The sequence below is a fragment of the Streptomyces cavernicola genome (assembly GCF_029968035.1).
Lineage (GTDB): Bacteria > Actinomycetota > Actinomycetes > Streptomycetales > Streptomycetaceae > Streptomyces > Streptomyces cavernicola.
In genome coordinates this window covers 173,014-230,684 of the sequence record NZ_JASCIQ010000008.1, presented here as the reverse complement: position 1 = coordinate 230,684, position 57,671 = coordinate 173,014, and the positions used below count along the sequence as shown (strand labels likewise).

Below are 57,671 nucleotides of genomic sequence, written 5' to 3'. Positions count from 1 at the left end.
GCCCGAACCGTCCCCGAAGAGCAGGTCCTCGACGTGCTGCGGCCGATCCTGCGCGAGGCGGAGGACTGGCCCGAGCGGACGGCGCTGCGGGTGGCCGTCGTGGACGCCGAGAGCGGTGGGCTCGCGCGCTTCGACCGGGACTCGGGGGTCCCGCTCGCGCGGGCGGTCGCCGCGAGCTGCGCGGTACCGGTGGTCTGGCCGCCGATCACGGCTCTGGGCCGCCGCTGGATCGACGGCGCGAGCCGGTCGACCACGCCCTTCGCTCTGGCCCGCGGGTGCCGCCGCGTCCTGGCCGTCTCGCCCGTCCCGTCCGCCGTCGGCCCCGCACCCGAGCGCGCGGCGGCAGGCCGGCGAGCTGGCCGCCTCGGGCGCTTCCGTCACACTCGTCGTCCCGGACGCGGCCGCTCGCCGCGCCATGGGCCGGGACATGACCGCCGACCACCGCAGGGCGGACGCGGCTCGCGCGGGCCACCGGCAGGGTGCGGTAGCGGCGGACTCGGTGCGGGAAGTGCTGAGCGGCGGCTGACGGGCGAACAGGCCGGGGGCCTGACTACACGCTGTCCTTCTTCCGGCGGACCATCTCGTCGATCCACACGGGCGCGTACGGCGAGGTGCAGCCGGGGGAGGTCGGGTAGTCCCTGAGGACCTGCAGGCGTTCGCCGACGGCGCGGGCGCGGTGCTCCGGGTGCTCGATGCCGATCGTCGACTCCACCGCCTCAGCGTACGGGGGCCTTGAAGCGGGGCTCCTCGTGATGCTTTGATCGATGATCGATCAAATAGCTGGAGGTCTTGTCGTGCAGCTGCAGCAGCCCATCACCGTCGTCACCGGCGGCAGTCGCGGCATCGGCGCCGCGATCTGCGTGCGCCTGGCCGAGGAGGGGCATGACGTCGTCGTCGGCTACCGCTCCGACGCCGCGGCCGCGCAGCAGGTCGCCGAGGCCGTGACCGCGCACGGCCGCCGCTGTCTGGCCGTGCGCGTCGACACCGCAGACGAGGCCGATGTCGACCAACTCTTCGACATCGCAAGCCAGTTGGGGCCCGTCACCGGCCTGGTCAACAACGCGGGCGTCAGCGGACCCAACGGCCCTCTGGCCGAGGCCGACGCGGAGGGCATGCGCCGTGCTCTCGACGTCAACGTGCTCGGCTACCTCCTCTGCGCGCGCCGCGCCGTACGGGACATGTCGGCGCGGGGGAGCGGCGCGATCGTCAACATCTCCTCGGCCGCCGCGACGCTCGGCGGGCCCGGCCAGTACGTGCACTACGCCGCGGCGAAGGCGGCCGTCGACGCGCTGACCGTGGGCCTCGCCAAGGAGGTCGCACAGGACGGCATCCGCGTCAACTGTGTTGCGCCGGGCACCGTTTGGACCGACTTCCACGAGGATCCGCAGCGCCCCGCCAAGGTCGCCGCGAACATCCCGATGGGCCGCGCCGGCCGGCCCGAGGAGGTGACCGGCGCCGTCGCCTGGCTCCTGTCCGAGGACGCCTCGTACGCGACCGGAGCGGTGGTGCGCGTGGCGGGCGGACTCTGAGCGGGCGGACTCTGAGAGGGCGGGCTCTGAGAGGGACGGATCTGAGCGGGAGGGCCCGCCGGTCAAGCGGGCTTGTCGAGGATCTCCGTCGCCGCGCGGTGGCCCGAGCGGACCGCGCCGTCCATGTAGCCGTTCCAGATCGCGGCGGTCTCGGCGCCCGCCCAGTGGATGCGGCCGACCGGGGCGGAGAGCGCGGCGCCGTACTGCGTCCAGGCCCCGGCGGCGAGCCGGCCGCCGTAGCAGCCGCGGGTGAACTCCTCGGCGGACCAGTCCAGTTCGACGACGTCGAAGGGGTGCGCGGCCTTCGGCCCGAAGTACTTCACGAGCGACGACAGGACGAGCTGGCGCCGCTCCTCGGCGCTCAGCAGTCCGGCTCTGCGCGCGTGCGCGCCCTCGAAGAAGCCGACGAGGACGCCGCACGAGGCGTCCTGCGGGGAGTTGTCGAGCACGACGTCGAACGCGTCGCCCGGGTCGAGGCTGAGGACCAGGCCGTTCAGCCCTTCCTCGCGCCAGAACGGGGTGTCGTAGCCGATCTGGAACTTGATCACCGAACCGGCCGGCATCTGCTGCGTGAGCCCGTCCCGCAGGGCGGGCAGCGGCGGTACGTAGCGGATGCGGCCGGCCAGGGTCTGCGGCACGGCGACCACCGCGTGCCGGGCCGTGACCGCGCGCCGGGCCGTGACGCTGTCGCTCTCGTACTCGACGACGACGCCCGACTCGTCCTGCCGGACGGTGCGGACCACGGCGTTCAGGCGGACCCGGTCGCCGAGTTCCGCGGCCATCCGCTCGGCGATCCGGTGTGTGCCGCCGACCACCCGGGACTCCTGCGCGCCGCCCGTGGTGGTCATCAGGGCGGTGAGGCTCGTGCCGGACTTCACGTAGAACAGGAAGTGCAGGAGGGAGAGTTCGGGGGTCTCGGCGGAGAACAGGGAGGGGACGATGCGGCGGAAGAAGCGGCGCGCGACGTCGTCCTCGGTGTGCTCGACCAGCCAGCTGTCGAGCGTCCCGCGGTCCAGGCCCTCGGCGCCCTCGGTCTCCCAGGGCGCCTCGACGGCGACCGTGGCGGCCCGGGTCTCCAACTCCGTCCAGAGGCGGGCGACTTCGGCCGCCGAGCGGGGCGGAAGGCCGTAGCTCTCGTCGGTGTACGGGATCACCTTCCCGTCGAGGACGGTGAGGTACTGGCCCTCGTCGAAGCTGGGGAAGGTCTCCAGGCCCAGCTCGTCGATGAGCCCGAGCACCGCGTCCTGTGTGGGGCCGACCCACTGGCCGCCCAGCTCGACGGGCGTCCCGTTGCCGAGGAAGCCGCCGTGCGTGCGGCCCGCGACCCGGTCGCGGGCCTCCAGGACGGTCACGGTCCGGCCCGCCGCGACCAGTCGGCGGGCGGCGCTCAGGCCGGCCAGACCCGCGCCCACCACGACGACGTCGACCTCGTGCATCGCTCGCCCCTCCCGAAAAGCCGGTCGGCTGACCGGAACGGCCGAACGTAGCCCCCGGCGTACGGGCGCACAACCCCGCGGGCCCCGCCGACCAGTTCGGTGGAGCGTCCGGGGAGTGTCAGGCCGGTGGGCGCTCGGCCGTCACCGTCACGTGCGCGCCCGGCGCCGCCAACACCCAGGCTCTGTCCCCGCGTTGGACCACTGTGGCCCCGCCGCGGGCCTTGACCCGCCAGTCCTCGGCGGGCAGCGACACCTCGGTGACGCGCGGGCCGGGGCGGGTGGCCGCGTCGTACGCCAACCGGTAGACGCCGCCGGCCGGGTCGTACGCGGAGGACCTGACCGTGCCCGCGACGGCCTCCGCGTACGGCTCGGCGGTGAGCTCCTTGTTCGTACGGAACGCGCCCTTCTCGTCGACCGCGCAGTAGCCGCCGCCGTAGCACCACACGTAGCCCGCGAAGCCGGAGCTGTAGCGGCCGAGGGAGGCCATGGCGTCGCGGTAGAAGCGGTTCATGTTCGGCAGGTTGTTGTTGAGCGGGCCCCACTCGCCCACCAGGACCGGCACTTCGTACCGGCTCGGGTACTGCGTGACGGCCGCCTCGTAGGCCTCGATCCAGCCCGCCGACGGGTCGTAGTCCGCGCCGCTCTCCATCGCGGTGTTGTAGAAGTGCGGGGCGTACACCACCTTCTCGTCGTCGATGCGGCCGAGGCCCGTCGGGACGCCCTCGCCGACGATCGGGGTCGGCTCGACGAAGACCCAGTTGTCGTCGTCGACCGAACGGACCGCGTCGGCAAGGCGGTTGTACATCGGCGTCAGGTGCTCGCGCTCGATGCGGCGGGCCGCGTCCGGCAGCTCCTCCCCCGCGCGGAGCTCGCCCATCGGCTCGTTGATCAGGTCGTAGCCGAACACGGCCGGATGGTCGGCGAAGCGGTCGGCGAGCACGCGCCACATGCGGGCCTGCGCGCGCCGCAGATCCTCGTCCTCGTAGAGGTGCGTGAACGCGCGCTGCACGGCGGGCTGGAAGTACTCGGAGAACCAGTCGTCCGGGTTCGGCTCGAAAGGCAGGCCGTCCGTCCTCGTGGCCCACTCGGGAACGCCGCGGTGGCCGAAGGCCGGCCCGAACACGTCCTGGTGCGCGTCGATGAGCACGCGTACGTCGTACCGCTCGGCCCAGTCGAGGATGCGCTCGATCTTCCGCAGATAGTCCTCGCTGTACTCGCCCTGCCGCGGCTCCAGGTCGTCCCAGAAGACAAGCAGACGGGCGAAGTTGAAGCCCTTGGCCCGCATGTCGCGGAAGTGCTTCTCCTCGATCGCGGAGAGCGCGGCCTCGCCCCGGTTCGCCTTGTCCTCGACGTTCCAGCCGCGCAGCGTCAGCGTACGGCCGCGCTCGTCGGTGAGGGCGGGGATGGCGGAGGCCGAGGCTGTGCCTGTGCCTGTGGTGCTCGTGGAGTCGTCGGCGTGGGCGGCCGAGACCGGCAGGAGCGCGGCGGTCAGCAGGGCGACGAGGGTTCTGCGCAGCAAGTGGGTCTCCAGGTGGTCAACTGGCCCAGAGGGAACGGGTGTTACCCGTGGTTCTACTCGCCGGTACGGCAGATGGGAAGGGGCGTGGGGCAGAAGTAGGCTGAACAAGACAATGTCGCGGCAGCCGAACTCGGACCCCCCATGAGCTGTGAAGAGACCTTCCCCGCGGCTCCGCCGAGCCGCCTGACCGAGCTGGAGCAGCGCATCGGCGCCAAGCTCCCTGATGCTTACCGCGCCTACTTGGGCACTCAGGACGGCGGCGCGCCCGGTGGCTACAACCACGTCGGCATCGAGGTCATCTTCGGAGTCGGCGAGGTCCCCGGCTGGGCCAGCCTCTGGCGCTTTCTGGACTCATCGGGGGATGTGATTCCCGACGGCAGCATTCCCGTGGGCGCAGACGGAGGCGGCGGTCTGTTCCTGCTGGCCGTGACCGGCACGGATCGCGGTTCCGTCTGGTACCAGAGCGGCGAACTGGAAGAGGACGATTCGGGTGCGGTCCTCCCCGTGGTCCGCGAGCGACTCGCCGACACCTGGGGGGAGTTCCTGGCGTCGATCGGGCCGCTTGAGGATCGGCGTCCTTAGGGGACCTCCGCGCTGGAGCAGGCCGGTGGTCCGGTCGTGTCGGTTCAAGCGGTGGCGCGCAGCTGCAACAGGTACGTCGCCGTCAGGGCCACCGCGCGGTCCGCGTCCTGGGACAGCTCCGTGAGGGCGCGCGTCGCCGTGGCGCCCGGGATGTCGGCCAGGGCCTGGGTCAGCCGGCCGCGTGCCGGGGCGGCGGTGGAGGCGTGGGCGAGGCGGTCGACCAGGCCGGTCGCGATCCGCTCCGCCGTTGCCGTGTCGTGTGCGAGCGCGCTCAGCACATCCGCCGCGTCTGTGTCGTTCCGGCCCGCCACGACCATGTCGACGAGCGTCGGGACCACCTCGGCCGCCCCGCGTGCGCCGAGCGCCAGCGCCGCCTGCCCGCGGACCACGTCGTCCGCGTCGCCGAAGGCGTCCCGCAGCCGCGCCGTCGCCTCGTCGCCGGGCAGCTCGGCGAGCGACCGGACGGCACGCTCCCGTACCTCGGGGCGGGGCGAGGCGAGGCCCTCGGCGAGCAGCGCGGCCGCGCTCGCACCGCTGTTGCTGCCGCCGCTCTCACTGCTGCTGTCGCCCGCCCGCGCGAGGGCCCAGCGCAGTGCCCCGGCCACGTTCGGGTCGGCCTCGCCCAGGGCCGCCTCGACCAGGGCCTCCACCGGCGCGGGCACCTCGTCGCCGGAGGAGAGCGCCGCACGCTGCCGGGCCGCGGTGCTCTGCGAGCCGAGCGCCTGAAGGAGCGCCACCACCTGCAGCACGTCGTCCCAGGCGGCGGGCTCCGCGGCGTCGATCCGGCGCAGCCGGGTGAGCAACTCGCGCTCGGCGGCGATGCGTTCGCGCGTCTGCCGGATCAGGTCCTCGACGAGTGCCGAGGGCGCGAAGCCGGGATCGTCGAGGGCCCGCCCGATCTCGCGCAGCGACATCCCGAGCGAGCGCAGGCTCTCCACGTGGAAGATCCGCCGGATGTCGGCGGCCGCGTACTCCCGGTAGCCGGAGCTCGTACGCCCCGTGGGCCGCACCAGGCCGAGCGACTCGTAGTGCCTGAGCATGCGGGCGCTCACCCCGGACCGCCGCGCCACCTCACCGATCAACACGCCCTGCCGCCCTTCCTGCGCCGCCGACCCCGCCTTGAACCTACGGGGTGTCCCCGATCACCGCGGGCCCGCGCCCCAGCCTCCGGCCCGGGGAAGATCCCCTCCCCGCCCCTTCCCGAAAGCTTGCAGCAGCTTCGGGGGCTCCGCCCCCGGACCCCCTCCCCCAAGCTCTCGGCTGCGCTCGAGCAGGGGGGACCCCCATCTCAAACGCCGGAGGGTCTGGATTTTCGCCCGACCCGCCAAGAGCCACGACGCGCTTCGCCTCCTCGATCGCGAACTCGAAGCCCGCTTCCGGGTCGTGCAGGAGCCGCTCCGTGGCGAGTGCGTGCGTGCGCACCCGCGGGTCGGCGGTCGCCGCCGCCGTGCGCAGCGCCGGCACGATCAGCTCGCCGAGCGCGAGCAGCGCCCTGCTGAGGCTCAGCCGCGTCTCCCGGTCGCCGCGCCCGAGCTGCGCCGCGAGCTCCGCCGCGAGGCCGGACTCCGCGCCCTCCGGTACGAGCAGCACCGCGGCCCGCCAGGCGCTCCGCGCCACCTCCTCGTCGGGGTCGGCCAGGAGCGCCGGGGTGATCGCCGGCCACGCCGACCGGTCCCCGACCTTGGACAGGGTGTGCAGCGCCTGGCTCCGGGCCTGCGCACGCTCCGAGCGGACCTCGCGGAGCAGCGCAGGGAGCGTCACGGACACCGGGTGCCGGGTGAGCGCCCAGGTCAGCATGTCGCGTACGAAGAACTCCGGCTCGACCGCGCAGCGTTCGACGAGCGGCTCGACGAACCTCGGGTCGGGCGCCGAGCCGACCTCCATCGCGGCCCGCAGCCGCACCGACGAACGGCCGTCCGCCAGGCTTTCCAGTACAGCCGCCGAATCCTGGCCCAGGGTCTCCATGGTCATCGGGACCACCTCCTGGACCAGGAGTGAAGGGCTTGACACGGTGTCAAGGTCAAGCGGACCCGTCCCCTGCGCCGGGAAGTGACCCCTTGACCGCTGCGAGGTCGGCCGATTAGCTTGCCGTAGCCGTCGATCCAGGACTACGAAGAAGGGGGCGACCAGCGGATGAACACCTGCTCTGATCTCGGTCGCCTCGCCCAGCGCACGGTCTGGGTTCCGGGTCGGATCGCGCACGGCTGCTGACCGCGCCGACCTGATCGGCCCGTCCGCCGCCCGTCCGCGGCGCTTTCCGGGTTTCCTCCCACCCTTTCCTTCCGGTTTCCGTCCGGCACCTTCCGGCGTCCCGCCGACGTGTGCCGTGCTGCGCCCGCTGCCCTCGCGCGCGGTGCGCCGACCACAGAAAGCTGCCCGACCTTGGCGAACATGATGCATCGACCGATCACGCTCCGTGACGAGGCCCTCTCGTGACGGGGGCACGGATCACCGTCAACGGCCAGGAGGCGCCGCTCGCACCGGCCGCGCCCCACACCACCGTCCTGGACTTCCTGCGCGAGCGGGGCCTCACCGGCACCAAGGAAGGGTGCGCCGAGGGGGAGTGCGGGGCCTGTTCGGTCCTCGTCGCCCGGCCCGGCGTCGACAAGCCCACCGACTGGGTCGCGGTCAACGCCTGCCTGGTCCCGGCCGCGTCCCTCGACGGCCAGGAGGTCATCACCTCCGAGGGCCTCGCCACCCCCGGCGAAGCCGGGACGCCGCCCGCGCTGCACCCCGTGCAGGAGGAGATGGCCGTACGCGGCGGCTCCCAATGCGGTTACTGCACACCGGGGTTCGTGTGCAGCATGGCCGCCGAGTACTACCGGCCCGACCGGTGTCCGACGCACGACGGGGCGGAACCGGGCGGGCATGAAGACCCCGAGCACGGCCCGAACGGCACCGACCCGGAGCACGGCCCGAACGGCTTCGACCTGCACGCCCTGAGCGGCAACCTGTGCCGCTGCACCGGCTACCGCCCGATCCGCGACGCCGCGTTCGCCGTCGGCGCGCCCACCGCCGAGGACCCCCTGGCCCAGCGCCGCGAGCAGGCCCCGCCCGCTCCCGTCGCCACCGAGTACGCCCAGGACGACAGCGCGTTCGTACGCAAGGACACCCTCGCCGAGACCCTGCGGCTGCTGCACGAGCGGCCGGACGCGGTGGTGGTCGCCGGGTCCACCGACTGGGGCGTCGAGGTCAACATCCGCTCCCGCAGGGCGAGTTGCGTCGTCGCCGTCGACCGCCTCCCCGAACTCCGGGAGCTGCGCGTCGAGTCGGACCACGTGGAGATCGGGGCCGCCCTCACGCTCACCGAGGTCGAGCGCCGCCTGGACGGGCAGGTGCCGCTGCTGGCCGAGCTGTTCCCGCAGTTCGCGTCCCGGCTGATCCGCAACGGCGCGACCCTGGGCGGCAACCTGGGCACCGGCTCGCCCATCGGGGACAGCCCGCCCGTGCTGCTCGCGCTGGACGCCTCGGTGGTGCTCGCCGGGGTCGACGGGGAGCGGGAGGTGCCGCTCGCCGACTACTTCACCGGGTACCGGCAGAGCGTGCGCCGCGAGGGCGAGTTGATCCGCTCGGTGCGCGTGCCGCTGCCGCTCTCGCCGGTCACGGCCTTCCACAAGATCGCCAAGCGGCTCTTCGACGACATCTCCAGCGTGGCCGTCGCCTTCGCCCTCGACGTCCGGGACGGCGTCGTACGCAAGGCGCGCATCGGCCTCGGCGGCGTGGCCGCGACGCCGATCCGCGCCCGCGCCACGGAGGCGGCCCTGGAGGGCCGGCCGTGGACGAGCGGGACCGTCGAGGCCGCGGCCTGGGTGCTGCGCGGCGAGGGCACGCCGATGGACGACCATCGCGCCAGCTCCCTCTACCGCTCCGCGATGCTCGGCCAGAGCCTGCTGAAGCTGTACGCGGAGACCCCCGAGCCCCACGCGCAAACCACCGAGGCGGTGTCGTCATGAGCCAGTTGTCCGAGCGCCCCGAGAACCCCGTGGTCGGGCTCTCCCTGCCGCACGAGAGCGCCCACCTGCACGTCACCGGGGCCGCGCTCTACACCGACGACCTGGTCCAGCGCACCAAGGACGTGCTGCACGCCCACCCGGTCCAGGTCATGAAGGCGCACGGCCGGATCACCGCCCTGCGCACCGCGCCCGCGCTTCAAGTGCCCGGTGTCGTACGGGTGTTGACCGGTGCGGACGTGCCCGGCGTGAACGACGCCGGGATGAAGCACGACGAGCCGCTCTTCCCCGACGAGGTCATGTTCCACGGCCACGCCGTCGCCTGGGTGCTCGGCGAGACCCTGGAGGCGGCCCGGCTCGGGGCGCAGGCCGTCGAGGTGGAGCTCGACGAACTGCCCTCCGTGATCACGCTGCAGGACGCGATGGCCGCCGACAGCTTCCACGGCGCACGGCCCGTGATGCTGACCGGCGACGTGGACGCCGGGTTCGCCGACTCGGCGCATGTGTTCAGCGGCGAGTTCCACTTCTCCGACCAGGAGCACTTCTACCTGGAGACGCACGCCGCGCTCGCCCAACTCGACGAGTCGGGGCAGGTGTTCGTGCAGAGCAGCACCCAGCACCCGTCCGAGACCCAGGAGATCGTGGCGCACGTCCTCGGCCTGCACAGCCACGAGGTGACCGTGCAGTGCCTGCGGATGGGCGGCGGCTTCGGCGGCAAGGAGATGCAGCCGCACGGCTTCGCCGCCGTCGCCGCGCTCGGCGCGAAGCTCACCGGACGGCCCGTGCGGCTGCGGCTCAACCGCACCCAGGACCTCACGATGTCCGGCAAGCGCCATGGTTTCCACGCCAGTTGGAAGATCGGCTTCGACGCCGAGGGCCGCATCCAGGCCCTCGACGCCACCCTCACCGCCGACGGCGGCTGGAGCCTGGACCTCTCCGAGCCGGTCACGGCCCGCGCCCTCTGCCACATCGACAACACCTACTGGCTGCCCAACGCCCGCATCACCGGCCGCATCGCCAAGACCAACAAGGTCTCCAACACGGCCTTCCGCGGCTTCGGCGGGCCCCAGGGCATGCTCGTGATCGAGGACATCATGGGCCGCTGCGCCCCGCTCCTCGGCCTCGACCCGACGGAGCTGCGGGAGCGCAACTTCTACGGCAAGGACCAGTCGACGCCGTACGGGCAGCTCGTGACGCACCCCGAGCGGATCGCCGCCGTCTGGGAAGAGGTGCAGCGGAACGCGGGCGTCGCCGACCGGCGCAGGGAGATCGCCGCGTTCAACGCCGCGCACCCGCACACCAAGCGGGCCCTCGCCGTCACCGGCCTCAAGTTCGGCATCTCGTTCAACCTCACCGCCTTCAACCAGGGCGGTGCCCTCGTCCTGATCTACAAGGACGGCTCGGTCCTCATCAACCACGGCGGCACCGAGATGGGCCAGGGCCTGCACACCAAGATGCTGCAGGTCGCCGCGACCACCCTCGGCATCCCGCTGCACAAGGTCCGCCTCGCCCCGACCCGTACCGACAAGGTCCCCAACACCTCGGCCACAGCGGCGAGTTCGGGCGCGGACCTGAACGGTGCGGCGGTGAAGAACGCCTGTGAGCAGCTGCGCGAACGGCTCTCGCAGGTGGCCGCCTCGCAGCTGGGGGCCAACGCCTCGGACGTACGGATCGTCGAGGGCGTCGCCCGTGCGCTCGGCAACGACAAGGAGTTGGCCTGGGACGACCTGGTGCGGACGGCGTACTTCCAGCGGGTGCAGCTGTCGGCGGCCGGGTTCTACCGGACCGAGGGGCTGCACTGGGACGCCAACACGTTCACCGGCACCCCGTTCAAGTACTTCGCCCATGGCGCGGCCGTGGCCGAGGTGGAGGTGGACGGCTTCACCGGCGCGTACCGCCTGCGCCGGGTGGACATCGTGCACGACGTCGGCGACAGCCTCTCCCCGATGATCGACATCGGCCAGGTCGAGGGCGGCTTCGTGCAGGGCGCGGGCTGGCTGACCCTGGAGGACATGCGCTGGGACGCGAGCGACGGACCGCAGCGGGGTCGCCTCCTCACGCAGGCGGCCAGCACGTACAAGCTGCCGAGCTTCTCCGAGATGCCCGAGGAGTTCCACGTCACGCTGCTGCAGAACGCGGGCGAGGAGGGCGCGGTCTACGGCTCCAAGGCGGTGGGCGAGCCGCCGCTGATGCTGGCGTTCTCGGTACGGGAGGCGCTGCGTCAGGCCGCCGCCGCGTTCGGGCCGAGCGGGGTGGCCGTCGAGCTGGCCTCGCCCGCGACGCCGGAGGCGGTGTACTGGGCGATCGAGTCCGCCCGCGCGGCCGGTGCGGAGCCAGGGGCAGGCGAACTCCCCACGAGCACGGCAGCGTTGAGCGGTGCCTGACATGAGCTGGGTCGCCGCGGTCGCGCGGCTGCGGGCACGCCGGGAGCCCGGCGTCCTCGTGACCGTCGCGACCGTGCGCGGCCACGCACCGCGCGAGGCCGGCGCGAAGCTCGTCGTGGGCCGGACCGGGACCTGGGGCTCCATCGGCGGCGGCAACGTCGAGGCCGTCGCCATCGACCGGGCCCGCGAGCTGATCGACGCGGGCAAGGCGGAGCCCGAGCTGATCGACTTCGCCCTGAACGACAAGGTGACCAACCAGCACGGCGTCCAGTGCTGCGGCGGCACCGTCCAGGTCCTCCTCGAACCCCTGCACGTCGTACGGGCGGTGGCGGTCTTCGGCGTCGGGCACGTCGGTCTGGAGCTGGCGCGCATCCTCGTACGCCAGGATCTCGACCTGCACCTGATCGACAGCCGTGCCGCGATGCTGGCCGACGAGCGGCTCGGGGTGCTCGCGGACGCGGTGGCGCAGGTGTACGTCCACCACACGCCGCTGCTGCCCGAGGAAGTCCTGGAGCAACTGCCGCACGGCGCCCATGTGTTGATCATGACCCATGACCACGCCGAGGACGCCGCGCTGTGCGACGCGGCGCTGCGTACGGACCACCTCGGTTCGGTCGGCCTGATCGGCTCGGCCGCGAAGTGGGCGCGCTTCCGCAAGCGCCTCTCGACCGAGGGCGGCCACGAGGACGCGGTGATCGACCGCATCAAGACGCCGATCGGCCTGCCCGACATCGCGGGCAAGGACCCCGCGACGATCGCGGTGAGCGTCGCGGCGGACCTGCTGCGCACGTTCGGGGAAGAGGGCTAGGGCCCTTCAGGAATGCGGGGGCGGCCGGGATTCAGTCCCGGTCGTCCCGTTCCTGCTGGTCGAGGATGGTGAGGACGACCGCCGTGGCCGTGGTCGGGTCGCCGTGCCGGACCGCCTCGTAGAGCTCCTCGTGCGAGGTGTCGTTGCGGGCGATGGTGTGCTCCATGCACTGGTCGACCTTGATGCTGTCGCGCAGCGCGTCGCTCATGCCCTGGTAGAGGTCCTGCAGCACGGAGTTGTGGGCGGCCTCCGCGATCCGCAGATGGAAGTCCACGTCGGCGTCGGCGAAGGCCTCCACGTCGGCCTTGCCGCTCGCGGCGGCCCGGCGGTCCAGGGCCTCGCGCAGCCGCTCCAGGTCCTCGTCGGTGCGCCGCGTCGCCGCGAGCCGGGCCGCGACCAGGTCGAGCCCGCGGCGTACGTCCATGACATCCGTGGCCCCGGCCTCGTCGAGGCGGCGGCGGAGCGCGACCTGGGCCTCGTCGGTGGCGGTCACGAACGTGCCGTGGCCCTGGCGGGTCGTCAACAGGCCCGCGTGCACCAGGACTCGGACGGCCTCCCGCACCGACAGGCGGCTGACCTGCAGCATCTCGGCGAGCCTGGTCTCCGAGGGGATCTTGTCGCCGAGCTGCCAGACGCCCTGGGCGATCTCCTGCCGCAGCTCCGCGATCACTCCGTCGACGAGGGACGGGGCGCGCTCCACGTTTTTCATGACACCACACCTCTGTTTTTCATGTGTCCAACCCCTTCTCTGGTCATCAGAGGACCTGATAACTCTAGCGTCGGTTCTTCTCCTACGAGGGCCGATGAAGGAGTCATTCCGCCCATGACGCATGTCTTGTTCACCGCAATCCGCCTGCCCGGCACGGGAGTTCACGACCTCCTGGTGTCCGAAGGACGGATCGCCGCAGTCGATCCTTCCGCCCTCCCCGAGGGCTGCGTGACCGTCGAAGGCGGCGGCGATCTGGCGCTGCCCGCACCGGTCGACGCCCACATCCACCCCGACAAGACCACATGGGGACAGCCCTGGCTCAGCCGCGAACCCGCGGCCACCCTACGAGACCTGATCGACGGCGAGGTGGCCGCCCGGTCCACCATGACGGCCTCGGTCGAGGAGCGCTCCGGCGCCCTCATGGACCGCGCCGTCACCCGCGGCACCCGGGCGATGCGCGCCCACGTCGACGTCGCGCCGGTCTACGGCCTGGCCAACGTGCACGGCGTACGCGCCGCCGCCGACAAGCGCGCCGACCTGCTCGACGTGCAGATCGTCGCCTTCCCGCAGCTCGGCCTGCTCACCGCGCCCGGCACCGCCGAGCTCATCGAACAGGCCCTGGACGAGGGCGCGGACATCGTCGGCGGCCTCGACCCGGTCGGCGTCGACGGCGACCTGCACGGCCACCTCGACGTCCTGTTCGGCCTCGCCGAGCGGCACGGCGTCCCCATCGACCTGCACCTGCACGACCGGGGCCCCTCCGGCCTCGCGCAGATCGCCGAGATCGCCCGCCGCACCACGGCGCTCGGCATGGCCGGCCGGGTCACCGTCAGCCACGCCTTCTGCCTCGGCGAACTCGAAGGCGTCGAACTCGCCAAGGCCGGCGAGCAGTTGGCCGAGGCCGGCGTCGCGGCGGTGACCTGCGCCCTGGGCGCCGACCCCGTCGTCCCCTTCGGCCCGCTCACCGCGCGCGGCGCCCGCGTCGCAGCGGGCTCCGACGGCATCCGCGACCCGTGGACCCCGTTCGGCGACGGCGACATGATCAACCGCGCCCACCTCCTGGCGTACCGCACCGACGCCCGCACGGACGCCGAACTGGCCGCCTGCTACGACCTGGTGGCGCACGGCGGGGCCGCGCTGCTCGGCCTCGAACGGTCCGGCTTGGACATCGGCGACCCCGCCGACTTCGTCCTGCTGCCCGCCGAGTCCGCGGTGCAGGCCGTCGTGGACCGCCCCCTCCCGAGCCTCGTCGTGCGCGCCGGCCGTGTGGTCGCCCGCGACGGCCGGCTCGTCGACCTCGGACAGCTCTCCGAAAGGGCCTCCAGATGATCCGTGTTCGCCGCACCGTCCCCGCGATCGGCCTCGTCCTCGCCCTCGCCGCCTGCTCGTCCGGCGCTCAGCAGACGGAGGAGAAGGGCAAGGCCCCGGCCGAGCTCGACCTGAAGACCAGCACCCCGGCGGCCGCCAAGGGCCTGGACAAGGTGACCTGGAACCTGCCGTACGAGCCGCAGACGCTCGACCCGATCCGCTCCTTCAACTACGCGGAGAACACGGCACTTTCCAACATGTGCGAGAGCCTGCTCAGGCTCACCCCCGACTTCAAGATCAAGCCGGGGCTCGCCGAGAAGGCCGAGAACCCGAACCCCACCACCTGGGTCTACACGCTCCGCAAGGACGTGAAGTTCTGGAACGGCGACCCGCTCACCGCGAAGGACGTCGAGGCCAGCCTGCGCCGCCACCTCGACCCCGCCCTCGGCACCTGGTGGGGCGACTACTTCCACACCGTGAAGTCCATCGAGGCCACCGGCGATCACCAGGTCACCGTCAAACTCAAGCAGCCGGACGTGCTCTTCAACCAGGCCATGGCCACCGCCGCGGGCGCCGTCGTCCAGGAGAAGTTCCTCGACAAGGCCGGCAAGGGCATCGGCACCCCGTCCGACGGCGTGATGTGCACCGGGCCGTTCGAGTTCAAGGACTGGAAGTCCGGCGACTCGATGACCCTCGTCCGCAACGACTCCTACTGGGACAAGGAGTTGAAGGCCAAGTCCAAGTCCCTCAAGCTGCGGTTCATCGCCGACGAGACCACCGCCGTCAACGCGCTGCGCTCCGGCGAGGTCGACGGGCAGTTCTTCTATCTGCCGCCCGCCGGGCTCGGCCAGCTGAAGAAGTCCACCACCGGCTCCGTCACCCTCGGCCGCTCCCTCACCTTCTGGACCCTGCTCGGCTCCGCCAAGTCCGGTCCGTACGCCGACCCGAAGGTGCGCCGGGCGCTGTCCCTCGCGCTCGACCGGGCGGCGATCTCCAAGGTCGTCTTCCAGGACACCGCGGCACCCCAACGCGCCCTCACCGGCAGCGACTTCTGGGGCTACGAGCGCGACATCTTCGAGAAGGCCCACAAGGCACTCCCGCCGGAGACCCCCGACCAGGCCCAGGCCGAGAAGCTCCTCGCCGAGGCGGGCAAGCCGAGCAAGCCGATCGTCATCGGCATCCAGGGCAGCTCCGCCGTCCACGAGCAGACCGCCAACCTCCTCAAGGCCACCGGCGAAGCCCTCGGCCTGCCCATCGAGATCAAGGTCATCCCGGTCGAGCAGTACGGCAACCTCTACAGCGACCCCAAGGCCCGCAAGGGCGTCGACGCCTTCCTCTCCACCTGGTACGGCAACGTCCCCGACCCGCTCGACGTCTACACCGTCTTCCTCAAGGGCGGCCGCACCAACTTCAGCGACTACCGCGCCGTCGACGCCGACATCAAGAAAGCCCGCGCCGAGGCCGACCCCGCCGCCCGCGCGAAGCTCGTCACCGGCATCCAGTCCAAGGTCACCCGCGACGTCACCTGGATGCCCCTCAACAACCTGCCGGTCATCCTCTACATGAACGACCGCGTCACCGGCGCCGTCCCGTCCTTCCCGTACCTGTACTACCCGTGGGCCTCCGGGCTTGGGGCCGCCCGATGACGTTCCTGCTGCGCCGCCTCGCCGGCCTGGCCGTCGTCCTCGTCGTCGCCTCCTTCCTCGTCTACGGCCTGCTCTACCTCGTGCCCGGCGGCCCGATGGCGTTCCTGCTCGGCAACCGCAGCGGTACCCCCGAGCAGATCGCCGCGATCCGCGAGCAGTACCGGCTCGACGACCCGTTCCTGGTCCGCTACCTGGCCTGGCTCGGGGACGCCCTGCAGGGCGACTTCGGCACCTCGCTCGTCTACCGGCAGGACGTCTCCGCCCTGCTCGGCGCGCGCTCCACGACCACCGCGCTGCTCGTCGCGTACGCCACCGTCGTGATCGTCGCGGTGGGCGTCGCGGCGGGCACCCTGGCCGGGCTGCGGCCCGGCCGGGCGGACGCGGTGATCAGCGCCCTCGCCTCGGCCGCCCTGGCCGTGCCGACCTTCGTCATCGGCGTGCTCCTCGTCATCGTCCTCGCCCTCGGCCTCGGCTGGTTCCCGGTGTTCGGACCGGGAGAGGGCTTCCTCGGCAGGCTCCACCACCTCACCCTCCCGGCGATCACCCTCAGCCTCGGCAGCGCGGCCTTCCTCGCCCGCATCACCCGCGCCTCCGTACGCGAGGAGCTGGGCCGCGAACACGTCGAGACGGCCCGCAGCCGCGGCCTGGCCGAACGGCACGTCGTCCGCCGGCACGTGCTGCGGAACGCCTCCATCCCGGTGGTCACGGTCACCGGACTCACCGTGGCCTCGCTGCTCGCCGGATCGGTCGTGGTGGAGAACGTCTTCGCCCTCGACGGCCTCGGCTCCCTGTTCGTACGGGCCATCCTGCAACGGGACTTCGCGGTCGTGCAGGCCGTCGTCCTCGTCCTCGTCACCGCATTCGTCCTCGTCAACCTGGTCGTCGACCTGTGTTGCAAAGCCCTCGACCCGAGGCTCAGCCGATGACCGCAACCGATGCCCTGAAGGCCCGCCGCACGCTCCGGCTGCCGCGCACGGCCCCCGCCCTGCGCAGGCTCGGCCCGCTCGGCGTGGTCGCGGCGGCCCTGCTCGCCGCGGTCACCCTGACCACCCTCCTCGCCCCGGTCCTCGCCCCGTACGACCCGGACCGGCCCGACCTGTTCAACGCCCTCGCCGGGGCCTCGCCCGAGCACCTCCTCGGCGGGGACGCCCTCGGCCGGGATGTCCTGTCCCGGCTGATGTGGGGCGCCCGCACCACCCTCAGCGGACCGCTCCTGATCATCTTCCTGTCCACCACGATCGGCACCACCCTCGCCATCACGGCGGCCTGGGCGGGCGGCAAGGTCGACGCGGTCGTCTCCCGCCTCCTCGACGTTCTCTTCGCCGTCCCCGGCATCGTCTTCGCCCTCGTCGCCGTGGCCGTCCTCGGCCCCGGCGTCCCCGGCGTCGTCCTCGGCCTGACCATCGCCTACACCCCGTACGTGGCCCGCGTCGTGCGCAGCGCCGCACTGCGCGAACGCCAACTCCCGTACATCGCCGCGGCCTGGGTCCAGGGCCGGTCCGCCGTGGGGATCTGCGTACGGCATCTGCTGCCCAACCTGCGGCCGCTGATCATCGCCCAGTCCGTGTCCGCGCTCGGCTTCGCCGTCATCGACCTGGCGGCGATCTCCTTCCTCGGGCTCGGCGTCCAACCGCCCACCGCCGACTGGGGGTTGATGGTCAAGAGCGGCCTCGACAGCGCCACCCGCGGCCAGCCCCTCGAAGCGCTCGGCGCCGGCCTCCTGATCGCACTCGTCGTCGCCGCGGTGAACGTCCTCGGCGACCGCATCGGCCGACAGGAAGGTGAACTGCGGTGACTCTCCTCGACGTACGGAACCTCGGCGTGGCCGTGCCCGCCGCGCGCGACTGGCGCACGCTCGTCGACGGGGTCGACCTGGCCATCGGCAGCGGCGAGGCCGTCGGCCTGGTCGGCGAGTCCGGCTCGGGCAAGTCCATGACGGCCCGCACGCTGCTCGGCCTGACCCCGCCCGGCGCCCGCGTCACCGGCGACATCGTCTTCGACGGCGACTCGGTGACCGGTATGAGCAGACGTGAACTGCGCGCCCTGCGGGCCCGCCGCGTCGCCATGGTCTTCCAGGACCCGCGCGCCCACATCAACCCGGTGCGCAGCGTCGGCGACTTCCTCACCGAGGCGCTGATCGCCCACCTCGGCCACACGCCCACCGAGGCCCAGGCCCGCGCGACCCGGCTCCTCGCCGACGTCGGCATCCCGGACGGGGCCCGCCGCCTGCGCCAGTACCCGCACGAACTCTCCGGCGGACTGCTGCAACGCGTCATGATCGCCGCCGTGCTCGCCGCCGAACCCGAACTGGTCCTCGCCGACGAGCCCACCACCGCCCTCGACGTCACCACCCAGTCCGAAGTCATGGCGATCCTCGACGAGTTGCGCCGCGAACGCGGCATGGCGATGCTCCTCATCACCCACGACCTGGCCCTCGCCGCCGCCACCTGCGACCGGCTCTCCGTCATGTACGCCGGACGGATCGTGGAGACCCAGGAGTCCACCGCCCTCACGGCCACACCCCGCCACCCGTACACCTCGGGCCTCATGCTGTCCCGCCCGAGCATCGACACCGTCGTCGACCGCCTCCCGGTGATCCCGGGCCGGCCCGTCGCGGCGTACGAGAGCGGCGACGGCTGCGCCTTCGAGCCGCGCTGCGCCCACGCGGAGGCCCACTGCCGGGACCGCAGACCCGCCGTCCAGGACCTGGCCGGGGCGCGCGTCGCCTGCGTACGGGCCGGCGAACTCACCTTGCAGGGGGACACGGCATGACCAGTCTCAAGAAGAGCGCAGGCCCAGACACGGTCATCGAAGCGGCGGGCCTGCGCAAGGAGTTCGGGCCCGCGGTCGCCGTCGACGACGTGTCCCTGACCCTGGAGCGCGGCGCGTCCCTGGCCGTCGTGGGGGAGTCGGGCTCGGGCAAGACCACGCTCGCGCGGATGCTGGTCGGCCTGGAGACCCCCACCGGCGGAACGGTCACCGTCTGCGGCCGGCCGCGCAAGCCCGGACGCGTCTCCTCGGCCGAACGCCGCCGCCGGGCCCGGGAGATGCAGATCGTCTTCCAGGACCCGTACTCCTCGCTCGACAAGCTGCAGCGGATCGGCGCCGTCATCGAGACCAGCCTCGACCTGCACTTCTCACTCACACCCGGCGAACGCCGCAAGCGGGCCCTGGAGTTGCTGGAGGCCGTCGGCCTGAGCGAGCGGCACGCGTCGATGCTGCCGCGGCAGCTCTCCGGCGGGCAGCGGCAGCGCGTCGCCATCGCCCGCGCGATCGCCGTCGAGCCGCAGATCCTCGTCCTCGACGAGGCCGTGGCCGCCCTCGACGTCTCCATCCAGGCGCAGATCCTCAACCTGCTCGCCGACATCCGCGAACGCAGCGGCATCGCCTACGTGTTCATCTCGCACGACCTGGCCGTCGTCCACCAGATCAGCGACTTCGCCCTGGTGATGTCCGGGGGCCGCGTCGTCGAACGGGGCGCGACCCGGGCCCTGTTGAGCGCTCCGCAGGAGGCGTACACGCGGGCGCTGCGGGCGGCCGTGCCACGGCCGGGGTGGAAGCCGGAGCGGAGGCCGGTGGGCTGAGCTCGCTTCATTGACGGGCCCGGTGGGCTGAGGTCACTCCTTCCGGTACGTCGCGAGGGTCTTCGGCGGCTCGACCAGCTCCTGGAGCCGCATCTCCCCGTCCGGCGCCTTCAGGACGTACTTGGAATCGAACTCGGGGGCCGGGCAGTTGACGGTCTTCCGGCCGCGCACGAGCTCGGCCTCGTCGGGCTCGACCGTGTCCTTCCAGATGTTCTGCACGTCCATGCGGACCGTGCAGGCCGTGCCCTTCAGCGTCTCGACCGTCAGGCCGGCGGGACGGTCGGGCCCGGCCTGCCGGAACGTGAGCCGATGGCTGCCGTCCGTGGCCCGCCAGGTCCCGAGGAAGCGCTCGCCGAGCCGCTTGTACGCGGTGTGCTCGGCGCCGAAGCCCCGGCCTGCGCGCCACTTCACCGTTGTGCCGCTGCTCCACGTCTTCGTCGCGAACGTCGCGGAGCGCCCGTCGCCCGCGATCCGGACCCGGTCCCAGCCGTCCCAGTCCTCGGAGACGTGGGTGTCCCACTTCTCGAACTCCCCGGCGCCGACGGCCGCCACGGTCTCCGCGGGCGGTTCGCCGTCCCGGCAGTACGCCGCGAAGTCGGCGCGCACGGCGACCGTGCCGTGGCGTGCGTTCAGGTCGATGCCCGTGCAGGGCTCGGTCCTCGTCGCGTACAGCGTCCTCGGCTCGGACCAGGGCGCGTCGGCCGTGCTCCGGTGCCGCTCGACCAGGCCCGTGCCCTGCCGGTACCGCAGGGAGACCTGGCGTCCGTCGCCCAGCTCGACCACCGCCTCGTCGTCGGTGTCCTTCACGATGCGGGAGGCCTTCTCCTCGCTGTCACACCCGCTGACGCCGATTACGGCCAGGAGCGCCCCGGCGACTCCCCACGGGACTTTGTGCGGCATGAGCTTCCCCCGAACTACGAACTCCGAGCTATGAACTACGAGCTCCGAACTTCTACGACGAGCCCTCAGCGTACGGAAGCGTACGGACGCAAGGAGACTCACCGGGCGTGTCCCCCGAATGGCCCGCCGGGCGGGGCGGGCCCCGGAGCCAGCCCCTTCACTGAAAGCATGTCTCGCCTCGACCAGGCGCCCGCCCGGCGGGCCCGGCGCCTTCGCTCCGCTGCGGCCCTGGGGCTCGCGGTCGCGCTGGCCGGCGCCGGCTGCGCGGGCCCCGACACCGCCGCCGTCCTCCCCAAGGCGGCCGCCCCGACGTCGCCGCTGCCGACCGTCCCGCCGGCCCAGCCGCCGCAGCAGCTCTCCCGCGAGAAGATCGACACGGCGGTGGACAAGCTCGACGGGATCGTCCAGGACGCCATGCGCAGAACCGGGGTGCCGGGCGTCGCCGTCGGCGTGGTCCACGACGACGAGGTGCTGTACATGGAGGGCTTCGGCACCCGGAAGGCGGGCACGAAGAGCAAGATCAGCCCGGACACCGTCTTCCAGCTCGCCTCCGTCTCCAAGCCGGTCGCCTCGACGGTGGTCGCCGCGGCCGTCGGGGACGAGACCGTCGGCTGGGACGACCCGGTCGTCAAGTACACCCCCCGCTTCGCCCTCAAGGACCCCTGGGTCACCGACCACGTCACGCTCGCCGACCTGTTCTCGCACCGCAGCGGCCTGCCCGACCACGCGGGCGACCTCCTGGAGGACCTCGGCTTCGACCGCACGTACATCCTGGAGCATCTGCGGTACGAGCCGCTGGCCCCGTTCCGCGCCAGCTACGCGTACACCAACTTCGGGCTCACGGCCGCCGCCGAGGCCGTCGCGCAGGCCTCCGACACCAGCTGGGAGAAGCTGTCCGCCGACAAGCTGTACGGTCCGCTCGGCATGGACTCCACCAGCTCCTCGTTCGGCGACTACGAGAAGGCCGAGAACAAGGCCGTCGGGCATGTGCGGGAAGGCGACGCCTGGAAGGCCGAGTTCGTGCGGGACGCGGAGGCGCAGAGCCCGGCGGGCGGGGCCAGCTCCACCGTCCGGGACATGACGAAGTTCCTCCGACTCCAGCTCGGCAACGGCAAGTTCGACGGCAAGCAGGTCGTCGAGGCGGAGGCGCTCGACGAGACGCACCTGCCGCACATCGTCTCCGAACCGCCGCACGCCCCGGCGGGCAGGACGGGGTTCTACGGGCTCGGCTGGAACGTCGGCTACGACGACCAGGGGCGGCTCAAGCTCAGCCACTCCGGGGCGTTCGCGCTCGGCGCGGCCACCAACGTCACGATGCTGCCCTCGGAGAACCTCGGCATCGTGATCCTCACCAACGGCATGCCCGTCGGCGTGCCCGAGGCGATCGCCAGCACGTTCCTCGACACGGTGCAGACCGGTGGGCCCACCGTCGACTGGCTGAAGTTCATCGGCCCGCTCCTGGAGCAGGCCGCGGCGGGCGACCGCTCCGAGACGAACTACGCGAAGCCCCCGGCGGACGCGGCGCCCGCCAAGGCCGATGACACGTACACCGGCACGTACGCCAACGACTTCTACGGGCCGATGACGGTGAGCGCGGAGGGGGAGGGGCTGGTCATGCAACTCGGGCCGAAGAAGCTGAAGTTCAGGCTGCGGCACTATGACGGGGACACGTTCAGTTACCGCACGGTGGGCGAGAACGCGGTCGGCCTGTCCGGAGTGACGTTCACGGTCGACTCCTCGGGCCGTGCGGACAAGGTCCGCGTGGAAAGCCTCGACCACAACAAACTGGGCACGTTCACAAGGCAGTAGCCCCAGCACCCCCGGGACCCCCTGGGGCGCAGCCCCAGGCCCCCACCCGAGCTGCGCCCGTCATCCCCGCCACGGCTCCCGCCTCGAACCCCACCACGGGGCTCCCGCCCCGGCCCGCCCCCCGGGCTCCGCCCCGGACCCGCCCCCCGGGCTCCCGCCCCGGCCCGCCCCCCGGGCTCCGCCCCGGACCCGCCCCCCGGCTGCCGTCCCGGACCCGACCACGGGGCTCCGCCCCGGACCCGCCCCCCGGGCTCCGCCCCGGACCCGCCCCCCGGCTGCCGTCCCGGACCCGACCACGGGGCTCCGCCCCGGACCCCGTTCCGGATCCCCTACCCGCCCCTTCCCGAAAGCTTGCAGCGGCTTCGGGGGCCAGCCCCCGGACCCCCGCTCCTCAATCGCCGGAGGGGCTGAATGTGGGCGGCGCCCTACAGGGGCGCGGGGAACTGCGCGACCAGCCACGACGGCGCGGCAGCCGCACAACAACCGGGGATCCGAGGCGAAGCCCGCGGGCCGGAAGGGGCGGGGTGGCACCTCCGAAGCGGTGGCCGGGGAGGCAAAGCCTCGGAGCTGACCGCAGGTCTTTCGGGAAGGGGCGGGGTGGGGAAAAGGAAGGCCCCTCCAGCGGCCGAGGAGGAACGGAGCCGGGGCGGAGCCCGGAGGCGACCGGGCCCCCGGGCAGTGAGCGAGGTGGCAGTCCCGAACCGAGGGCCGGTGAGGAGGTGCGCCGTCGGGGGTTACGGCATGAGGGGGCTGGGCGGAGCGCCGAAGTGAGGTCCCAGGGGTGGGAGCCCTGGGCAGGGAACGGGGTGGCACCCCCGAAGCGGTGGCCGGGGAGGCGGAGCCTCGGAGCTGACCGCAGGTCTTTCGGGAAGGGGCGGGGTGGGGAAAAGAACCCAGGGGCAGCAGCTCCGAACCGGGGCGGGGCGGAGCGCCGAAGCGAGGTTGCAGGGGTGGCAGCCCCGGGCGGTGGGCGAGGTGGCAGCTCCGAACCGGGGGACGCGGCGAAGCGCCGAAGCGAGGTTCCAGGGGTGGCAGCCCCGCGCCGGGGACGGGGTGGAGCCCCGGAGGCGCGAGGTCCCAGGGGCGGCAGCTCCGAACCGGGGGACGGGGCGGGGCCCCGGAGGCGATCCCGGTGCTCAGGAAAGGGCCAGGTGGGGGGGAACAGCCCCGGTCAGGGCTACTGCATCTGGCGCCGCACCAACTCATGCAACCGCCCACCCGTATCCGCCAACAACTCCGCAGGCGCCCCCTGTTGGACGACCCGGCCCTCGGACATGACGATGACCCGGTCCGCGCCCAGCACCGTGGACAGCCGGTGCGCGATCACGACTCGTGTCGCGTTCAGGGTGCGTGTGCTGTCCATGACCGTGCGCTGCGTCTCGTTGTCCAGGGCGCTCGTCGCCTCGTCGAAGAAGAGGACGCGAGGCCGGCGGATCAGCGCCTGGGCGATCATCAAACGCTGCCGCTGGCCGCCGGAGATCGCCCCGCCGCCGGAGATCATCGTGTGCAGCCCCATCGGCATGCGCTTGATGTCCTCCGCGAGCCCCGCCATCGCCGCCGCCTCCCACGCCTCCTCCTGCGTGAACGACTCGGCGCCGCAGATGCAGTCGAGGATCGAGCCGGTGAGCGGCTGCGCGTTCTGCAGCACCACACCGCACTGTCGGCGCACCGCGGCCTGGTCCAGGGCCGCGAGGTCCTGGCCGTCGTACAGGACGCTGCCCGAGACCGGTTGGTCGAAGCCGATGAGGAGGCGGAGGAGCGTCGACTTGCCGCAGCCGCTGGGGCCGACGACGGCCACGAACTCGCCGGGGCGGATGGAGAGGGACACCTCGTCGAGGACCAGCGGGCCGTCGTCGGTGTAGCGGAAGGACAGGCCGCGCGCCTCGATCTCGCCCTGCAGCTCGCCGGGTTGGGTGGAGCCGGTGCGCACCTCGGGTGTCTCGTCGAGTACGGGCTTGATCTGCTCGAACATCGGCAGGACGGCCGCAGCCGAGATGAGCGCGCCGGTGAGCTGGGTGACGGAGGTCAGGAGCATCGTCACCGAGGTGCTGAAGGTAAGGAACTCGCCCGCGGTGAGGGTGCCGCTGGCCGGGCCCGCGAGCAGCATGAACATGATGAGCGTGCAGAGCGGGAGATAGACCGAGTTCAGGACCGTCGTGACGTTCTTGATGCGGCCGGCCTTCTGCTGCAGCTCCCGGCTGCGGGCGAACTCGCCCGCCCACGCCGCGTACGCGAAGCTCTCCGCCCCGGCGACGCGCAGCTTGGGCAGTCCGCGCAGGGTCTGGAAGGCCTGGTTGTTCAGCTTGTTGGCGAGCTCCACCAGGCGTCGCTGCCAGCGCAGTTCCCACAGGCCGAGCGCGAGGAACACGGCCGCGATGACCACCAGCATCCCCATCGCGGCCAGGGCGAGCGGAACGCTGAAGAGCAGGAGCAGTACGACGTTCATCGCGCCGATCGTCGTGGACTGCAGCGCGACCGGGCCGATGCCCGAAAGGACCCGGCGGATCGCGCTGACGCCCATCGCGGCGCTGGCCAGCTCGCCCGTGGAGCGGGCGGCGAAGAAGCGCGTGGGCAGCCTCAACAGGCGGTCCCAGACGGCGGGTTGGAGCGCGCTCTCCATCCGGCCCTCCATCCGCAGGACGGTGAGGTTCTGCAGCAGCATGAACGCCGCCGCGACGATGCTGCTGATCATGACGGCCAGGGACACCTGGACGATCAGGCTCTTCTCGCCGTTCGGCACGAACACACCGAGCACCTGCCCGGTCGCGATCGGCACGAGCGCCCCGATGAGCACGGTCACGAGGGAGGCGAGCCCGAGGTTGCGCAGGTCGTCGCCGCTGCCGCGGAGTGCGAACCGGGCGAGCTGCCAGGGGCTCAACGCCCGGTCCGGCAGCGGCCGGTAGAACATCACGCCGCGCGGCTCGAACTCGTCGGCGTTGGACTTGTCGACGCGGGTGCGCCGCCCGGACGTGGGGTGCACGGACTCGTAGCCGCCGCGCCGCCACAGCAGCGCGACGGGTGTGCCGCTGGCGGCCTTGTGTCCCACCAGGGGGCCCGCGTTCTCGCGCCACCACCGGCCGTCGAGCCGCACCGCGCGGGTGCGGATCTGCGAGGACACGGCGATCTGCTCGACGGGGTCGATCCGCTCGCTGACCGCGCCCTCAAGCGCGTCGGCCAGCTCGATGCCCGAGGCCTCGGCGACGAGGCGGCACGCGGCGTACGTGGCGTCGTGCCCGGCGCCGGACTCCGTACGGCGTGAACTGCGCCTGCCCGAGCGGCCGATGGAGGCGATCAGGGTGCGGTCGGCCTGCTCGCGGACGTTCTCGCCGGCCTTGATGCCGGCGGCCGCACGGTCCTCGTGGGCCCGCTCCAGGAGTTCGATCCAGCGGTCCAGGGCGGAGAGCAGCCGCCACTGCTGGTTGACCATCCGCTGCCACATGTCCGGGTCGACCAGGAGGTCGCCCGCGGCGTCCGCGTGGTAGGCGGAGCCGTACTGGACGCTGCCCGGCAGGACCGGCATCCACACGATCTCGTCGTCGGCCACCACCTCGTCGCCCATGGTGCGGCTGTTGAGCGGCGCCTCGAAGAGCACCCGGTGGCCGCGCCCGATGCCCAGCGCGAAGGCGTGCTCCAGGAGGCTGAGGGCCTGGTCCTGGGTGTCGTACTGACTGGCGTACTGGGCGGCGTACTGCTGCTCGTACGCCCAGGCCTCGCCGTGGTCCGCGCGGTACAGCTCGCGCAGCGGGATGCGGCGCAGCGCGCACCCGGCGAGGGGGCGGCCGACCAGGGTGTGCTGCGGGCCCTCGACCGGGCCGAGCAGCAGCGTGCCCGGTTCGAGGCGGCCGAGGTAGTGCCAGTGGCCCTGCTGCACCGCGTCGACGGCGAACAGGTCGAGCGCCCCGGACTCCACGAGCCACAGCACCTGCGGGCCTTCCAGGTGCACGCTGCGCAGGCCCGTGCAGTCGACGTGGGTGCCGAGCGCGCCGAAGGCGGCGGCCACCGGGTCGGCCGTGCCGTCCGCGCCGTTGGAGTACGCGTGCTGTTCCGCCGGAGTCGTCACCTCAGTGCTCCTTGACCAGGTCGGCGTAGGCGCCGCCCGCGGCGACCAGCTGCTCGTGCCGGCCGCGCTCCACGATCTGCCCGTGGTCGAGCACCACGATCTCGTCGCTGTCGCGGACCGTGCTCAGCCGGTGGGCGATGACGACGCAGGCGCAGCCGCGGCGGCGGAGATTGTCGATGACGGTCTGCTCGGTCTCGGCGTCCAGGGCGCTGGTCACCTCGTCGAGTACGAGGATGCTCGGGCGGCGCACCAGGGCCCGCGCGATCTCCAGGCGCTGCCGCTGCCCGCCGGAGAAGTTCCGGCCGTCCTGCTCGACCCGGCCGTGGATGCCGCCAGGCCTGCGCGCCACGATCTCGTACAGGCAGGCGTCCTTGAGGGCGGCGACCACGGCGTCGTCGGGGATGGACGGGTCCCACAGGGCCACGTTGTCGCGGACCGTGCCCTCGAAGAGGAACACGTCCTGGTCGACGAAGGAGACGGAGGCCGAGAGCGCGCCGCGCGGGATGTCCTCCAGGCGCTGCCCGTCGATGCGGATCGTGCCCTCCCACGGGGCGTACAGGCCCGATATCAGCCGGGAGACCGTCGACTTGCCGCTGCCCGAGCCGCCGACGAGCGCCACCTGCTGGCCGGGTCCGACCGTGAGCGAGAAGCCGGTCAACAGCGGCTTGTCGAGCGGGGAGTAGCCGAAGGTGATGTCCTCGAGCGCGACATGGCCCTTGAGGCGGCGCGTGCTGGCGGCCGGTTCGGGGCGCGAGTAGACCGCGTCCACGGGGAAGTTCTCGACGTCCTTTAGGCGGGCCACGTCCGCGGCGAAGTCCTGGATGCGGCCCGCGACGCCGTTGAGCCGGGTGATCGGCGCGGTGAAGCGGGTCACGAGCGCCTGGAACGCGACGAGCAGACCGATCGACAGATGCCCCTCGACCGCGCGCAGACCGCCGATCCACAGGATCAGCGCGCTGTTGAGGGCCGCGAGCGTCGGCGCGACGACCCCGAGCCACGCGCTCGGCACCCCGAGCCGCTGCTGCTCCTCCAGGGTGGTGGCGTGCTGCCCGGCCCACCGCCGGAAGTAGCCGTTCTCGCCGCCGGTGGCCTTCATCGTCTCGATCAACTGCAGGCCGGTGTACGAGGTGTTGGTGAGCTTCGCGGAGTCGGCGCGGAGCTTCTGGGTGCCCGTGGCCCGCATCCGGATGACGATGCGCATCGCCACGATGTTGAGCAGCGCGATGCCGACGCCGACGAGGGTGAGCTGCGGGTCGTACGTCCACAGCAGGGCCGCGTAGAGGAGGACCACGATGCCGTCGACCGCGGTGGCCGTGAGGTCGCGGGCCAGGGTCTCGGCGACCGCGTCGTTGGAGGCCAGGCGCTGCACCAGGTCGGCGGGGCTGCGCTGGGCGTAGAACGTGACGGGCAGCCGTAGCAGATGGCGCAGGAAGCGGGCGCTGCCGAGGGTGGAGGAGATGATGCGGCCGCGCAGCAGGTTGGCCTGTTGCAGCCAGGTGAGGACCACGGTGAGCGCCACCATCGCGCCCATCGACGCGAACAGCGCGCCCAGCAAGGAGGTTTGATGCTCGATCAGGAACAGGTCGATGTACGTGCGGCTGAGCGCGGGCAGGGCCGCGCCGACCGCGACGAGCAGCAGGCTGGCGAGGAGCGCGGCGAGCATCGTGCCGGTGGTGCCGCGCAGGCGTGCGGGCAGCGCCTTCATGACGCCGGGCCTGCGGCCGCCGGGCCGGAAGTCCGGGCCGGGGGAGAGGACCAGGGCGACGCCGGTGAAGCTGGTGTCGAAGTCCTCCGCGGGCACGAAGCGGCGGCCCTTATCCGGGTCGTTGATGTAGACGCCGCGGCGGCCGAGGCGGCGGCCCGTGCCGTCGTACACGACGTAGTGGTTGAACTCCCAGAAGAGGATCGCGGGCGCCTCGACCTCGGCGAGCGCGGCCGGCTCCATCTGCATGCCCTTGGCGGTCAGGCCGTAACTGCGGGCCGCCTTCAGGACGTTGCTGGCGCGCGAGCCGTCGCGGGAGACGCCGCAGGCGATGCGGAGCTCTTCGAGCGGGACGTGCCGCCCGTGGTGGGCGAGGACCATCGCGAGGGCGGCGGCCCCGCACTCCACCGCCTCCATCTGCAGGATGGTGGGGGTGCGGACCGTCTTCTGCCGCTTGCCCTTCGGCGGGGGCGGGGCCGCGCGGCGGCGGCCGCCCTTGGGCGGTTCGGGGCGGTGCCTGCGCCGGCCGCCGGGGGGCGGCAGTTGCTGCTGATGCTCCGGGGAGGGGTGCGGTGCGGTCACGGAAGCAGCCAATCGATCGGGCGCTGCTCGGCGAGGTGCAGGGCGCCGGTGGCCGGGGTCATGGAGTCGAGCGCGAACGGTGGCCCGTCGGCCTTTGACCAGGCGTAACCGGACTTGGACCGGGGCGACTTGTCGAGGCGGACGAGGACGGCCACGGGCGGCCCGCCCTTGGTGAACTGCCCGGCGAGCTCCTTGTCGCCGAGGAACCCGGCGATCTTCTGCAGGCTCTGCGCCGAGCGTCCGACGGCCTGGACGCGGCCGCGCAGCGTCCCGTACTCCTCGGTGGGCACGGACGGGACGGTCAGGTCGACGGAGGCGCCGGCGGGGACGGTGGCCGCGCTCTCGGCGGGTACGTAGAGCGTGGCGAGGAGCGGGTCGTCGGCGCCGGCCACGCGCTCCAGGGTCGCGACGTCCGCGCCGGTGGTGACGACGGTGCCGATGCGGGCGACGAGCGTGTTGACCCGGCCGGCGGCGATCGCGCGGACCACCCTGTCGCCTTGCTGCGTACGGACGTTGAGCACGGGAGCGCCCGCGGTGAGGCGTTGGCCCTCCTCGGCGAGGACGCGGGTGACCTGGCCGGTGACGGGGCTCTGCAGGACGTAGCTGCCCTGGCCGTGCGTGAGGATGCCGGGGGCGCGAAGTGTGGAGGGGACCGTGCCGGTGACGGCCCAGACGCTCGCGGCGGCCATCACGACGAGGGTGACGGCGAGGACGAGCAGGCCCTGGGGACGGGCGTAGCGCACCGGTACGTCGAGTTCCTCGGGCGACTGCAGCTTGGACAGGGCCTGTTGGCGGAACTGCACGGGACGCTTTCCTTACTGTGCCGGTGGCGGGTCCGGTCGGGACGGCACCGGTCGTGACGGTGCCGGGGTTCGGGGCTGCCGCCACTGTGCCATGGGCCGGTCCCGTCGCGTCCGTGGGCCCCGGAACTGGATGTTCCGGGGCCCACGGATCACTGGTGTCTCAATGAGCGCGAGACTCAGAGACCAGCGACGGTGCTGGTGGCCAGGCCCTGGAGCGGGGCCGTGTTGAGGCCGGTGGTGGCCTCGACGGTGCCGACGACGGTGCCGACGGTGGAGGACACCGGGGCGACCGAGTCGACGGTGTTCAGGACGGTGCCGACCGAGGCGGCGGACAGGCCGGCGGCGATGTTGTCGAGGTCGGCGTCGGCGATCTCAGCGGTCTCGACCTGGGGGGTGTTGTTCATGGTGTGAACTGCCCTTCTCATCAATGTTGCAAAAGGTGTTTCCAGCCCCGCGGAACCAGCGTTGCGAATTCCGCCGGGAGCCAGGATCAAAGCACGCGCGCCGCGCACGCATCCAATCGTCGAACCGACGTTCCGGCACGGTTGCAACATCCAATCACCGCTGCGTGCAGGCAGTTTCACGACGTGGGAGCAGCTCCTTCACAACATTCACAGGGGGAAATGAGGGGCGCGGAGCGACTCCCTCCAACAAATCGGACATCGCCCCGTCGACAGGCACTTCATGTGGCCCATGCACAGAAATTCCAGGGGTAACCCGAAACGTTCGCGCGGTAACCGGGACCGAATAGCGTGACCGCAGTGCACATTCGATGTGCAGGTTCACTGAAGGCGTGCGCTATCGGGTCCGAAGCGGACACAGGGGCTGATAGGCCGACTGTTCATGCCTCAGTTGTGTGGGGCGGGACAGAGCGGTCAGCGGTGCGCGGGAGCGAGGGAGTCAGCGTGCCGACGGCCGCGTGATCGCCCCGCTCCGTGCGAGGAGCAGGCAGGCCGCGCCGCGGGCGTGCTCGGTGTCGCGCCAGGGGGAGACGGTGACCGACAGGTCCTTGAGCGGCTCGATCACCCCGGCGCGCGCCGACGCGGTGAAGGACGGCCCCAAGTAGGGCCAGAGCACATGGCTTTCGCCGATGACCTTGACCGCCTTCACCGCGAGGACGTTCACCACCCCGGCCACACAGCGCCCGAGCAGCGTCCCTGCCTCGGAGAGGAGTCGGAGCACCGCGGGCTCGCCGCGCTCGGCGGCGGCCACCAGGGCGGCCGGCCCGGCGTCCGGGGCGAGCCGGACGCCGGCGCGGCGGGCCCGGTCGAGCAGCGCCGACTGGCCGACCAGGGTCTGCAGACAACCCCGGTTGCCGCACGTGCAGTCGGGCCCCTCCGGGTCGACGGGCAAATGCCCGAACTCGCCGGACGAGCCGTCGGCGCCGCGCTGCACCCTCCGCTCCAGGACGACGCCCATGCCGAGGCCGTCCCCGATGCCGAGGACGAGGAAGTCGTCGTGCTCGCGCCCCATGCCGAAGAGCAGCTCCGCCGTCGTGCTGGCGCGCAGGTCGTTGTCGACGAGCACCGGCACCGGAAGGGCGCGCGCCAACTCCGCGCCGAGCGGCAGTCCGTGCCAGTCCATGATTCCGGAGAGGCGCACGACCCCGGACTCCGGATCGGCCATGCCGGGCACCGCGACGCCGACGCCCCGGACGGGGGTGGTGTCGCGGCGCGCGTCGATCTCCGCCCGTACGACCTTGGTGAGGAGGCGTACGGGGGACTGGGCGACGCGCTCCGGGAGTCGGAACTCGTCCACGATCCGCCCGTCGAGCCGCACCACGGTCCCCACCAGGTGGTCGACGGCGACCCGGATGCCGAGCACATGCGCGGCGTCCGACACCAACTCCAGGGGCACGCGCGGGCGTCCGGCGCCCGAGGCGTGCGGGGCCAGCTCGCGCAGGAAGCCCGCGCCGATCAGCCGCCGGGTGTGCTCGGTGACCGTCGCCGCGCCCACCCCGAGGCGGGCCGCGATCTCGGCCCGGCCGAGCGGTCCGGCCGAGCCGAGCAGCGCCAGGATCTCCGTGCGGATCAGGTCCCCGTGGGCCGGGCGTCGCGTCATCTCAGCCTCCGTGATGCCGGTGTGATGCCGGTGAGCAGGCCGGGTCAACTCCCGTTCAGCCGAGGTGTCTAGACCTCTTGACGTCCGACCTCTCTGGTTCTAGCGTCCCAGTTTACTCGGGCCCGAATTAAACGGTTCGGCCCGGACGGAAGTGCCCCGCCCCCCATCCTTCCCCGCCCACCGCACGGTGGTGAACTAGGAGGTCAGCGCATGCGTTTGCGTGCCGCTCAACGGGTCAGCATCGGAACCGCGGCCGCGCTCGTCGCACTCGCGGGCTGCGGTGGAAGTTCCTCCGGTGAAGGTGCTGGAGGCAGCAAGAGCTCCGATGGCTCGGTGACTCTGACCTGGCAGATGTGGGCCAGCGGTGCCGATGAGGAGAAGCAGCTCAAGCAGCTGGCGGCGCTCGTCCACAAGAAGCATCCGAACATCAGGATCGACCTCAACACCGCACCGTTCAAGGACTACTTCACCAAGCTGCAGACCCAGGCCGCGGGCGGCGAGCAGCCCTGCCTCGTGAGCATGCAGAGCCTGCGCCTGCCGGGTTTCGCCGAGCTCATGGAGCCCCTGGACGCACATGTGAAGAAGGCCGGCACGGAAGGGTTCGAACCGGCGGCGACGGAGGCCCTGCAGTACGAGGGCAAGACGTACGCCCTGCCGATGGACCTGGCCGCGATGGTCGTCTACTACAACAAGGACGCCTTCGCGAAGGCCGGGGTGCCGGAGCCGAAGGCAGGCTGGAAGGTCGCCGACTTCGAGAAGGCCGCCAAGTCCCTGACCGGGCAAGGCAAGAAGGGCTTCGGCCTCTCCTTCTCCGACCTGCACTCGCTGACCATGGCCCTCACCTACAACGGCGCCCGCCCGGTCACGAAGGACGGCAAGCCGCAGCTCGACGACCCGAGGATGGTCGAGGCGTACGACTGGTACGCGGGCCTCGCCACCAAGGCCAAGTCGGCGAGCGTGCCCGCGAGTTCGAGCGACGGCGGCTGGGCCGAGACGCAGTTCGTGAACGGCAACACCGCGATGGCCGTCGACGGCACCTGGAACCTCGGCTCGCACATCGGCGAGGCCAAGTTCAAGGTCGGGGTCGCCCCGATCCCCGCGGGCCCGGACGGCTCCAAGACCTATGTCGCCAACTCGGGCTTCGGCATGTCCAAGTCCTGCGCCTACAAGGACGAGGCCGCCAAGGCCCTCGCCGTCCTCACCGGCCCCGAGGCGCAGCAGTCCCTCGCCGAGCAGGGCCGTGTCTTCCCGGCCCGCACCGACGCGCAGCCCGCGTACGAGAAGTTCCTGACCGAGCAGAACGGCAGCGACCCGGAGAGCGCCGAGACGGTCGAGCTCGGCATGAAGGCCGTCATGGACGGGCTCGCCGGCGGTGAGCCGTTCGTCGGGACGGAGAACTGGGACCAGGTCAACACCCTGTTCAGCCAGTACCTGTTGGAGGCGTACACCGGCTCGAAGAGCGCGAAGGAATCCCTGACGACCATTCAGCAGAAGTCGGCCGGCTGACCATGGCCGTGAGCGAACTGACCGAACCGAACCGCACCGCCAAGTCCGCGCCGCCGGTGAAGCAGCGCACCGGCGGCCGCGGCCCGCGCGGCCGGGAACGCTGGTACGCCTACGGGTTCCTGTCGCCGGGGCTCATCGGCCTCACGGTGTTCACGCTGTTCCCCGTGGGCATGGCCGTGGTGATGAGCCTGCACGAGTGGCCCATCTTCGGGGAGCGCTCCTTCCTCGGGATCGACAACTTCCGCCATCTGCTCGCCGAGGACCCCACGTTCCTGGTGTCGGTCCGCAACACCTTCGTGTTCACGGCCCTGTTCCTGCCGCTGAACGTGGTCCTGTCGCTCGCCCTCGCCTTCTGGATCGCCAACTGCCGGGCGCGGCAGGTGTTCCGGGTCCTCTTCTTCATCCCGACGATCACGCCGATGGTCGTCTCCGCCGTCATCTGGAAGCTCCTCTACCAGCCCGACGGCGTCTTCGACCACTACCTCGGCAGCTGGTTCGGGGTCGACGCGCCGAACTTCCTCGCCGACCCGGACACCGCCATGTTCGCCGTGGTCGCGATGAGCGTGTGGCAGGGCATCGGCTACAACCTCATCGTGTTCTCCGCGGCCATCGACGCGCTGCCGACCTCGGTCCTGGAGGCCGCGGAGATCGACGGGGCCCGCGGCCTGGTCAAATTCCTGCGCGTACAGCTGCCGTTGATGTCGCCCGCCGTCTTCTTCGTCACCACCATGACCATGATCACGTCGATGCAGGTCTTCACGCAGACGTACATCCTCACCAAGGGCGGCCCCGGCGACTCCACCGTGACGATGGTGCAGAACGTGTACGAGAACGGCTTCATCTCCCGTGACCTGGGCGTCGCCGCGGCCGGGGCCTGGCTGCTCTTCGCGGTGATCCTGCTGATCACGGCCGTGCAGTTCGTCGGACAGAAGCGGTGGGTGCACTATGAGCACTGACTCCCGGACCCTTGCGCGGGCCAACTCAGCCAGACAGCAGGGTAGTTGGTGGACGCCGCGCCGTGTCGTGTCGCATGTGCTGCTCGTCCTGGTGACGTTCCTGTTCCTGACGCCGGTCCTGTATGCCCTGGCCACCGCGCTCAAACCGGCGGGCGAGACCTTCGCCAGCCCGCCGTCCCTCGTGGGCTCCAGTGTGCGCTGGCAGAACTTCGCGGACGTCTTCGACTACCTGCCGTTCCAGCGCTTCGTCGTCAACGGTCTGCTCGTCGCCGTCGTCGGCACCCTCGTGGTGCTCGCCGCCTCCTCGCTCGGCGCGTACGCCTTCGCGCGCCTGCGCTGGCGGGGCCGCGAGAGCCTGTTCCTGCTGTTCCTGGGAACCCTGATGGTTCCTCAAGAAGTCCTGGTCGTACCGATGTTCATCCTCATGCAGGAGTTCGGCTGGGTGAACAGCTACCAGGCGCTCGTCTTCCCGTGGGCGTTCACCGCGTTCGGCACGTTCCTGCTGCGGCAGTTCTTCCGGCAGATCCCGTACGAACTCCAGGAGGCCGCGACCCTCGACGGCTGCTCGCCGCTGCGCACCTTCCGCTCGGTGATGCTGCCCATCGCCAAACCGGCCCTCGGCGTGGTCGCCGTCTTCACGTTCATCTCGTACTGGAACAGCTTCCTGTGGCCGCTGATCATCGTGAACGACGTCCATGACCTGGGCACGGTGCCGCTCGGCCTGTCCCTGTTCTTCGGCCAGAACAGCAACCAGTGGCACCTGGTGATGGCCGCGTCCGTGATCTCGCTCGTCCCGACGCTGCTGCTGCTCATCGCCCTGCAGAAGCACCTCGTCAAGGGCATCGCGGCCACCGGCCTCGCCGGCCGCTGACCAGTCCGCTGCCCCGGCCTGCCGCGATCGGCCGCCGTATCGAAGGAGACTCTCCTGCTGCTCTTCGACCAGCGCACCGGACCCGACCTCGGTGCCCAGAGCCCCGTCTACCCGCAGTCGGACGTGCCCCGCTGGTACGCCGACGCCAAGCTCGGCGTCTTCGTTCACTGGGGCGTCTACTCCGTGCCGGCCTGGGGCACACCCCGCGAGCCGGGCCAACACACCCCCGTGGAGCTGGAGTTCGCCCACCACGCGTACGCCGAGTGGTACGCCAACACCGTGCGCATCCCCGGCTCGCCCACCCGCCGCTTCCACGAACGCACCTACGATTTGGGCACCTCCTACGAGGACCTCGCCGACCGGTGGACCGCCGAGCGGTTCGACCCCGACGCGTGGATGGAGCTGTTCGCGGCGTGCGGCGCCCGCTACGTCGTGCCCACCGCGAAGCACCACGACGGCTTCTGCCTCTGGGACTCGGCCACCACCCCGTTCACCGCCGCCCGCCGCGGCCCGCGCCGCGACCTGCTGGCCGACCTGAGCGGCGCCGCGCGACGGCACGGGCTGCGGCTCGGCCTGTACTACTCGGGCGCCCTCGACTGGCACGTCGGCGACTTCCCGCCGATCCGCTCGCTCACCGACCTCTTCGAACTCCGCCGCAACGACCGGGAGTTCGCCGACTTCGCGCACGACCAGCTCACCGAACTCGTCGACCGCTTCCGGCCCGACTACCTGTGGAACGACATCGACTGGCCCGACAGCGGCAAGGGCCGCGGCGACAAGGACCTCGCCGCCCTGTTCGCCCGCTACCTCGACCAGGTGCCCGAAGGCCTCGTCAACGACCGCTGGGGCGTGCCCTATTTCGGCGTCCCCACCCGCGAGTACGTCAGCGAACAGCGCACCACCGACCGCGTGTGGGAGGCCTGCCGCGGCCTCGGCCGGTCCTTCGGCCACAACACCGCGGAGGACGACCGGCACCTCGTCTCCGGCCCGGAGCTGATCCACCTGCTCCTCGACACGGTCGCGAAGAACGGCAACCTGCTCATCAACGTCGGCCCGCGCGCGGACGGCTCCTTGCCCGAGGACCAGGTCGAACGCCTGCGGCAGCTCGGGGACTGGCTGACCGTCAACTCGTCCGCGATCCACGGCAGTCGGCCCTGGCGGCGGCACCGCGACCCGGTCGGCCGGCCCGTGCGCTACACCACCCGCGACGGCGACCTGTACGTGGCCGACCTGGCCCCGGCGCGCGGCGCGCTCGTACCGTCCGCCGACGTGGCGGAGCTCGCGGCGGGGTGTACGGCGCACTGGCTGGCCCCCGGCGGACGACGCCCGGCGAAGCCCGGACCGGACGGGACGTTCGATGTGCCCGAGGAGTTGAGGAGTACGGCGGCGGCCGTGCTCGTGATCGAAGGAGGCGCGGCATGACCGCCGGGACCACCGAGCGCCCGCCCGTGGAACTGGCCCGGGTGGTGCGCGGCGGCTTCGTGGAGAGCCGCCACCTCGGGCACGTCGTGGTCGTCGCACCCGACGGGACCGTCAAGGAGAGCTGGGGCGACCCGGACGCGCTGATCCTGCCCCGCTCCAGCCTCAAGCCGTTCCAGGCGCTCGCCGCACTGACCGCCGGGGCGGACCTCTCCGGCCGCACCCTCGCCGTCGCCTGCGGCAGCCACACGGGCGAGCCCTTCCACACCGAGGCCGTCGACGCGATCCTCAACGGCAGCGGACTCACCCGCGCCGCCCTCCGCAACGTGCCGGGTCTGCCCGAGAACACCGACGCCCGCGACGCGCTCGTACGCGCGGGACGGGGCCCGGAGCGGATCGTCATGAACTGCTCGGGCAAGCACGCCGCGATGCTCGCCGCCTGCGTCCACCAGGGCTTGGACACCGCGACCTACACCGACCCGGACCACCCGGTGCAGCGGCACATGTACGACACCCTGGCCCGCCTGTCCGGCGCCCCGACCGGCACCGTCGTCGTCGACGGCTGCGGCGCGCCCTGCCCCGCCCTGCCCCTGTCCGGCCTCGCGCGCGCGGGTGCGGCGCTCGCCACCGCCGCACCGGGCAGCCCCGAGCGGGCGGTGGCCGAGGCGATGCGCGCCCACCCCGAGTACATCGGCGGCACCGGCCACCTCAACACCCGCTTCGCACAGCTGATCTCCGGCTCCCTGGCCAAGGGCGGTGCGGAGGGCGTGTTCCTCGCGGCGCTCGCCGACGGCACGACCGTCGCCGTCAAGGCCGTCGACGGCAGCCCGCGGGCCACCACCGCCGTCGCTGTCGCCGCCCTGCGCGCGACCGGCCAGGCCCTGCCGCCGCTGCCCGAGCTCGAAGACGTGCCTGTGGAGGGCGGCGGCCGCAGAGTCGGCGCCGTGCACACCGTGATCGGAAAACCGGTCGGAAACCCGGAAGGAAGTCGATGACCGTGAGCCTCCCCGAGGACTCCTGGTTCCGCAGCGCCGGACTCGGCCTGTTCGTGCACTGGGACCACGCCAGCGCGCAGGGCCTCGAAGTGTCCTGGCCGATGGTCGGCGGCGCCGCCAACCTGCGCCACACCACCAGCACCAGCATCGACCGGTACCGCAGCACGGAACGCACCTTCGACCCGGACCGCTTCGACGCCCGCGAACTCGCCCGCACCGCACGGGAGTCGGGCGCCACCTACGCCGTCCTCACCTCCCGCCACCACAACGGGTACGCGATGTGGCCGACCGAGACGTCCGACCGCTCCGTCGCCCACAGCCGCGGTAAGCGCGACATCGTCGGCGAGTACGTCACGGCGATGCGCGCCGAGGGCCTGCGCGTCGGCCTCTACTACTCGCTCAGCGACTGGAACCACCCCGACTACCCGGCCTTCACCGACGCCCGCCACCCCTATCTGCAACCCGACAAGACCTGGCCCTGGACCCCCGCACAGGCCGACCGCTACCGCGACTACCTGCGCCGCCAACTCACCGAACTCCTCACCTGGTACGGCCCGTTGGACGTGCTCTGGTTCGACGGCGAGTGGGAGCGCACCGCCGACGAGTGGCGCACCGGCGAGCTCCGCGAACTGATCCGTACCCTCGCCCCCGACTGCGTCGTCAACGACCGCCTCCTCGGCCACGGCGACTACGCGACCCCCGAGCAGTACATCCCCGCCGCACCGCCGGACGGCCCCTGGGAGGCCTGCCTCACCATGAACACCTCCTGGGGCCACGTGCCGCAGGACGGCGACTACAAGTCGGCCCGCGAGATCCTGCACACCCTCGCCGAGACCGTCTCCAAGGGCGGCAACCTGCTCCTCAACGTCAGCCCCACCGGCGACGGCACCCTGCCCGCCGAGCAGCGCGAACGGCTCGCCGCCATCGCCGGGTGGATGGCCGACCACCGCGAAGCCGCCGTGGGCGTCCGCCCCGGCCTCGCCCCCGGCATGTTCTACGGCCCCACCACGCGCCGCCGCCACGACGACGGGTCGGAGACGCTGTACCTGTACCTCCTCGCCTGGCCGGAGGAGCCCATCGGCGTACGCGACGTGCCGACCCGACGCGTCCGCTCCGTCGACCTGGTCGGCGTGGGCGAGCTCCCCTGGGAGGAACGGCTGGCCATCGCCGACCTCGAACTGCCCGACCCCAGCGGGGAGTTGAGGGTGACCCTGCCGACGGAGCGCCCCTCGGACGTGCTTCTGCCGGTGGTGCGGGTGGAGCTGGGCGCGGCGCGGTGAGGGGCCCCGCGGGGGCGGGGGCGCGCGTACGCGACCCGCGACGTACGAGGTGCTGGGCGCGGCCGGTGAACCGCCGGCGGTGATCAACGGCGGAGACGACGCGGTGGTGAGCCACGACGGCCCGCTCGGCGTCTCCCGGGACGCGAGCCCCCAGGACCGACAGCCCCGCACGGTCGGTAGACTCGCACCCCGTGGCGGACACCCAGTACGAAGACCTGTTGAAGCACGTGCTCACCTCCGGGACGGCGAAGGCCGACCGGACGGGCACCGGTACCCGAAGCGTCTTCGGGCACCAACTGCGGTACGACCTCTCCCAGGGGTTCCCGCTGGTCACCACCAAGAAGGTGCACCTGAAGTCGATCGTGTACGAGCTGTTGTGGTTCCTGCGCGGCGACTCCAACGTCGGCTGGCTGCAGGAGAACGGCGTCAGCATCTGGAACGAGTGGGCCGACGCCGACGGCGAGCTCGGCCCGGTCTACGGCGTGCAGTGGCGCTCCTGGCCCGCCCCGGACGGCCGGCACATCGACCAGATCAGCCAGGTCCTGGACACGCTGCGTAGCGACCCGGACTCCCGTCGCATGATCGTCTCCGCGTGGAACGTCGCCGACCTCGACCGGATGGCGCTCGCCCCCTGCCACGCGTTCTTCCAGTTCTACGTCGCCGACGGCAAGCTCTCCTGCCAGCTGTACCAGCGCAGCGCCGACCTGTTCCTCGGCGTCCCGTTCAACATCGCCAGCTACGCCCTGCTGATGCACATGGTGGCCCAGCAGACCGGCCTGGAGCCCGGCGACTTCATCTGGACCGGCGGCGACTGCCACATCTACGACAACCACGTCGAGCAGGTCACCGAGCAGCTCACCCGCACCCCCTTCGAGTTCCCCCGCCTCGAACTGCGCAAGGCCGACTCGCTCTTCGACTACGCCTACGCGGACGTCGCGGTGCGCGACTACCGGCACCACCCGGCGATCAAGGCCCCGGTGGCGGTGTGAACGCGGCGGGGAACGCAGGTACGGACGCAGGCGTGACCGTCGGGCTCATCTGGGCGCAGAGCCTCGACGGTGTCATCGGCGCGGACAACACGATTCCGTGGCGCGTGCCCGAGGACATGGCCCACTTCAAGGCGACCACCCACGGCTGCCCCGTGGTGATGGGCCGCAAGACCTGGGACTCGCTGCCCCCGCGCTTCCGCCCCCTGCCCGGCCGGCGGAACATCGTCCTGACCCGGGACCCGGACTGGTCGGCCGAGGGCGCGGAGCGCGCCGGGTCCGTCGAGGAGGCCCTGAAACTAGCGGCCGAGCCGACGGACCCGACCCGGCCCGTGCAGGTGTGGGTGATGGGCGGCGGCGAGATCTACCGCGCCGCCCTGCCGTACGCCACGGCGCTCTCGGTGACCGAGGTCGACACGACCGTGACCGGCGACACCCACGCCCCCACCCTGGACGCGACCTGGCAGGTCGCCGAGGACAAGGGCCGGCAGACCTCGACATCCGGCCTCGGCTACCGCATCCGCACCTACACGCGGTGACCTGACGTCACGCCTAGTGGCCCTGGCCCCGTACTCCCGACCTCAAGCTCCGCCCCCGCCCGAGCCGCCGCCCCCACCGCGACCGCCGTCTCGCCCAGGCGGGTCGGGAGGATCGTCAACGGGTGGGCGCTGACCGGGGGTTCGGCGGTCAGGGTCCGGCGTACGGACGGTTCCAGGAGGTGCCACGCGCCCGCCACGCCGCCGCCGAGGACGCATGTCGTGACGTCGAGGAGGCCCGCCGTGATCAGCAGGGCGCGGGCCACCGCCGCCCCGGCCGCCTCGTACACCGCGGCCGCGTCCGCGTCGCCCCGTACCGCCGCCTCGGCGATCGCGCGGGCCGTGCGGGTGCGGCCGGTGCGCTCGGCGTAGCGGGCCGTGACGGACCGGCCGGAGGCCACCGTCTCCAGGTGGCCGCGGCCCCCGCACGTGCAGGGCAGCTCACCGAAGCCGGGCACGTGCCCGATCTCGCCGGCCGCGCCGCGCGGCCCGTCGTACAGCGCGCCGTCGAGCCACAGCGCCCCTCCGACGCCCGTGCCGAGCGTCATCCCCAGGACGTGCTGCTCGCCTGCGACCGCGCCCCGCGCGACCTCGCCGCGCAGGAAGGCGTTCACGTCGTTGTCCAGGTACGCGGGCACGCCGAGCTCCTTCTCGACCGCAGCCGCCACCGGGAACCCGGCCCAGTCGCGGAACGAGTCGCTGGCCACGAGCACCCGCCCGGCCGCCGCGTCCACCACGCCCGCCGCGCCGACCCCGACGCCGAGCAGCCGTGCGGGCGTACGGCCGAGCAGCCGCCGTACCGCCGCGAGCGCCGTGTCGACCATGGCCCGGCCGCCCTCGGCCGCCGGGGTGGGAGCTTCGGTGCGGTCGACGACGGTGAGGTCGGCCGTGCACAGGACCGCCTGGGTGGTGGTCCCGCCGATGTCGAGGCCCGCGAGCACCTCGGGCCCGGGTGAGCCGGTGGCCGTCATGCCGTAACTCCCCGCCCGGCCAGGGCAGTTGAGTTTCCGCGCTCCGCCCGGCGGCGCCGCTGCACCACCGGATCGGGTACGGGCACGGCCGCGATGAGGCGGCGCGTGTACTCCGAGGTCGGCTGCAGCAGGGTGTTGCCCGTCGGCCCCTGCTCGACCACCTCGCCCGCCCGCAGCACGACCACACGTTGCGCGAACTGCTGCACCACGGCCAGGTCGTGGGAGACGAACAGGCACGCGAAGCCCAGCTCGCGCTGCAGCTCGGCGATCACTTCGAGCACCGTCCGCTGCACCCGTACGTCGAGGGCGCTGGTCGGCTCGTCCGCGACGAGGAGGCGTGGTTCGAGGACGAGGGCGCGCGCCAGACTGACCCGCTGCCGCTGGCCGCCGGACAGTTCGCGGGGGCCGCGTGCCGCCAACTTCTTTTCCAGGCCCACGCGTTCGAGCATGTCCGCGACCCGGGACCGCCGCTCGGCCGCCCGCATGTCGCGCCGGTGCACGAGCAGCGGCTCGGCCACGCACTGCGCCACGCTCATCCGCGCGTCGAGCGACGCCACCGGGTCCTGCAGGACCACCCCCACCCCGGAGAGCAGCCGGCGGCGTGCCCGGCCGCGGGTCCGCCGCAGGTCGGCGCCGAACAGGGACACGGCGCCGCCGGACGGCTTGACCAGGCCGAGAGCCACCCGCGCCGCCGTCGACTTGCCCGAGCCGGACTCGCCCACTAGCCCGACCGTCTCGCCGGGGCCCACCGTGAGGGACACCTCGTGCAGAGCCCGTACGGCACCGGCCCGATGCCCGAACTGGACGGACACGTCCCGGAGTCGAACCACCGGGGAGGCCGGGTCGGTGGGGTCCTCCGGCGTCGGGGGAGCGGCCGTACTCCCCGCCTGTGCCGGGCCGGTGACCGTCAGGCGCGGCACCGCGGCGAGCAGCCGCCGCGTGTAGTCGTGCCGCGGCCGCAGCAGCACCTCCTCCACCGGGCCGGTCTCCACGATCTCCCCGTGCAGCATCACCGCGACCCGGTCGGCGAAGTCCGCCACCACCCCCATGTTGTGGGTGACGAGCAGCACGCCTGTGCCGGAGTCGGCTGCCAACTCCCGTAGCAGATCGAGGATTTCGGCCTGCACCGTCACGTCGAGCGCGGTGGTCGGCTCGTCCGCGACGAGCAGCTCGGGGGAGTTCGCGATGGCCATGGCGATGACGACGCGCTGCCGCTGCCCGCCGGACAGCTGGAACGGGAACGCCGCGGCCCGCCGCTCCGGCTCCGGAATGCCGACCCGGCGCAGGAGTTCGACCGCCTCGGCGGCGGCCTCCCGGGCGGAGACGGGCCGGTGGTTGCGGATGACCTCGGCGATCTGCCGGCCGATCCGGGTCAGCGGGTCGAGGGCCGTCGCGGGCTCCTGGAACACCATCGACGCCGTACGGCCCCGAAGCCGCGCGAGGGTGTCCTCGCCGCTGCCGACGACCTCCGTGCCGCCCACCGCCACCCGCCCCGACACGTGCGCGTTGCCGGGCAGCAGTCCGAGCGCGGCGAGCGCCACCGTCGACTTGCCGGACCCGGACTCGCCGACGAGCGCGAGCGTCTCGCCCGGCCTGACCTGCAGCGACACCTCGCGGACGGCGGGTACGTCGCCGGTGTCGGTGGCGAACGTGACGCCCAGGCCTTCGACCTCAAGGATGTCGGTTCCCGTGTTCGCGTTCATGCGCGTCCCCTCACGTCGAAGGCGTCGCGAAGCCCGTCGCCGATGGCGTTGAACGCGCACACGACGAGGATGATCGCGAGGCCGGCCGGCACGATCAGCCACCAGCGCTCCGAGTACGCGGCCGTGAGCCCGGCCGACAGCATGCCGCCCCAGTCCGTCGCCGGCGGCTGCACGCCCAGGCCGAGGTACGAGACGTAGGCGACGAGCAGGATCGCGTCGGCGACCTGGAACGTCGCCGCGACCACGATCGTCGACACCGAGTTGGGCAGGATGTGCCGCCCGATGGCCCGCCCGTGCGTGCCGCCGATCGCGCGGAGCGTCAGCACGTAGTCCCGGCTCTTCAGCGTCAGCGTCTCCGCCCGGACGAGGCGGGACGGCACCAGCCACGACACCAGGCCCAGGATGACGATCAGGCCGAGCGGGCCCGGCGTGGTGATCGCGGAGACGACGAGCAGGATGAACAGCGCCGGGATGGCGATGCCCGCGTCGACGATCCGCATCATCACCGCGTCCACCCAGCCGCCCGCGTACCCGGCGACCGCGCCCCACAGCGTGCCGACGACCGTCGCGAGGATCCCGGCGGCGAGCCCGACGAGCAGCGACACCTTGCCGCCGAACATCAGCCGCCCCAGCTCGTCGTGGCCCACCGCGTCGGTGCCGAGCGGATGGGCGCCGCCGGGCGGCAGGTTGACCTGTGTCAGGTCGGTGTGCGTCTGGTCCGTCGGCCACACGAGCGGCCCGACGAAGCAGAACAGCAGGAACAGGACGACGACCGCGAGGCCGCCGACGGCCAGCTTGTTGCGGGCGAACCGGCGCACCGACAGGCGGTGCGGGGAGATCGCCTCGGCGGCCGGGGCCGCAGTCCGCAGTACGGCACTCATGCCCGGCCCGCCTTCACTCGGGGATCGATGACGCGCTGGACGACGTCGGCGAGCAGCGTGCCCACCACCGTCGCCACGGAGATGACCAGGACGCAGCCGAGCAGCACCGGATAGTCGGAGGACTGCGCGGCGCTCCAGAACAGCAGCCCCATCCCCGGGTAGTTGAACAGCTGCTCCACGACGAGGGCGCCGCCGAAGAGGACCGGCACGTAGTAGCCCAGCATGGCCACCACCGGGGTGAGCGAGTTGCGGAACACGTGCCGCCGCAGGATCGCGCCCCGCCGGCTGCCGCCCGCACGGGCCGTACGCACATAGTCCTCGGCGAGGTTCTCCAGCGTCGCGGACCGCATGTACCGGCTGAAGACGGCGATCATCGAGGCGGCGCCCGACACCACCGGAAGGACGAGCGCCGCCGGGTCCGCGAACACCTGGGCCAGCGAGTCCCCTTGCGGCGCCTGCGAGGGGAACCAGCGCAGGACCTGCGTGAACACGAGCACCAGGACGAGGCCCAGGAAGTACACGGGGGTCGAGTACGCGACGAAGCTCAGCCCCGTGACGACGTAGTCGACCGGCTTGTTGCGGCGCACCGCCTGCCACATGCCGAGCGGGATCGCGAGGAGCAGTCCGACGAGCGCGGAGAGCACGGTGAGCACGAGCGTCTTCGGCAGCCGCTGCCCGATGAGCTGCGCCACCCCCTCGTTCAGGGCGTACGAGGTGCCCAGGTCGCCCTGGAGCAGGGTGCCCAGGTAGTAGACGTACTGCACGGGAAGCGAACGGTCGAGGCCCTGTTCGTGGTTGAACGCGGCGATCTGCTGGGCGGTGGCCTGCGGGCCGAGGATCCCGCGCGCGGGACCCCCGGGCAGCGCGTGCAGCAGGCAGAACACCACGACGGTGACGATCAGGATGACGGCCAGGGCCTGCAGGACCCGGCGGGTGAGGAACCAGAGGATGTCCATGTCCGATACCCCGGCCTCAGTCCGTCCACTTCCACTGCGCGGGGTGGAAGTTGGCGAGCGAGTCCTGCGAGAAGCCGCCGAGGCCCTCCTTGACCACCGAGACCTGGTAGACGGGCTCCGGCAGCCAGACCACCGGCAGATCCTCGGCCAGGGCGGCGCTGTACTCCCGGATCGGCGCGTTCGAACTCGACGTTGTGGAACGGGAGATGAGCTTGTCGACCGAAGGGTTCGAGTAATTGCCGAAGTTCGAGCCGCCCTTGGTCTGGAACAGCGAGTCGCCCGTCGGGAAAGCGGAGAAGTACCAGCTGCCGGCCGTGCCGAAGTACGACAGCTGCCACTTGCAGATGTCCTGCTTCGCGGTGCACTGCGGGGTCTGCGAGAGCACCGAGTTCACCGGGGCCGTCTTGATGTCGAACTTGATCCCGGTCTTCGCGAGCGAGGACTGGATCGCGCTCATCATGTTGTCCGTCACCGTGGACCCGGACTGCGAGAGCACCTGCATCTGGAACTTCGTGCCCTTGTCGACCCCCGCACCGCACTCGGAGGGGCCGTCGCCGGGCTTCGTGCAGGTCATCACGCCGCCCTTCTCGGTCCAGCCGTGCTCGGTCAGCAGGGACCTGGCGGCCGACGTCGAGAACGGATACGGGTTCTTCGCCTGCTCCGGCGAGAGGAAGTCGGACTTCTGGCCCTGCGGGACCGGGCCGTATCCGGGAACCGCGGTGCCGTTGTAGATGACCTTCGCCAGGTTCTCCTGGTCGATGGACCGCTGCACGGCCTGCCGCGCGTACAACTGCTTGAACACGGCGCCCATCTGCGGGTTGTTGAAGTTGTACGGCATATACGTGATCGCCCAGCCCGACCACGGCTTGACCTCATAGCCCTGCGCGGTGAACTGCTCCTTCTGGTCGAGGTCCGTCGCCTCTATGTAGCCGTAGTCGACGGTCCCGGAACGCAGCGCGTTCTTCTCGGCGTCGGCCGTGGTGAACGGCAGCAGATTGACCGTGGAGATCTGCGGCTTCTCTTTGCCGTCGTACTTCTTGTTGGCGGCCAGGACCACCTTCCCGGCCGTGGAGAACGACTTCACCCCGTACGGGCCGCTGATGGTCTTCCACAGCGGATTCGACGCGTAACTCCCGATCCGCTTCGCAGAGTTGTTGAGATACGTCCAGATCTTCTTCGCGCCCGCGGGCGAACGGTCCGCGTCGGACACGGCCGCCGAGTCCGAGGTCTTGCCCCAGACGTGCTGGGGGAGCGGGGTGATGTCGCTGAGCTCGTTCGCCAGCATCCAGTCGGAGTTGTACGCGCGGTCGAAGGTCAGCGTGAAACGGCGGTCGTCCTCGGCCTTGAAGGACGTCCAGTTGTCGGGCTTCTTGCCGGGGTTGTAGCCCGCCCACTTCGTCTTGTTCGCCTTGATGAGGTTGAACCAGAACTCGACGTCACGCGAGGTGATCGGCTTGCCGTCGCTCCAGTGCCGGTCGCCGAGCGTGACCCGCACGCTCTTGCCGTCGTCGGCGAAATCGGCGGCGGTGGCGATGGACCCCTTCTTGTTCCAGCCGATCTTCCCGGTCGAGCCGTCGTACGCGATCAGCGGCTCCCAAAGGGTGTCCGATATCGAGGAGTTGTTGGTGTTGAGGTGCGCCGCCGTGCCGATCGGCAGGATCCAGTTCGGCGTGAAATTCGCGGGCAGCGCGTAATTGATCGCATCGCGGGAACCGGACGGCGCATCGCTCGTCCCGGAGCAGGCCGAGAGCAGCAGCACGCCCACGGACAGGGTGGCGCCGGCGACGAGTCTGGTGCGAGCAGGAGACATGGCTCTCCTTGAAAAAAGGGTGACAGGAGCGGGGCGAAGGACAGTCAACGACCCGACGGGGCGCGGAAACAGGAGTGCGTCTGTAAAAGGATTGTTTCTGCTGTCCTGGAAAAAGCCCGCAGCCGACGGCCTGGGCATACGCTCGGTGCCCCCTGCCGGCGACGTCGGAAGTTACTTCGTACATGCGTGAAAAAAGTGCACCGCACCCGCACCCGCACCGGAGAAACGCCGGGAACGCCGGGAACGGCAGGAACACCGCGGGCTTCTCCGCGCTCGCCGAGCCGGTCCTCGAACTCCTCGCCTCCGGCCGCGCCACGACCCGCACCGAACTCGCCGGGCTGCTCGGCGCGGCCCCGTCGACCGTCTCGTTCACCGTGAGCCGCCTGATGGCGCATGGACTCGTCGCCGAGGAGGGCACCGTGTCCTCCGCCGGCGGGCGGCCGCGCAAGGTGCTGCGGCTCGGCGGCAGCGACGGGTACGCGCTCGCCGCCGACATCGGCGGCCGGCACGCCCGCGTCGGCGTCGTCCAGGCCGGCGGGGTCCTCACCGACGTGTCGACCGTGCCGTTCGCGACCGACGAAGGCCCCGACACCGCCCTGGCCGCCCTCGCCGCCACCCTCGACACCCTCACCGAACAGCACGGCCGCCCGCTCCTGCGCGGCATCGGCCTGTGCCTGCCGGGCCCGGTCGACGTCGAGCCGGGCGTCGTCACGCTGCCCGCCCGCATGCCCGGCTGGAACCGGTTCCCCGTACGCGCCTGGCTGGAGGAACGGTTCGCCGTCCCGGTCGCCCTCGACAACGACGCCAACTGCATGGCCGTCGGCGAACACACCGTCCAACCCGCGGGGCGCCGCCAGTCGATCCTGGTGAAGGCGGGCACCGGCATCGGCACCGGCGTCATCGCCGACGGCCGGCTCTACCGCGGCGCGACCGGCGCGGCCGGGGAGATCACCCACGTCCGCGTGGAGGCCGCCCAGGACATCCCCTGCTCCTGCGGCAACACCGGCTGCCTGGAGACCGTCGCCTCCGGCGCCGCCCTCGTCCGCACCCTCCGCGAACGCGGCCTCCCCGTCACCTCCACCGAGGACGTCGTCCGCCTCGCCTCCGACGCCGACCCCGAGGCCACCCGCGCCGTCCGGCAGGCCGGCCGCTACCTCGGCCAAGTCCTCGCCGCCAACGTCAACTTCTTCAACCCCGACGCCGTCTACCTCGGCGGCATCCTCTCCACCCTCGAAACCTTCGTCGCCGCCGTCCGCAGCCAGCTCTACGAGGGCTGCCACCCCCTCGTCACCGAGCACCTGGCGATCGAACGGGTCGCCCTCGGCGCGGACGCGGGCCTGGTCGGCGCGGGCCAGTTCGCCCTGCAGCGGGCCCTCGCCCACGCCCTGCGCGCGGTCACCGGCGCCGCCGCCCCGATCCACGTCTGACCCCCATCTCCCGGAGGAGCCATGTCAGCACCGCACTCCGAAGCACCCCGCCCCGCGGACCGCCCCCGCACCCCCGTCGCCCGCCCCGTCATCGCCGTCGCCGGTCTCGGCATCGAGTCGTCGACGTTCTCCCCGGCCCGCACCGCCGCCCCGGCCTTCCACCCGAGCCGCGGCGCGGACGTCCTGACCCGCTACCCGTTCCTCGCCGGGGGCGAGCCGCTGCGTGCGGCCGCCGACTGGCGGGGCGTCCTCGTCGGCAAGTCCCTGCCCGGCGGCACCGTCACCGCAGAGGCGTACGCCGCACTCTCCGGCGAACTCCTCGACAGGCTCCGTGAGCTGGGCCCGGTCGACGGCCTCTGGTTCGACATCCACGGCGCGATGACCGTCGAGGGCCTGGACGACGCGGAGGCCCAACTCCTCGCCCGCATACGGGAGATCGTCGGACCGGACACGATCGTGTCGACCTCCATGGACCTGCACGGCAACGTCTCCCGCCCCCTCGTCCACCGGAGCGACCTGATCACCTGCTACCGCATGGCCCCGCACGAGGACGCCATGGAGACCAAGGAGCGCGCGGCCCGCAACCTCGTCGACCTCCTGCACAGCGGCGCGCCCCGCCCCGTGAAGGCCTGGGTCCCGGTGCCGGTCCTGCTCGCCGGGGAGCAGACCTCCACCCGTATCGAACCCGCACGGAGCGTGTACGCGGCCGTCGCCGACGTCGAGTCGACGAGCGGCGTGACGGACGCCGCGATCTGGGTCGGGTACGCCTGGGCGGACGAGCCCCGCAACCACGCCGCGGTCGTCGTCACGGGACCCGACCGGGCGGCGGTCGCCGCGGGGGCCGAACGTCTGGCCCGCGGCTTCTGGGACGCCCGGCACGCCTTCGAGTTCGTCGCGCCCACGGGCACGCTCGACGACCTCCTCGACGAGGCGCTCACGTCCACGGCCCGCCCGTACTTCATCAGCGACACCGGGGACAACCCGACGGCGGGAGGCGCGGGCGACGTCACGTGGAGCCTCGAACGGCTCTTCGCCCGCCCGGAGTTCAAGGACCCGACGGGCCCGACCGTCCTCTACGCCTCACTGCCCGGCCCGGCGGCGGTCGACACGGCGGTGGCGGCGGGCGTCGGCGCGACGGTCACCGTCACCGCGGGCGCGGAGGTCGACGACCGGCACGCGGGGCCGCTCACCCTGACCGGCACCGTCCACGCGATCCGGCACGGCGACCCGAACGCCGAGACGGAGGTCGTGCTGCGGGTGGGCAGTGTGTACGTGATCCTGACGCGGCTGCGCAAGCCGTACCACCACGAACACGACTTCACCGACCTGGACTTGACGCCCCGCCAGGCCGACCTGGTCATCGTCAAGATCGGCTACCTGGAGCCGGAGCTGTTCGCCATGGCCGCCGGCTGGAAGATGGCGCTCACCCCGGGCGGCGTCGACCAGGACCTCCTCCGCCTCGGCCACCACCGCGTCCGCCGCCCCCTGTTCCCGTTCGACCCGGCGATGCCGGACCCGGACCTCACGGCCCGCGTGATCGCACCCTCCGACGAGCCGCCGGCGCAGGCATGACGAGAGCGCCAACCCGCCCAGGACCAGGGCGGGTTGGCGCTCGATCAGCGACCGATGCCCGTTAACTGCCGCGGTACGTCGTGCAGTTCCACGGCGTGCAGATCATCGGCACGTGGAAGTGCTGCGTCGCGTCGAACACCGTGAAGCGCACGGGCACTTGGTCGATGAACGCCGCGTCGGGCAGCGTCCCGTGCAGCTCCTCGTAGTACGCGTCGACGTGGAACAGCAGCTCGTACCGCCCGGCCTTCGCCTCCTCGGGCTTCAGGATCGGTTCGTCGGTCCGGCCCTCCGCGTTGCTCCGCACCGTCTTGAGCAGCCGGTACGCGCCGTCCTCCAGGATCGAGAAGTCGATGCGCATTCCGGCGCCCGGTCGCCCGTTGGCGATGTCCAGGACGTGCGTCGATATTCCGGCCATGCTTGCCACCTCCTGGGTGCGGACTAACTGCCGCGGTAGTAGGAGTAGTTCCAGGGGCTGAACAGGATCGCCACGTGGTAGTGCTGTCGGGCGTCCGCCACGGTGAACCGGATGGGTACCTCTTCGAGGAAGCCGGGCTGCGGCAGCCTCGCGCCGATCGCCGCGAAGTACTCCGCCACGTGCAGGGTGATCTCGTAACGGCCGGACTTCAGCTCGTCGCCGCGCAGCAGCGGGTCCTTGGTCCGTCCGCCCGCGACCGCCTCGAAGCTGTCGAGCAGCCGGTAGCGGCCGTCCTCGAAGTACGAGAGGTCGCAGCGCAGGCCCGCCTCGGTCGCGCCGCGGTAGGTGTCGATCGCGTGCATCGTCAGCTTCGGCTCCGCCGCGGGGGCCGGGGCCGCCCCGCCCTGTGCCTTCGTACGGTCGGCCTCCGGGGTCGCCGCGCTGCTCGGACCCGCGCCGACCAGCGGTGCGACGGCGGCCGTGCCGAGGACGAGGCCCGCTCCGAGGCCTGCTCCCAGGGCCCGTCGACGGCTGGGCTCCTCGCCCTTCGGGGCCGGTGTGTACCCGTGCGTCATGACCTCGCCCCGTCCCGTACGACCGCCTGGAGACGCCGGCCGGTGATCACGGTGATCTGCCGGACCGCCTCGGCCAGTTCGGCCTCGGTGTCCTCGGCGGTGCGGCGGCGGAACTCGTCGAGGATCTCCTGCTTGGTGTAGCGCGGCACGCAGATGATGAACGGGAAGCCGTGGCGCTGCCGGTACTCGGCGTTCATCCGCGTGATCTGTTCGAGCTCGGCCGGGGACAGGGCGTCCAGGCCGGCGCTGGCCTGTTCGGTCGTGGAGTCCGAGGTCATGCTCCCGGACTGGGCTTCCTTGCCCGCCAGTTCGGGGTGCGCGCACAGGAACGCGATGCGCTCGTCCGTCGGAAGGCCCTCGACCACGGCGATCATCGCCTGGTGCAGGGCGTCGACGCCGGCGAACGGACGGGCGGCGGCGGCCCGTTCCGCGACCCACGGCGAGTGCTCGAAGACGGAGCCGAGCAGGGCGACGAACCCTTCGTGGTCAAGGGAGTTGACGGTCCGGAGGCCCACGGCCGGGGTGTCGGCCGAAGTCGGCGCGGGGGCCGTGGAGTTCGATGCGGTCATGCGTGGGGCACCTCGACTTCCTGCTTGGCCGAACCCGGGGCGGCGGCTTCGCCCTTCTTGAACTTCGGGATCAGCAGAAGGATGAGTACGGTCGCGACGATCTCGAAGACCGCGACGACGGCGAGGCCGGGGGAGAGGGAGCCGGTGGAGGTCTTGATCGTGCCCAGCATGTACGGGGCGCTGAACCCGGCGAGGTTGGCCATCGAGTTGATCAGCGCGATGCCGCCGGCGGCGGCGGTCCCGGCGAGGAACTGGTTCGGCATCTGCCAGAAGACCGGGATGGCGCTCATGGTGCCGATGATCGCGAGGACCAGGGCGGCCAGGGTGAGGATGGGGCTGAAGTTGATCGTGACCGCGATGGCCGCGAACGACACCGAGCCGAGCGCCGCGGCGAGCCCGCAGTGCCAGCGGGCCTCAAGGGTCCGGTCCGAGTGGAAGCCGTTGTAGATCATGCCGACGCCGCCGAGGAGGTACGCGAACGCCATGATCCAGCCGATGGTCACCGGGCTGTCGAAGCCGACCTCCTTGATGATCGTCGGCGCGTAGTAGGTCTGGGCCGAGTTCGCCATGATGATGCAGAAGAAGATGGCGATGAACTGCCAGATCCTGCCCTGCTTCAGCGTCGCGAGCATGCTGTGCTCACGCGAGCCGAGCGTGGCGTCCTCACGCGCGATGTCGGCCAGGACGAGCTCCCGCTGACGCGGCGTCAGCCACTTCGCCTTCTCCGGCTTGTCGCTCAGATAGAACCAGGTCACGAGGCCGGCGATCACGGAGGGGATGCCCTCGACCAGGAACACCCACTGCCAGCCCTGCAGGCCGTTGGCCCCGTCCAGCGAGGTCATGATCCAGCCGGCGAGCGGTCCGCCGAGCACTCCGGCGAACGCGGAGGCGGACATGAACATCCCGAAGACCTTGCTCCTGCGGCTGTGCGGGAACCAGTAGGTCAGGAACAGAATGATGCCGGGGTAGAAGCCGGCCTCGAACACGCCGAGCAGGAAGCGCAGGAAGTAGAACATCCCCGGGGTCGTCACGAACATCATCGCGACGCTGGTCAGACCCCAGCCGATGGTGATTCGCATGATCGTCTTCTTCGCGCCGATCTTCTGCAGCAGCAGGTTGCTCGGCACTTCGAAGAAGAAATAGCCCAGGAAGAAGACGCCGGCGCCGAGGCCGTAGACCGTCTCGCTCCAGCGCAGGTCGTCGAGCATGGTCAGCTTGACGAAGCCGATGTTCACGCGGTCGATCCAGGCGAGCACCCACAGGGCCGCGAGGAACGGGACGAGCTTGAGCGTGATCTTGCGGTAAATGCCTTCGAGTTCGGCCCCGGACTGGTCGGACTCACCGACCGGTCTGGTCTGGGGACTGCTCATGGAGATCCCTCCGGTTCTGCGGGCGTGCGTGTCCATGTCGACGGCGTGCGCGGGTCGAACGGGCAGGCACTGGACGGGTTGTGGGGCGGCCGAAGTCGCCTTCGGGGCAGCCGATATCGCCGGCTCGATGGAGGCGCGTCGGCATCGGCCGTTGAGGCAGGGAGGTGGGGCAGGGTGAAGCGAGGCGGAGCAAGGTGGGGACGGGCTGCGGATTCCGCCGTATCCACGTCGATGGGGATTTCGGCGGTCCTGGGGTCAGCTGGGGCGGTCGGTCCGAGGGCCAGCTGGGGTGCGGCCGGTGCAGCTGGTTCGGCCGGGGTCGTCGGTCGCGTCGGCCTCGTCAGGTCCGCGACGGCCTGCGCTCGTGGCGCTTCGTCCGTACGGCAAGCTGACTCGGCGTCATGAGTCAACCGACCTGACCGACTTGCTTTTCGGAAGGCAACTTCCGCAATGCGAGACGGTATACCGACGGGGTGGCCCGGTCAACGATTTGTTGACAGCAATGCAGGTGTATGCAGCATGTAGCCGGGGTGGGGCGGAGTGGGTGTGCGGGTGACCGTGGCGACGGAGCTGCTTTGTATACAACCGCGCCGGAGGCTTGGCCTGTCACGCCGAAGCGGCCGCCGCGTACGTGACCTGCGGCTACGGGTGAACGCGCCGTGGGCTGGGGCGAGTTGGGCCCGGGGTGGGGCGGCCGGAATGTCGATCTGCGGGCGGGTACGTACGCCGACGGCTCGGGCCCATCCCTGTGCGGGGTGGGCCCGAGCCGTTGGTGCGACCGGTCCTCGTGGCGCCGGTCGGCTTGAGCGGGAGGGGGGTCTCCTCAGGCGGGCGTCGCGCCCGGCGTCGCGTCGAACGCCGGGAACGTGGGCGGGAACAGCTCGCTGCTGTCGCGCCGCAGGATGTCGCGTTCGCTGTACGCCGCGCGCATGCGCGTGAACAGGTCCTGGGCGCGCAGCCGCAGGTCTTCGAGGTCGACGCCGGGGACGGAGCCGTCGACCAGGACGGGCCGGCCCGCGACCACGCTGTGCGTGGCCTGCCGTGCGGTGCCGTTGAGCAGGAACGTACGGACCGGGTCGTCCTGCACCCCGTCGCGGATGTCGTCGATGCGGAACGCCACGAGGTCGGCCTGCGCCCCGGGCTCCAGCCTGCCGAGGTCGCTGCGACCGAGCGCGCGGGCGCCGCCGAGGGTCGCCGCTTCCACGTACTGCTCGGCCGTCGCCGCGTCGTGCCGTCCGTCGATGACCTTGGCCAGGTGGATGCCGACGTCCATGCCGCGCACCAGGTCGGGCGGGAAGGAGTCGGTGCCGAGGCACAGGTTGAGCCCCGCCTCCAGGTAGCTGCCGAACGAGCGGAGGACCGCGCCGTAGCGCAGCGAGGTCTGCGGGCAGTGGATGACGGAGACGCCGGCCTTGACGAGCGTCTCCAGGTCGCCGCGGTCCTCGCCGTGGACGTCGGGGTGCCGGTCGAGGACCAGGCCGTGCGGGATGAGCAGACGGGTGTCGAGGAGACCGGTGCGGCCGAGGAGCTGCAGCGGGGTGACGCCGTGCCGGCGCTCGACCAACTCCCGTTCCAGTACGCCCTGCAGAGCGTGCAGCCGTACGAGCGCGTCACGTTCCCGGGCCACGGTCGCGGTGTCGCGCATCAGCTCCTCGGTGAGGGTCTCGATGCGGCACGGAAGGAGCACGCCGGTGAGCAGCGGGTCGTCGAGCTTGTCCAGGTGGTCGAGGAACCGCACCGCGTCGCGGAGGCCCGCCCGTCCCTGCTCCTCGTCGAAGGCCACGTCCCGACTGCCGTCCGGCAGGGCCACGTTGACGCCGGAGCGGTAGGCCGGTCCGAGGTAGCCGCGCAGGCCGATGCGGCGCGAGGTCTCGGCCATGCCGACCAGTTCGTCGTACGGCTCGGCCCAGGAGCTGTGGATCTCGGAGGCGATCGGCATGTACGTGGTGATGCCGTGCAGGGCGAGTTGCACGAGCGCGTACTCACGTACGGTGCGGCGCTCGGCCGGGGTGAAGACGTCGCGCCGCCGGTCGGTGAAGTACTCCTGCGACCACTGGAGTCCGGGGGCCCGCTCGGGCGTGGACCACGAGTCGAGGACGAGGTGGTCGATGTCGGTGAGCGCGTCGAGGTCGATGAGGCCCGGCATGACCAGGGAGTCGCCGAGGTCGACCTCCTCGTCGACGGGGCCTTCGTAGCGCGGTCCGACATAGACGATGACGTCGTCCTCCCAGACGACCTCGCCGTCTCGCAGCAGAGTGTGACGGCCGTGCTGGTGGGCGACGATGTGGCCGGCGTGCCAACGCGTGCGCACAGGACCTCCTGGACGTTTCCGGGCCGGTCTCCCCGGCCGGGAACGAGGCGCGGCGCGAGGGACGGCGGGACGGGGCGCGGGGACGGGGCGTGGGGGATGGGGCGCGAGGTCCAGGGATCGTAGCAACCGGTATACCAAAGCGGAAGACTTCGCTGCGTCGGCGGTTAAGGCCGAAATAAAAATCCCTGCTGCCAGGGGTATGGACAGGAGCCCGGTAGCCGGTGCACCTTTTCCGGTATACCAAACGGCCCTCCCGGGAGAGCCGGTACCGAACGTCGCCTCCTTGTTGCGGAGACAGTCATGGATCTGACCCACGACACGACCACCGCCCCCAGCCCTCCGGCCAGTTCCCCGGCCAGTTCTCAGGCCGGTTCTCCTGCCGGTTCTCCTGCCGACCCTCCGGCGGGGAAGGTCACCTGTGCCCACTGGGTGACCGCCACGGTGCTGTCCACCGCGATCTCCCTCGTCGCCGTGCTCATCGGCGAGCACACCTTCGAGATAGGTCCGGCCGCGATCGCGCTGTTCCCGATCATCTGGGCGGTCCTGATCGGCGGCATCGTCGGCGTGCAGCAGTGGCGGCCGGTGTCGGGGGCGACCCGGTCCGTGTCGACGGTGCTCCTGGAGATCAGCATCGTCCTGTTCCTGGCCCGCCTCGGCACCGAGATCGGCCCTTCCCTGGCCAAGTTCACCAACCTCGGCCCCGCCATCGTGCTGCAGGAGGTCGGCCACATCTTCGGCACGGTGCTGCTCGCCCTGCCGGTGGCGGTCGGTCTCGGCCTCGGCCGCGCGGCCGTCGGGGCCACCTGGTCCATCGACCGCGAGTCCTATCTGGCGTTCGCCATCGAGCGGTTCGGGGTGCGGTCGCCCGAGTACCGGGGCGTCTTCTCGGTGTGGGTGCTCGGCTCGGTCTTCGGCGCCCTGTACATCTCGCTGCTCGCCGGCGGGCTCGGCAGCCTCGGCATCTTCAGCCCGCTCGCGCTCGCCCTGGGCCTCGGCCTGGGCTCCGGTTCGATGATGCTGGGCGGCGTGGGCGCGCTGTCGCTGATCTACCCCGACCAGGCGGCGGAGATCACCGCGCTCGCGGCCCTGTCCAACCTCGTCACGAACCTCGTGGGCTTCTACTCCGGGATCTTCCTGGCGCTGCCGCTGTGCCGCCGCCTCTACACGTTCTGGAGCCGGGTGTTCGGCCGGGACGACAACGGCCGGCGGATCGCCAAGGCCGGAAGCACCACGGCCGAAAGCGCCACCGCCGGAAGCGGCTCGGGTGTCGCAGCGGAGAAGGCCGATGACGACGACGACCGGCCCGTCCTGGAGGTCGTCCGCGACCCGGACGTGGCGACACCGCCGCGCGTGCAGGCCATCGCCTACGCGATCGTGGGCCTCGGTGCGCTGCTGATCAACGCGCTCGGCACCCGCTCCATCTCGGTCGAGGACGCGATCGGCGTCGCGTTCCTGCTGCTCCTCACCCGCGTGTGCTTCGCGCTCGGCAAGCGGATCTCCGTCATCCCGGCCAGCGTCTTCGTCCTGGGCATCGCCACGATCCTGTCGGCCGACTTCCTGCCGACCGGGGCCTGGCTGGGCCACGTCATGGAGAACCTCGACGCGATGCTGATCGGCCTGCCGGGCCTGGCCATGATCGGCCTGACCCTCGGCCGTGACATCCAGGCGCTGCGCCAGCTGAGCTGGAAGATCGTGGTCGTGGCGCTGCTGACGTACAGCTCCTCGTTCATCGTCGCCGCCGCGCTCGGCCAGAGCGTGCTGCACCTCTGAGGCTCGGAGACGAACAGGGGGAGAGACACGAGCAGGCGGCACCCGGCAGGGAACTCCCGAGTGCCGCCCGCGTGTTGGGGCCTACTGGCCGAGCGCGGCGACGCCGGCCTTGGCGAACTTCTCGTCCAGTTCGCCCGACGGCGCACCGGCCACACCGATGCCCGCGATCGGAGTGCCCTCCTCGGCGACCGGGGCGCCACCGCCCAGGAACAGGGTGCCCGGGATGTCCTTCAGGTTCGGGGCCTGCTCAAGGCGCTTCACCAGCTCGGAGGTCGGCGCGTTCCAGGAGACGGCCGTGTACGCCTTCCGCTCCGCCGACTCGTACGACTGCGGGCCCGCGCCGTCGCCGCGCAGGGTGACGATGGTGTTGCCGTTGCGGTCGACGACCGCGACGGTGATGCGCTGGTTCTCCTTCTCGGCGGCGTCGAGCGCGGCCTGCGCGGCCTTGGTCGCGGCGTCGACGGTCAGGTGGCTGGTCTCCCGCAGGTTCTCCGCGGCGGCCTCCGTGACGGCGGCGGCCGGCTCGGTCTCGGTCGCGTTGGCGGAGAGCACACCGGCGGTTCCCGCGGCCACGGCGGCGGCGACGCCCGCGCCGATCAGTACCCGCGTACGGAGTGGCTTCTTCGCGTGCTTCAACGGGGGCTCCTCAAGGTGTACCGGAATGACCGGGATGGTGCGGGAAGCCGGCGTTCCCGCTCTGCCCCCTCAGTTTCGGGACGACTCAGGCCCAGGCCCTCGACAACCCGGCTGCGTTCCGTGCGCCGTTCGGCGACGACAGGATCAACCGATCGGTCGATGCGGCAGCGCTACGGGCGCGCGTCTTACGGCTCCGACGGCGCGGCATCGGTGGGCAGTCCACCTTCCCCGAGCCGGAAGAGCTCCCCGAACTCCCTTGCGCGGCCCGCCCGGGGTTGGGATCCCCTGCGCCGCGAGCACGGTCGAGCGTGCCGTAGATCTTCGCGCCGGCCAACCGGGGTTTGTCCTGGCCGAGTTGGGCGCGCGCGACTTCCTCGGCGTGGCTGCGGGGGCTGTGCCGAGCGGCAGCCTGGAGGGTGCTGCCTGATGCCCTGATGCCCTGATGCCCTGATGCCCTGATGCCCTGATGCGCTGATGACCCGATGCCCCGCCGAGCGCGGGCTCGGCGGGGCGCGGTTGGGCACGGGGGTCTCCTTGCGATTCCCCTCAGTTCTCCTTGTCGTTCTTCCTGCCTACTTGGCCTACTTGCAGTTGTGCGCGCTGGAGGTGCTGGAGCCGAGCACCACGTCCGCACCCCCGAGTGTCGTCAGGTGTACGGCGTTGACCGTCAGGCCCTTGTCGGCGCCCTTCACTCGGGTCTGCTCGTTGACCACGAGCTTGCCCGCGGGGCCCAAGTCGACCTCGAAGCCCGGGGTGCTCGGGAGCTCGACCGCCTTGCCGGCCA

Annotated in this window: 45 protein-coding genes and 3 pseudogenes (2 of these 48 only partly in view); 24 read left to right on the top strand and 24 right to left on the bottom strand. The window is 71.7% G+C overall.

Features of this window, described 5'->3' with window-relative positions:
* Positions 1-210: pseudogene (locus QIS96_RS37830) on the top strand (patatin-like phospholipase family protein); its annotated part reaches 351 nt to the left of the window's first position; the annotation flags it as partial.
* 340 nt (positions 211-550) lie between these two features.
* Here the strand turns inward: QIS96_RS37830 and QIS96_RS10420 are convergent.
* A pseudogene (locus QIS96_RS10420) lies at positions 551-700 on the bottom strand (DNA alkylation repair protein); the annotation flags it as partial.
* A gap of 64 nt (positions 701-764) precedes the next feature.
* On the opposite strand from QIS96_RS10420, the gene QIS96_RS10415 reads away from it, so the two are divergent.
* On the top strand, positions 765-1,529 hold the full coding sequence (locus QIS96_RS10415; RefSeq protein WP_282542179.1) for an SDR family NAD(P)-dependent oxidoreductase: 765 nt from the start codon (positions 765-767) through the stop codon (positions 1,527-1,529).
* Between the two features lie 62 nt (positions 1,530-1,591).
* On the opposite strand, the gene QIS96_RS10410 is transcribed toward QIS96_RS10415, so the two are convergent.
* Both QIS96_RS10410 and QIS96_RS10405 read right to left on the bottom strand, forming a co-directional pair.
* Positions 1,592-2,965 carry a flavin monoamine oxidase family protein gene (locus tag QIS96_RS10410; RefSeq protein WP_282542178.1) on the bottom strand — a complete coding sequence of 458 codons (1,374 nt, stop codon included), beginning with the start codon at positions 2,963-2,965 and terminating at the stop codon, positions 1,592-1,594.
* 118 nt (positions 2,966-3,083) lie between these two features.
* Positions 3,084-4,484: a cellulase family glycosylhydrolase gene (locus QIS96_RS10405; protein ID WP_408907155.1), complete on the bottom strand. Its 1,401-nt coding sequence runs from the start codon at positions 4,482-4,484 to the stop codon at positions 3,084-3,086.
* Between the two features lie 141 nt (positions 4,485-4,625).
* Between QIS96_RS10405 and QIS96_RS10400 the strand changes: the two genes are divergently transcribed.
* Positions 4,626-5,066 (top strand): SMI1/KNR4 family protein, encoded by a 441-nt coding sequence (locus QIS96_RS10400; RefSeq protein WP_282542177.1) that lies wholly within the window; start codon positions 4,626-4,628, stop codon positions 5,064-5,066.
* A gap of 44 nt (positions 5,067-5,110) precedes the next feature.
* On the opposite strand, the gene QIS96_RS10395 is transcribed toward QIS96_RS10400, so the two are convergent.
* Positions 5,111-6,151 (bottom strand): HEAT repeat domain-containing protein, encoded by a 1,041-nt coding sequence (locus QIS96_RS10395; protein ID WP_282542176.1) that lies wholly within the window; start codon positions 6,149-6,151, stop codon positions 5,111-5,113.
* Between the two features lie 226 nt (positions 6,152-6,377).
* Positions 6,378-7,037 (bottom strand): annotated as a pseudogene (locus QIS96_RS10390) (HEAT repeat domain-containing protein); the annotation flags it as partial.
* A 461-nt stretch (positions 7,038-7,498) separates the two neighbouring features.
* Between QIS96_RS10390 and QIS96_RS10385 the strand changes: the two are divergent.
* From QIS96_RS10385 to xdhC, 3 genes are read left to right on the top strand one after another with little or no spacing between them, the layout of a single operon-like run.
* Positions 7,499-9,019 (top strand): xanthine dehydrogenase small subunit, encoded by a 1,521-nt coding sequence (locus QIS96_RS10385; RefSeq protein WP_282542175.1) that lies wholly within the window; start codon positions 7,499-7,501, stop codon positions 9,017-9,019.
* Positions 9,016-11,400: a xanthine dehydrogenase molybdopterin binding subunit gene (gene xdhB, locus QIS96_RS10380; protein ID WP_282542174.1), complete on the top strand. Its 2,385-nt coding sequence runs from the start codon at positions 9,016-9,018 to the stop codon at positions 11,398-11,400. Before QIS96_RS10385 ends, xdhB begins: the two co-directional genes overlap by 4 nt.
* Before the next feature lies 1 nt (position 11,401).
* Positions 11,402-12,208, top strand: coding sequence for a xanthine dehydrogenase accessory protein XdhC (xdhC, locus tag QIS96_RS10375; RefSeq protein WP_282542190.1), 807 nt, complete (start codon positions 11,402-11,404; stop codon positions 12,206-12,208).
* A gap of 31 nt (positions 12,209-12,239) precedes the next feature.
* Here the strand turns inward: xdhC and QIS96_RS10370 are convergent, their stop codons facing one another.
* The gene (locus QIS96_RS10370) at positions 12,240-12,917 is read right to left on the bottom strand and encodes a FadR/GntR family transcriptional regulator (RefSeq protein ID WP_282542173.1); all 678 of its coding nucleotides are present in this window, start codon (positions 12,915-12,917) and stop codon (positions 12,240-12,242) included.
* 114 nt (positions 12,918-13,031) lie between these two features.
* Between QIS96_RS10370 and QIS96_RS10365 the strand changes: the two genes are divergently transcribed.
* The 6 genes from QIS96_RS10365 to QIS96_RS10340 are packed head-to-tail and all read left to right on the top strand — an operon-like array spanning position 13,032 to position 19,455.
* The gene (locus QIS96_RS10365; RefSeq protein WP_282542172.1) at positions 13,032-14,246 is read left to right on the top strand and encodes an amidohydrolase family protein; all 1,215 of its coding nucleotides are present in this window, start codon (positions 13,032-13,034) and stop codon (positions 14,244-14,246) included.
* Entirely contained in the window at positions 14,243-15,871 is a 1,629-nt protein-coding gene (locus QIS96_RS10360; RefSeq protein ID WP_282542171.1) for an ABC transporter substrate-binding protein, read from the top strand. Before QIS96_RS10365 ends, QIS96_RS10360 begins: the two co-directional genes overlap by 4 nt.
* Complete coding sequence (locus QIS96_RS10355) at positions 15,868-16,797, top strand: ABC transporter permease (protein ID WP_282542170.1); 930 nt, start codon at positions 15,868-15,870, stop codon at positions 16,795-16,797. Before QIS96_RS10360 ends, QIS96_RS10355 begins: the two co-directional genes overlap by 4 nt.
* On the top strand, positions 16,794-17,666 hold the full coding sequence (locus QIS96_RS10350; protein ID WP_282542169.1) for an ABC transporter permease: 873 nt from the start codon (positions 16,794-16,796) through the stop codon (positions 17,664-17,666). Before QIS96_RS10355 ends, QIS96_RS10350 begins: the two co-directional genes overlap by 4 nt.
* The gene (locus QIS96_RS10345) at positions 17,663-18,643 is read left to right on the top strand and encodes an ABC transporter ATP-binding protein (protein WP_282542168.1); all 981 of its coding nucleotides are present in this window, start codon (positions 17,663-17,665) and stop codon (positions 18,641-18,643) included. The genes QIS96_RS10350 and QIS96_RS10345 overlap by 4 nt, the downstream gene beginning before the upstream one ends.
* Positions 18,640-19,455 (top strand): ABC transporter ATP-binding protein, encoded by an 816-nt coding sequence (locus QIS96_RS10340; protein WP_282542167.1) that lies wholly within the window; start codon positions 18,640-18,642, stop codon positions 19,453-19,455. The genes QIS96_RS10345 and QIS96_RS10340 overlap by 4 nt, the downstream gene beginning before the upstream one ends.
* 33 nt (positions 19,456-19,488) lie before the next feature.
* Here the strand turns inward: QIS96_RS10340 and QIS96_RS10335 are convergent, their stop codons facing one another.
* The gene (locus QIS96_RS10335; protein WP_282542166.1) at positions 19,489-20,355 is read right to left on the bottom strand and encodes a hypothetical protein; all 867 of its coding nucleotides are present in this window, start codon (positions 20,353-20,355) and stop codon (positions 19,489-19,491) included.
* 168 nt (positions 20,356-20,523) lie between these two features.
* Here QIS96_RS10335 and QIS96_RS10330 point away from each other — a divergent pair, with 168 nt between their 5' ends.
* Positions 20,524-22,164 carry a serine hydrolase gene (locus QIS96_RS10330; protein ID WP_282542165.1) on the top strand — a complete coding sequence of 547 codons (1,641 nt, stop codon included), beginning with the start codon at positions 20,524-20,526 and terminating at the stop codon, positions 22,162-22,164.
* A 1,177-nt stretch (positions 22,165-23,341) separates the two neighbouring features.
* Here the strand turns inward: QIS96_RS10330 and QIS96_RS10325 are convergent.
* The 5 genes from QIS96_RS10325 to QIS96_RS10305 all read right to left on the bottom strand — a co-directional run bounded on the left by QIS96_RS10325 (position 23,342) and on the right by QIS96_RS10305 (position 31,372).
* Complete coding sequence (locus QIS96_RS10325; protein WP_408907154.1) at positions 23,342-26,224, bottom strand: NHLP bacteriocin export ABC transporter permease/ATPase subunit; 2,883 nt, start codon at positions 26,222-26,224, stop codon at positions 23,342-23,344.
* A 1-nt stretch (position 26,225) separates the two neighbouring features.
* Entirely contained in the window at positions 26,226-28,508 is a 2,283-nt protein-coding gene (locus QIS96_RS10320) for an NHLP family bacteriocin export ABC transporter peptidase/permease/ATPase subunit (RefSeq protein ID WP_408907153.1), read from the bottom strand.
* Positions 28,505-29,311, bottom strand: a complete 807-nt coding sequence (locus tag QIS96_RS10315; RefSeq protein ID WP_282542164.1) for an HlyD family efflux transporter periplasmic adaptor subunit — start codon at positions 29,309-29,311, stop codon at positions 28,505-28,507. The genes QIS96_RS10320 and QIS96_RS10315 overlap by 4 nt, the downstream gene beginning before the upstream one ends.
* A 176-nt stretch (positions 29,312-29,487) precedes the next feature.
* Entirely contained in the window at positions 29,488-29,715 is a 228-nt protein-coding gene (locus QIS96_RS10310; RefSeq protein WP_282542163.1) for a type A2 lantipeptide, read from the bottom strand.
* A 496-nt stretch (positions 29,716-30,211) separates the two neighbouring features.
* On the bottom strand, positions 30,212-31,372 hold the full coding sequence (locus QIS96_RS10305) for an ROK family transcriptional regulator (RefSeq protein ID WP_282542162.1): 1,161 nt from the start codon (positions 31,370-31,372) through the stop codon (positions 30,212-30,214).
* A 333-nt stretch (positions 31,373-31,705) separates the two neighbouring features.
* Between QIS96_RS10305 and QIS96_RS10300 the strand changes: the two genes are divergently transcribed.
* The 8 genes from QIS96_RS10300 (at position 31,706) to QIS96_RS10265 (ending at position 39,924) form a co-directional block, all read left to right on the top strand.
* Complete coding sequence (locus QIS96_RS10300) at positions 31,706-32,878, top strand: ABC transporter substrate-binding protein (protein ID WP_282542161.1); 1,173 nt, start codon at positions 31,706-31,708, stop codon at positions 32,876-32,878.
* Between the two features lie 8 nt (positions 32,879-32,886).
* Positions 32,887-33,834 (top strand): carbohydrate ABC transporter permease, encoded by a 948-nt coding sequence (locus QIS96_RS10295; RefSeq protein ID WP_282542160.1) that lies wholly within the window; start codon positions 32,887-32,889, stop codon positions 33,832-33,834.
* Positions 33,824-34,705, top strand: a complete 882-nt coding sequence (locus QIS96_RS10290) for a carbohydrate ABC transporter permease (protein ID WP_282542159.1) — start codon at positions 33,824-33,826, stop codon at positions 34,703-34,705. The genes QIS96_RS10295 and QIS96_RS10290 overlap by 11 nt, the downstream gene beginning before the upstream one ends.
* Before the next feature lie 123 nt (positions 34,706-34,828).
* The gene (locus QIS96_RS10285; RefSeq protein ID WP_282542158.1) at positions 34,829-36,127 is read left to right on the top strand and encodes an alpha-L-fucosidase; all 1,299 of its coding nucleotides are present in this window, start codon (positions 34,829-34,831) and stop codon (positions 36,125-36,127) included.
* Complete coding sequence (locus tag QIS96_RS10280; RefSeq protein WP_282542157.1) at positions 36,124-37,119, top strand: asparaginase; 996 nt, start codon at positions 36,124-36,126, stop codon at positions 37,117-37,119. The genes QIS96_RS10285 and QIS96_RS10280 overlap by 4 nt, the downstream gene beginning before the upstream one ends.
* Positions 37,116-38,399: an alpha-L-fucosidase gene (locus tag QIS96_RS10275; RefSeq protein ID WP_282542156.1), complete on the top strand. Its 1,284-nt coding sequence runs from the start codon at positions 37,116-37,118 to the stop codon at positions 38,397-38,399. Before QIS96_RS10280 ends, QIS96_RS10275 begins: the two co-directional genes overlap by 4 nt.
* A 191-nt stretch (positions 38,400-38,590) precedes the next feature.
* Complete coding sequence (locus QIS96_RS10270; protein WP_282542155.1) at positions 38,591-39,388, top strand: thymidylate synthase; 798 nt, start codon at positions 38,591-38,593, stop codon at positions 39,386-39,388.
* A gap of 32 nt (positions 39,389-39,420) precedes the next feature.
* Positions 39,421-39,924 (top strand): dihydrofolate reductase, encoded by a 504-nt coding sequence (locus tag QIS96_RS10265; RefSeq protein WP_282542154.1) that lies wholly within the window; start codon positions 39,421-39,423, stop codon positions 39,922-39,924.
* Here the strand turns inward: QIS96_RS10265 and QIS96_RS10260 are convergent.
* The 5 genes from QIS96_RS10260 to QIS96_RS10240 are packed head-to-tail and all read right to left on the bottom strand — an operon-like array spanning position 39,912 to position 46,242.
* A complete protein-coding gene (locus QIS96_RS10260; protein WP_282542153.1) occupies positions 39,912-40,892 on the bottom strand; it encodes an ROK family protein in 981 nt (326 codons plus the stop codon). The genes QIS96_RS10265 and QIS96_RS10260 overlap by 13 nt on opposite strands.
* Complete coding sequence (locus QIS96_RS10255) at positions 40,889-42,595, bottom strand: dipeptide ABC transporter ATP-binding protein (RefSeq protein WP_282542152.1); 1,707 nt, start codon at positions 42,593-42,595, stop codon at positions 40,889-40,891. Before QIS96_RS10255 ends, QIS96_RS10260 begins: the two co-directional genes overlap by 4 nt.
* Positions 42,592-43,476 carry an ABC transporter permease gene (locus QIS96_RS10250; protein ID WP_282542151.1) on the bottom strand — a complete coding sequence of 295 codons (885 nt, stop codon included), beginning with the start codon at positions 43,474-43,476 and terminating at the stop codon, positions 42,592-42,594. Before QIS96_RS10250 ends, QIS96_RS10255 begins: the two co-directional genes overlap by 4 nt.
* Positions 43,473-44,432: an ABC transporter permease gene (locus tag QIS96_RS10245; protein ID WP_282542150.1), complete on the bottom strand. Its 960-nt coding sequence runs from the start codon at positions 44,430-44,432 to the stop codon at positions 43,473-43,475. The genes QIS96_RS10250 and QIS96_RS10245 overlap by 4 nt, the downstream gene beginning before the upstream one ends.
* Before the next feature lie 16 nt (positions 44,433-44,448).
* On the bottom strand, positions 44,449-46,242 hold the full coding sequence (locus QIS96_RS10240) for a peptide ABC transporter substrate-binding protein (protein ID WP_282542149.1): 1,794 nt from the start codon (positions 46,240-46,242) through the stop codon (positions 44,449-44,451).
* 182 nt (positions 46,243-46,424) lie between these two features.
* On the opposite strand from QIS96_RS10240, the gene QIS96_RS10235 reads away from it, so the two are divergent.
* Positions 46,425-47,669, top strand: a complete 1,245-nt coding sequence (locus QIS96_RS10235) for an ROK family transcriptional regulator (RefSeq protein ID WP_282542148.1) — start codon at positions 46,425-46,427, stop codon at positions 47,667-47,669.
* 21 nt (positions 47,670-47,690) lie between these two features.
* The gene (locus tag QIS96_RS10230; RefSeq protein WP_282542147.1) at positions 47,691-49,241 is read left to right on the top strand and encodes a M81 family metallopeptidase; all 1,551 of its coding nucleotides are present in this window, start codon (positions 47,691-47,693) and stop codon (positions 49,239-49,241) included.
* Between the two features lie 61 nt (positions 49,242-49,302).
* Here the strand turns inward: QIS96_RS10230 and uraH (QIS96_RS10225) are convergent, their stop codons facing one another.
* The 5 genes from uraH (QIS96_RS10225) to QIS96_RS10205 all read right to left on the bottom strand — a co-directional run bounded on the left by uraH (QIS96_RS10225) (position 49,303) and on the right by QIS96_RS10205 (position 54,481).
* Complete coding sequence (uraH, locus tag QIS96_RS10225) at positions 49,303-49,656, bottom strand: hydroxyisourate hydrolase (protein WP_282542146.1); 354 nt, start codon at positions 49,654-49,656, stop codon at positions 49,303-49,305.
* 23 nt (positions 49,657-49,679) lie between these two features.
* Complete coding sequence (uraH, locus tag QIS96_RS10220) at positions 49,680-50,231, bottom strand: hydroxyisourate hydrolase (RefSeq protein WP_282542145.1); 552 nt, start codon at positions 50,229-50,231, stop codon at positions 49,680-49,682.
* Positions 50,228-50,800 carry a 2-oxo-4-hydroxy-4-carboxy-5-ureidoimidazoline decarboxylase gene (uraD, locus tag QIS96_RS10215; protein ID WP_282542144.1) on the bottom strand — a complete coding sequence of 191 codons (573 nt, stop codon included), beginning with the start codon at positions 50,798-50,800 and terminating at the stop codon, positions 50,228-50,230. The genes uraH (QIS96_RS10220) and uraD overlap by 4 nt, the downstream gene beginning before the upstream one ends.
* A complete protein-coding gene (locus QIS96_RS10210) occupies positions 50,797-52,170 on the bottom strand; it encodes an MFS transporter (RefSeq protein ID WP_282542143.1) in 1,374 nt (457 codons plus the stop codon). Before QIS96_RS10210 ends, uraD begins: the two co-directional genes overlap by 4 nt.
* 823 nt (positions 52,171-52,993) lie before the next feature.
* The gene (locus tag QIS96_RS10205) at positions 52,994-54,481 is read right to left on the bottom strand and encodes a chlorohydrolase family protein (protein WP_282542142.1); all 1,488 of its coding nucleotides are present in this window, start codon (positions 54,479-54,481) and stop codon (positions 52,994-52,996) included.
* Between the two features lie 429 nt (positions 54,482-54,910).
* Between QIS96_RS10205 and QIS96_RS10200 the strand changes: the two genes are divergently transcribed.
* Complete coding sequence (locus QIS96_RS10200; protein ID WP_282542141.1) at positions 54,911-56,251, top strand: DUF3100 domain-containing protein; 1,341 nt, start codon at positions 54,911-54,913, stop codon at positions 56,249-56,251.
* Positions 56,252-56,332: 81 nt separating this feature from the next.
* Here QIS96_RS10200 and QIS96_RS10195 read toward each other — a convergent pair whose 3' ends face one another.
* Positions 56,333-56,887 (bottom strand): GlcG/HbpS family heme-binding protein, encoded by a 555-nt coding sequence (locus QIS96_RS10195; RefSeq protein ID WP_282542140.1) that lies wholly within the window; start codon positions 56,885-56,887, stop codon positions 56,333-56,335.
* Positions 56,888-57,468: 581 nt separating this feature from the next.
* Positions 57,469-57,671, bottom strand: partial view of a M23 family metallopeptidase gene (locus QIS96_RS10190; RefSeq protein ID WP_282542139.1) — the end only. 1,213 nt of this gene lie beyond the right edge of the window; the window shows 203 of its 1,416 coding nt (coding positions 1,214-1,416); its start codon lies beyond the right edge, outside the window; the stop codon is at positions 57,469-57,471.

Excerpts from the sequence above, each read along its gene's own strand:
- QIS96_RS10360 (WP_282542171.1), top strand. The coding sequence starts at position 14,243 with ATGATCCGTGTTCGCCGCACCGTCCCCGCGATCGGCCTCGTCCTCGCC.
- uraH (WP_282542146.1), bottom strand. The coding sequence starts at position 49,656 with ATGGCCGGAATATCGACGCACGTCCTGGACATCGCCAACGGGCGACCG.
- QIS96_RS10370 (WP_282542173.1), bottom strand. The coding sequence starts at position 12,917 with ATGAAAAACGTGGAGCGCGCCCCGTCCCTCGTCGACGGAGTGATCGCG.
- QIS96_RS10250 (WP_282542151.1), bottom strand. The coding sequence starts at position 43,476 with ATGAGTGCCGTACTGCGGACTGCGGCCCCGGCCGCCGAGGCGATCTCC.
- QIS96_RS10365 (WP_282542172.1), top strand. The coding sequence starts at position 13,032 with ATGACGCATGTCTTGTTCACCGCAATCCGCCTGCCCGGCACGGGAGTT.
- uraH (WP_282542145.1), bottom strand. The coding sequence starts at position 50,231 with ATGACGCACGGGTACACACCGGCCCCGAAGGGCGAGGAGCCCAGCCGT.
- QIS96_RS10410 (WP_282542178.1), bottom strand. The coding sequence starts at position 2,965 with ATGCACGAGGTCGACGTCGTCGTGGTGGGCGCGGGTCTGGCCGGCCTG.
- QIS96_RS10210 (WP_282542143.1), bottom strand. The coding sequence starts at position 52,170 with ATGAGCAGTCCCCAGACCAGACCGGTCGGTGAGTCCGACCAGTCCGGG.
- QIS96_RS10330 (WP_282542165.1), top strand. The coding sequence starts at position 20,524 with ATGTCTCGCCTCGACCAGGCGCCCGCCCGGCGGGCCCGGCGCCTTCGC.
- QIS96_RS10355 (WP_282542170.1), top strand. The coding sequence starts at position 15,868 with ATGACGTTCCTGCTGCGCCGCCTCGCCGGCCTGGCCGTCGTCCTCGTC.
- QIS96_RS10235 (WP_282542148.1), top strand. The coding sequence starts at position 46,425 with ATGCGTGAAAAAAGTGCACCGCACCCGCACCCGCACCGGAGAAACGCC.
- QIS96_RS10350 (WP_282542169.1), top strand. The coding sequence starts at position 16,794 with ATGACCGCAACCGATGCCCTGAAGGCCCGCCGCACGCTCCGGCTGCCG.
- QIS96_RS10310 (WP_282542163.1), bottom strand. The coding sequence starts at position 29,715 with ATGAACAACACCCCCCAGGTCGAGACCGCTGAGATCGCCGACGCCGAC.
- QIS96_RS10255 (WP_282542152.1), bottom strand. The coding sequence starts at position 42,595 with ATGAACGCGAACACGGGAACCGACATCCTTGAGGTCGAAGGCCTGGGC.
- QIS96_RS10340 (WP_282542167.1), top strand. The coding sequence starts at position 18,640 with ATGACCAGTCTCAAGAAGAGCGCAGGCCCAGACACGGTCATCGAAGCG.
- xdhC (WP_282542190.1), top strand. The coding sequence starts at position 11,402 with ATGAGCTGGGTCGCCGCGGTCGCGCGGCTGCGGGCACGCCGGGAGCCC.
- QIS96_RS10275 (WP_282542156.1), top strand. The coding sequence starts at position 37,116 with ATGACCGTGAGCCTCCCCGAGGACTCCTGGTTCCGCAGCGCCGGACTC.
- QIS96_RS10335 (WP_282542166.1), bottom strand. The coding sequence starts at position 20,355 with ATGCCGCACAAAGTCCCGTGGGGAGTCGCCGGGGCGCTCCTGGCCGTA.
- QIS96_RS10260 (WP_282542153.1), bottom strand. The coding sequence starts at position 40,892 with ATGACGGCCACCGGCTCACCCGGGCCCGAGGTGCTCGCGGGCCTCGAC.
- xdhB (WP_282542174.1), top strand. The coding sequence starts at position 9,016 with ATGAGCCAGTTGTCCGAGCGCCCCGAGAACCCCGTGGTCGGGCTCTCC.
- QIS96_RS10240 (WP_282542149.1), bottom strand. The coding sequence starts at position 46,242 with ATGTCTCCTGCTCGCACCAGACTCGTCGCCGGCGCCACCCTGTCCGTG.
- QIS96_RS10415 (WP_282542179.1), top strand. The coding sequence starts at position 765 with ATGATCGATCAAATAGCTGGAGGTCTTGTCGTGCAGCTGCAGCAGCCC.
- QIS96_RS10290 (WP_282542159.1), top strand. The coding sequence starts at position 33,824 with ATGAGCACTGACTCCCGGACCCTTGCGCGGGCCAACTCAGCCAGACAG.
- QIS96_RS10245 (WP_282542150.1), bottom strand. The coding sequence starts at position 44,432 with ATGGACATCCTCTGGTTCCTCACCCGCCGGGTCCTGCAGGCCCTGGCC.
- QIS96_RS10280 (WP_282542157.1), top strand. The coding sequence starts at position 36,124 with ATGACCGCCGGGACCACCGAGCGCCCGCCCGTGGAACTGGCCCGGGTG.
- QIS96_RS10400 (WP_282542177.1), top strand. The coding sequence starts at position 4,626 with ATGAGCTGTGAAGAGACCTTCCCCGCGGCTCCGCCGAGCCGCCTGACC.
- QIS96_RS10305 (WP_282542162.1), bottom strand. The coding sequence starts at position 31,372 with ATGACGCGACGCCCGGCCCACGGGGACCTGATCCGCACGGAGATCCTG.
- QIS96_RS10230 (WP_282542147.1), top strand. The coding sequence starts at position 47,691 with ATGTCAGCACCGCACTCCGAAGCACCCCGCCCCGCGGACCGCCCCCGC.
- uraD (WP_282542144.1), bottom strand. The coding sequence starts at position 50,800 with ATGACCGCATCGAACTCCACGGCCCCCGCGCCGACTTCGGCCGACACC.